This window comes from Microcoleus sp. AT8-A3, from assembly GCF_036705675.1.
Taxonomy (GTDB): Bacteria; Cyanobacteriota; Cyanobacteriia; order Cyanobacteriales; family Microcoleaceae; genus Microcoleus.
The window spans coordinates 1-57,671 of sequence record NZ_JAUBVD010000012.1 but is presented as its reverse complement, the minus strand read 5'-3'; the positions used below and the strand labels follow the sequence as shown (position 1 = coordinate 57,671).

The following is a 57,671-nucleotide window of genomic DNA, read 5'->3' as shown; positions in this document are numbered from 1 at the left end:
CCAATTTTTTTGTTTGAGAGTACAAAATAGCAATGAATAGATGTCCTGATATATTCCGACACGAAAAAAGGCAGGGCGTATCGTAATATTCATACACCTCGATCAATTCCAATTTCCCTAAATGAGTCGATTGTGGAAGAAGTCTCATAAATATGCCTCATTCAGTATTGGGGCAAGTGATAGTAACAATTTGAAACTCTTTCCAGGCTTCAGTATTCTCAGGGAACCACCAAGTATGGTGATTTTTGCCTGTTCCTTTTGCAGGGGTATTCTGTATTAGTCCTAAATCTAAATCGGGGCTTAGATGTCCCAAGGCAACTTTCTTCTCGCGAAGGAAAGGTTTTCTGCGAAGAGCAGTGCAGACACCTTCTTCTGTAGTAAACACAGAAAGACCACAAGTTTGACATTCCGTTAAACCTTTAGGGCAAGGCTCACTTGGGTTCATTTCGCGCCACGAAAGAAAATCCTCTAGCTGTGGGGGATCTTTATCAACAAAGCGATACACCGAACCTGCGACTGGGTGAGCATTTTCAGGTGGGCATCCATCAGGGAGGTTTTCAGACCAAGGCATCAAGTGCTAATTCTATTTTAATTATTTACGCCAACATTTAAAAGCAGAGTAATCATCTTACCGAATCCTTGGTATTTTTCAACAACATTAGGCACAATCTCCCGGTCGCCGGAGAACCATAAATGGGTTGGCAGCCTCCACCTCATAACCAGAATACTGCGTATGTGCGCTCGCCACCGCTGCAATCCACTCTGGATGGTCATCATTCCATAAAGGATGTCGAATCATTTTGATTGTCCGCCGTCGAGCATTCTGGTGAACGTAGCCAGTGAGAGTCCCAAACGGCACCGACGCACCATAACCCAAGCGTTGAAGTGTAGCAGGAATTGGGCCTTGGACTAGGTTAAGCCAAGGATTCTGGAAATGGTCCCAAGAAGAGTTGAGATCGATCGCCGACGCAGGATTAGACACCAATCGTGCCATATCTAAAGCCAGTCGCCAATCCAATAACCCGTGATAAGCAAGGTTTTGATAGTCCCGCAAACACAAATTGCATGAAGTATCACATTTACTTCCGTGTTCTTCGTGAGGATTCGTCCATTTCCAGGCAATGCTGTTTGAAATTGTTGGATCTGCCCGATCGATTAGTTGTTGAAACTCATCTGGTTGGGCTAGAAACCGACAATAACCCGCCCCATTCTCCAATTGATCGCAAAGAAAAGCTTGACCTATAATCGCTCCATTCTGCTCTAATGAACGAAAACCAGCCTGCAACTCAAGTGCATCCACATCAAGCAGAGAAGCAGCCGCTACCCGCAGCCAGAACGCAAAAGAATACCAAGCAGCACGACCTTCAACTGTAGTTGGAGTGGCAAATATGCCATTAGGCCATTGCACGAGATTAACTAGCAGAATGTCCGTTTTTCGACGAGACAATAACGCTACTCGGTAGGCAAGTCCAGACGTACCAACCAGGCTATTCGGGTTAGAAGACACAGTATAAGCTCCGGGTTTCTGCCGTCCAAAAACAGTTGCCTGCTGAAAGTCGAATCCCCCCTCGCCACCATTATCATTAGCCGAAATGATAGTGTCATTGAATGCAGATACAGAAGCATTAAGGACAAATGCAGGCGTGCCATTATTTGCACGCCTGCCATCATCATTCGGAGGGATACTCAAAGAAGGTCGTGTTGATCGCGGTTGCCACTCAAATTGCCCATCAAAGTCCTCTGGTTGCAAGTCTGTAAAAAATGCCTTGGGTTCCCTGGCATCAATGCAACGCATCGCATCATTTACACCGCAAACTGGACATTGAGTTGTTGGCGGTGTTTGACCGCCCGGTAGTGGTTGATTTAAGATTATGTGCGGGTACATTACCGCTTGACAGTTACTACAAAGTCCGAGAGATTGGTTGCCATTTGGTAGTGCAGGGGCAAACCCTGAATCTGAAGCAATTGTGTTGCCTTGAGGATATAATTCAACTACACCACAGGCAGTGTGAACCGCCTTATCTTTGACAGTCTCAGAGCCGGGTGCAAATTGGCTGATAGCCACATCAAGGTTGCGATCGACTATTCCCGTCTCTGGTGGCCATTGAGCGCCAGGTGACGGCCAGCGCGTGTAAAGTAAACGCACCCGCGTCGGGAAGCCAAACATCGGCAATAACCCCGCGTTTGCCAAACGTTCGCTCAGTGCATTCTGAGTGTATGTAGAGTCATTGACTTCAGTTTGAATGTCGGAGATCAGTTGATCGCGGAGATAATTCAACATTTGAGAATTACTAGCATTCGGTAATGTTGTTTGCACCCGCAAAATATCTAAAACTGACAAAATCTTCGGTTCATTGGCTGGATTGTTTAACCAACCTGCGATCGCTACTTCATAATTAGGCCAATTAGCAACATCACCAAACTCACCGTGTACGTTGTCAGTCCCACCTAAAGACGCAGTGATTCCCGTGTCTGTGAAAGCTTGCCTTAACACCTCTTTTCTGAGGACGCGCTGAAAAATTTCTTGACTCTTCATATCAACATAAGGCGGTGGGGGTGCGTCCCCTGTAATACTTTCAGGACGCTGAAAGTAAAAGTCATCGTGGCTTCTGCCTCGACAGAAGGTAACAGCTAATGAAACTCCCGCAGAACGTCTGCCAGCACGACCTACCCGCTGTTGATAATTAAATCGGCGTGGTGGCATATTTGCCATCATTACTGCTAGGAGTGCACCAATATCAACCCCTGCTTCCATTGTCGTTGTTACGCTCAGTAAATTGATTCCCTGAACCCGTCCGTTCTCGTCATTAATAAAAATGTCTTGAAACCAGCGCTGACGCTTAGTTCGCTCTTTCTTGTCAGTTTGACCCGTTAATTCCTCGGCATTCATGCGGAAAGGTTGACCTGATTGCTCTGAAAGATAGGTATAGTAATCAAAGTCGCTTGTTGTCTCTCCGGGTATCAGTTGAATGGTGGAAAAATTGGGATTGTTAGAACGGCGATCGCTGTTACATTCGGGGCAAACTCCAGCCGCAGGTTGAAGAAAGAAAGCATTGCATTGGGGACAACGGAATCCCGGACGCAAACCATCAGGATTGGCTGCTGGTGGTAGAACGAGATAGAGGCGATCGGGATCGAGTGCAAGTCCTCCACCGCTAGGTATGCCAACGTGTGACTGGATTAATTGTTGCTGGATATCGGCTGGTGCTAAACTCGTTTTTGTAATATAACGTTGAGCAAAATTTGATAAATTTGAGTCAGTCCCCAGGCGGAAATAAGGGAAATAGCGGTGCAATTTCCGAGTCCCTAATTGTCGAATAACTGCCTCAGTTGCTTGAATCAGATTAGGTGTTGGGTTCCCTTGAGGTTGATAGCTAACCCAACCCTGTCCGAGTCCTTCAATTGTCCGAGCTATGTGTGGGAAAATAGCGTACATCAACTCAGCGGTTAGCAAATCCTCTAACCGATTAATGTGATTGCTCTGTTGCGGTGTGGGAGAGACAATTGGTATGACTGAATTGCTTCCCCAGTGATAACAATCAAACCAAGGTTGCCAATTTTGACCGTTTCCTTGTCCAAGTGAATATTTTAAAGCCTTAAAATCCGTTCCCCCCGGACAAATCCCGTATTCTAGTAGCTTATCTCTAACTGTTCGTCGCAAATCTAAAAGAAGAATTCGCTGTGGGTAGCGCTGGAGTAAATCAAGCCATTGGTTGCGAGCTTGCGGGTTGAATGGGGGTGAATCCATCACCCAGGAAACAGCTTCATTTACCTGGGTAGAATAGGCATTACCAAATCGGTTGCGCCTTTCCATATCGTCTAGGCAACTGGATGATGTTACCGCAGCATGAAGATTGGGATTTAAAGCCTGTAATCTAGCCAGTGCTGCTTGGTTATTCGTACAAGTGATGCGGAGAAAGGCTACAAGATCATTCCAGTAATCTTGGAAAGACTGAATCAACAACATCCGCGCCATATCGCGATAATGATCTCGCTCCATTCCCGCTGCCAACTTCGCCGCATCCTGGCGGCTATCGGAGAAGATAACTAACTTGCGAGATGAAGATCCTGTAGGGCTTTGTTGTGATGGCATTTCTCTCAGGAGTCCACTAGCAAGTACCTGACAAGCTTTTTGAAATCCGGTGCGGTGGAAACGCAGGGGAGTAGGAAATTTGTCTCGTTTTCCATAGTCAGCATCACAGCGAGGACATTTACTTGGCAATGCTCGTTCTTCTGGATGATTGCCAACCACTTGATACAGCCACCCCGGTATTTCCTCTGCTTGTGGTTGAGCGTTATTCTGTGCGATCGCGCCTGTACTCCGGTTCAGCTTGGCGCGAACCCATTTTCGTTTTATCTTGTCAAGCGTCCATTCTGGGTCTTGTGGCTGCGTATCCCAAACAGGTGTCTCTCCAGGCAAAGGCCAAAAAACTCTATAATTTCCGTAGCGTTGATTAAGAGTAATACGGTCAGGGATTCCCTCTAAATCGGGTTGATCTGGTGTAAGAATTTCTATATTCGTGTTGCCTATCCGTCGAGTAGCTCTGTAACCGCCAACAAAAACTTCTCCACAAACTTCACAAATAATTAAATCCAAAACACGAGAACCACAGGAGCAGCTAAGGCAATGAGTGGCATGAATTGCACCAACAGTCGGAGGATTCGGATCGTTATTCCTGATAGTGCGATCGACTGCTGAATCGTCGGTACAGTCAGGGTTACAGCAAGCCCATAAGTTTTGCAGGTTGTGAAAGAATAGATGACCGCGTACAGGTTGGGGCGATCGCCCTGTACTTACTCGTTGAGACATTCCCAGTGCTAGAAGCAGTCCGCGCATCGCATCAGATACCAAACCATTAGTCGCCGCACCAGAGAAAATTTGACGGTCTAAATCTGTGGGATTATTTGAGTTATCTGGGTCTCTAACTTTCGCAGCTCGAACTGTAGGATTAGGATTATTTGGGTTAAGCAGACGATCGATTTCTCGGCAAGCATCCCTCAGTGCAGCGGCAGCACCTACAGTAGCCAGAGCTTCGCCAAGATGTTGTTCGGCACTTAGTCCTGAGGCCACTGGCTGTCCCAGTTGCACCGCCAAATTAGACATAGCATCCCGCACCTGATTTGATGCTGAATCGGGCGGTTGCATTTCCTGCAATGGATCAGCTTGTACTGACTGAGCAAACTGGGCAAAAGCACTTTGATACTGATACGAAGAAAGATTGAATCGCTCCCCAGAAGTAGGTGTTGTTTGTTGCCCCGTGATGAAGGCAAAATTATCGCGTCCAAAAAATTCGCGCAGGAAATCTTTGCCCTGTTGATTTTCTTCAAGGCTAGCTGTCGTCGTCAATATCCGCAGTTGCGGCGAGTCGGGTGTCAATCCCAAACGCGAATACAACAATCGCAGAATATAGGCAACCTCTGTTCCCGGCGTACCCCGATAAGCATGAAGTTCGTCAATAATTAGGAAAAATTGGTTATTTGGGTTGCTTGCCAACCAATTACAAGTTTCATCAAAAATATTGTTTTCGATACTCCGCATCATCATAATGTTGAGCATCGAATAATTAGTAATTAAAATATCCGGCGGACTATCTTGCATATCCCAGCGAGACCACATCTCGCCGCCATCAAGTCGCGGGAAGTAGTAAGGCAAATCGGGCATATCATGAAGTAGAGACGGATTGTTTTGGATAGCCGTTTCTATCTTTTGCCGCTCCTGTTCAATCTCCCTTAATTCGTTCCTCAGTCGTTTGATGCTCTCGTCTTTTTGTATCCCTGAAACTGGCGTTTGTCCCGTATAACGACCGAAAGTAATTCGGTTTCTGCCTCTATTTTGATCTAACCACTGATGTACTGAGGGTGCTTCCAGTGCTTTTCTCAGCCGGCGCAATTGGTCTTCAACTAAGGCATTGAGGGGATAAAGAATTAGGGCGCGGAGGGCTTTTGGTCGCTGGGTGTGCGCCAATTGAGATACTCGGTTTCCATTGCCATTCCACCAGCCATAATTATTTAGCGTTGGAGGATTAGCTGACCAAGTGCTCGATTCCCTCGCTAACTGTGCTAGTAGTGGTAACAGGAAACATTCGGTTTTACCGGAACCCGTACCAGTAGTCACAACTAAATCTTTTTGGTTGACTAGCACTTCCCGCAGGCTTTCCCATTGGTGTCGGTAAAGCTGGACTCCCGGATCGAAAATCATTTGCCCAAGTTCTGCCAAGTTGTGGTATTCGGAGGGCAGTTGATTGGCTGCGGCTGACAAATTCATCCCTGATGATGGATAAATAGGGACAGGCTCAACTAAAGGAGGCTGACTCAAGGTGCCTGGTTTCTGGAGGATGCGATCGCGTTCATCAGCCAAAGCGCGGTAACGCAGGGGAAAAGCACTTTTGATATATAGCTGATAGATGCGATCGAGTCTTTGATACGCCCCAACTAAGTCATGCACTGGCAGGTACCTCTGAGCACTTTACATTAAGTTTATCAGTTAGCAGAGAGATTACTTCCATCGGCACGTTCTCGTACAGGAGCCAGGAGTCTTGATAAGTCGGGAGTTGTCCAGATGCTAGCACTAGCGCACGTTCGTAAATTTCAGGCCAACGCTGGGAGACAGGTATTGCTAAACGCTCGCTAGCGCGATCGTAACGTGCAATACATTCAAAGCCACTGTGCTGCAACGCTAAAAATCGTAGACCATACCAGTCGCCCTGTCGCCAACTAGCGCTTTCTTGGTCATAAAAGAGTGTATAGCCTGGACGATCGCTCTCCTCTATCCTCCACATCTGGTACATACCTGTTTGATTGGGAGAGATACAGCTAACAAAATCATTACCATCAAAGCGCTTCCACTCGTATATGCTCGGCACAATTCCCTGCAAGCTTCTGAGATTCTGCTTCCAAATGTCAAGATTTGGTATAATTTCAGCAAGTCGGCTCGATACTTCCCCAGCGTAAAGGATAGAAAACTGGCTTGTAATTATATTAAAGTCACTCAAATTGAGACGAATGCAAGGCGGTGCGTCTCTTCTTGATTGATGACTGGAAATTATATCTGTATATTTTTCCAACTCCTTCAGCAACTTGATGCTGCGTTGACCGCAAAGAAGAAATTCTGGAGAGTGTGATTTAATCTTAACGAGGGCTGTAGGAGCCATAGACCATCGTGTACCGTCTGAAGAACACTCAATATGCCCAAGCAACCTAAGCCTCCGTAAAATGCGTTTTGGTTCCTCAAGTCTCAGAGCATCGCAGGCTTTTTTGAAGGATTCCCACGTTCCGCTACCAAGGGTAGATAGCCAGTAGAGAAGGTGTTCGTAACGCTGGGAAAGTGTCTCAATATCTGGTGACGATTGATTGATAGGCGATGAGGCGCTCCCCTCAAATGGGTTATCACAGGTAACTTTCTCTACAGGCTGATAAGGAATGGGGTTCGTGTAATCGTAAACTTCATGGGCTGCCCCAACCATAGATTTTATTTGTTCATAGGTGAAGCTCTTATTGCCGGGAACAGCAGAAAGTTTAAAACAGGGAAATTTGAGCAAATTTGAGTTGACAATTTCTTGAGGTATTTCTCCTAGTGTACTACTTTCAATTGCCAGAAAAAAATAAAAGCTTTTTCTAGAATTGGCTCCTTTTTCCAGTCGCAGAAGTGGCACATATTGACTGATATTTTGGTGTTGTATGTGTTTGGAAACTTCCTCGATAAGTTGTTTTGGGTTCCCTTTGTATGAAAATCCTCTGTACCAACGTTGAATTTTGGTCATTTTACTTCTGCATTTATTTAAGTTTATTGAGCCAATGACTGAAGGACGCTGCCACAAATATTATGACTTGAACCTATCGGCATCACTTCACAACTTGATGGTTCTTCTATTGACAGGCTACTCCAATCAACAATTCTGACAAAGCGCTCGCTAGATTCACCTCCACAAGTAGCTTTTACGAGATAGTCACCTACACTAGGAAAGTTAACTACAATGGGAATATTTGTACTTTGCTGTAACTTTTCCCAAATTTTGGAATCATCCGATAATCGAGTTACTTGTAACTCAACTGTGGGATGGAAACCAAAGATAGTTACTTGAGGGCTATGTCCCTGTAGCCATGCACCCAATTGGGGTACGCGCAAACCACCTGAAAAGCTAATAGATAAACGGACACTGGGTTGCAAAGCATCTTTAAGTTCTTGACTTTTGATAAAGACTGCATCCCAAGCTTGGGAAACAACCATACACGTGTGAATTTCAAACCAGGTAGAATTTTTAAATACTGGTTGTGCTCCACCCTGCCATTTCAATAACTGCTCATCTTGCAACCGTTGAATATCTGAGAGCAGTTCTTTTTTGTAGAGTAGGATAAATGGCGTACCGAGGGATGGCGTTCCCCAAGAAGCATAGGCTCCTGAATCTGGGTTATCGGGATCGGGAATTAATATCCAAAAGTTACGCTCGGGCAAAATTAGGGAATCCAGGTCTGTAGAACAACTAATTTGGTATCTTGCACCGCGATCCAATTCATTCATATTTATTGGATCTTTTAGAGGGAAATACCATCCAGCGCGTTCGCCCCGAAGCTGGTGAACGTTATCTCTGTACTGAACTTGTACCGATTCTACTGGTCGCCCTTTTAGCTGTTTCGGGTAGAGATAGTAATCAATCTGACCCAAGAAGGGATCTTCAGTGCGATATAAACCTGCAAAAAGGTAGCGGCTCCAGGTGCGTACTCCTTGTTTTAGTGTTACTGGTTTCCCCTCATTTTGCCATTGTTCGTAAACTTCGTGAATTGCTTCGGCAACGGCTTCATACCGCTGTCTGTTGCTCGTCAGTAACTCTTTTAAGTGTTGGCAAAGCCTTGATGTCTCGCGGCGGACATGAGTAAATAAAGTTTGGGCATCCCATTGGGCTGTCCATTGCTTTTCGTTAAATAGATCTAGAAGTCGGTTTTTATCAGCGTGGCGCAGAAGAGATTGCGAAATTGGATAATTTATATAGGTAGTTGGACCACCGCGACCTCGAACTGCTGAAGGTAAGAATCCCTGTTTCCTTAGCCAAAGATTCCATTCTTTCCATAGCGGTTCTTCAGCTCCGTAACCAAATTCCATGCCCGGTGGACGACAAGCGCCGGACAGACCTAAAATTTTCTGCAATCGCCGGAAGTAGTTTAGTTCTGATATTTTTTCTTCCTCAGCCATCTGATAGGCGGCTAGAACTGTGGCACTGAGAAAGGCAATACTTTTGGGTAAACCGTCAGAATCACACCCTCGCAAGTTGCTCAAATTAACTTGTTGGTCAATGACGACTTTTTTCCTTACGGCAATCAAAAAGTCATCGCGACCGTTGTTGACGCCCGTATCCTTTCCGAATTCTAGACCAATACGCTCGAGTACATCGTCGTCAACGCTTACGTAGAGTTTAGTACCGCGCGGTACGCCACTGGTAAAGTAAGACACTAATGCTTGGTTCCATTCTCTGTAGCTTGCCATTGCTGTTTTCGCTTCTTTGGCTTACCATCTAAGCCGTTTGTTTAAATTATCCCAGGTTTGTGTGACGATTGGTAGCTAATGAGATTCAGCTTGGCGTTGCTAAATACAGGTATGAATTCAAGATTTCGGAAGGGCTATAAGCCAAGTAGGGTGAGTTTTGTAACTTCAAGCCAAAAGTTGATTCATACCGTGAATCAGCAACGCCTCAAACGATCTTTTTCACGAGCTTTAAAACTTGAAGCATACCAAACTAGCAGTAAAATGGTAATTACAGGAAGAAATACTATACACGTCAGCAGCAAGATGAACGAAATAATCATCAGTAGAACTTGGAAAAGTTAGCTAACTTCTGGGTAAAGTCACACCAGTGTTCAATCCTTAAATTTACGATACTCTGGCGATTCTACCCAAATTGTACAGAATCCCGAAATAGCTGGCCTTCCCGCCACTTCCAAAGTCACCCCCAAACGCTTGACATCTTTTTTACATTCTAAATTAGTCAGACTATCCGAATTCCACTTCATCAAATTCCGAGCAAACTTCCCCTCACCGCTAGTCGCCCACCGCAAAGCCTCCGCCTGCTCCTGAGTTAAAGAAACTGCTTCCCCCGGTGCAAATCCCCTCTGCGACCAAAGTAAACCCATCCACCCTATCAAAGCACCGACACCCAACGCTACCAACAGGATACCCGCAGCCGGTATCAAAGCAAGAGCGGATGTCCTCCACCGAGTCAATTCCGTCTGACGCACCAGAGAATTGACTGCTTCAGCAATTTTCCCCTCTTGCTTCTCAACCGCCACCCGTTCGTAACTCGCCAAAGTCTTGTTAATCCGCCCCACCCACCGATCGAACGCTAACTCAAAATCCTCTGGTTTTGGACTCTCTTGAATCAGCACTTCCAATCGGCCAGCAGCCAACAAAATCAGAAAAATCGGGTCAGTTGGCTCAATTTTCCCCTTAAAAGCCAATTCCAAAACTTTGCGCCTGTACTCCTCAGATTGCCCCTCTAAAGCAATATCAAGCAAAGATTTAGTATCAACAGCACCATAACTCACGGCAACATCCCCGTAGTTTCAAACGCCTCATAAGCTGACAACATAAACGACTTAATGCGCTGCCGGCCCAACACACCGAGTTCCTGACTATTCCTTGCCAAATCAAAAGTTATCCCCCGAGCATCGATCGCATTCCTTTCCCGCGAATAAAACTTAGGAAAATCAATCACCTTGACCTCATACTTTTTTATCGCATTCTGCACCTCCTCCATCTCTTCCACAGAACTCCAATCATCCTCCAATCCTAAATTGCGGACGAGAACGTGAGCAATCTTATTGTCAAAATGCTTAACTGACTTCAAAAAAAGCTGCACGCTATCGTAGCCCCCCGTGCAAATAAACCACTTGCAAAAACTAATGCGAGACTGCTTCCCCAACTCAATTAAATTGTTTCTTCCCATCCACTTAGTTACCAAAGGATAAACCTGAGCCGGTAAATTGACAATTACGCTCTTTTCAAACGCCAATTCAAAAATCCGATCCGCTTCGTAAAACTTCTTCTCGTCCTCGCTAAACAGAGCTTCACGGCATACGCTCTCATAGATTCGAGATACATCAGGATTAGAGCGATCGGTATCTACGGCAAAAAATGGGAAATTATTGTCCAAGAAATACTGAATCAAAACCCTAGCAAATAAGCTCTTGCCAACCCCGCCTTTCTCTCCATCAATCAGATGAATTTTAGTAGCCGGTTTTTCAACCTTCTCTAACCCGCACTCTTTGAAACCATTCGAGTTTTCTATCGCTGTATCCATACCGGAATCTCCTCCTTCATCTACCTGTTTAACCACAGAATCGGTTAGTTGCACTTGATATTTCGAGTTTCTACTTCTACTTGCCATGTCGAACTGTCCTATTTCAGGTTGATTTCCTAACAAAAATACACTTATTTCTGCTTTGTATGGATAGCTAATAACTGCCCAACCAGCAAGAAAATGTGCCTAATCTTTAACTAAATTCGCAAATACAACACAATGACTATCATCCCTGTATTTGCAAAGGTAATTAGAGTCAAATTCCGCTCAATAATTGAAGCTCATTCATGCGAATCCTGAATCATCGAAATCCTCGCCACCCTCTAATTCAAAGAAGTCATCCGCCGTCAATCCGCTACGGGTGGAATGGTTAGGAGGCGTCAAGCTTTCCACACCGTAAAGCAGAGAACGGTCTGCCTCCTCAATGCCAGCAGGTACTTCTCGCGAAAATGGTATTTTGGAAATAGGCATTCCCCCTATATTAGTAGGAGGATATTCAATCCCGCCTCGCTCGCGCAAATAGAGAGCGTGCTTTTCCAGAGCATAGACGGCATTTCTAAATAACCGCCCTAAAATAACTGGATCGATATTCTCTTTTTCCAGATATGCTAGCGGCAGCCAGTAAGGTCGCAGAGATTGGAGAATCATTTCTCTCGAAGGCAGCAATAAATTGCCTTTAATATAGGACATCAAAACTCCATCATGAGTAGATTTTAAAGGCTGATAGCGCCACAAAAAATCAACCCTTTCTTTTTCCTTAGCCACGACCAACTATCTCCTGTAAAACGGAACCTTTTGACCCACAAACAGCGGATTCTGTGACCTGAGAATTGAACTGCTTTTTCAAATTTGCCTTGAAATACGAAAACATCCCATAGACATCATTGAGCCGATTTTCAAACCCTTTCTTTTCCAAAATAGGTGGCATAGCAATTTCGGCATTCCAAATAATCGGAAAGCGATCGTAATGTTCGTTTAACTCCTTACCGAGATAATCAGCCGTCCCACCGCAGAACACCAACTCATCACAATCCGGCGGCAAATTCTCATCCAACCAACTGGTGAGACTCCGCGCATATTCAGGCCGTGCCTCTTTGATTGCTGCTATCATCTGCTGCACTTCTTCAGCCCGCCCTTGCTTAGTCGTGCTGCGAGCCAACCGCATTAAAGGAGCTGCCTTGAACTCAGATCCCGCTGCTGCGATCGCCGGAGTCAATCGCTCCGCAGTCTGCCCTGAAGTCCTAGCTACCACCCTCTCCACCATGCGGATGAAGCCCAAATCGCTCGTTTTTCCCGGTCTAACATCCCCCCGTTGCACCACCAGGAGGCTAGCATTACGGTAGCCAATCATGGCGATCGCGCACACCCGCTCTTTCAAAACAGAGCCGACTTTCTTGTTGTGCATCAGGTAAATGCCACCCCCCTCTGGCTTGCAGTTAAACGCCAACAATTCCACGCTCATCTGACCTGTAGGAGTTTGGTAATCTGCTAAAGCTTCCCGCAGCACCCGCTCGAACCTCCCCCGGTCTTCATATTCCCCCGGTGGCAACAACACGGCGATCGCCGCCGTAAATTTCGCAGGCAAATTCAGCTTTTCCTTAATCGCCCACATCCCAGCCAGAGTTTTGTGCAGCGCCCTCTCGTACTTAAGCTCCGAAAGGCCAGCATTGGCGTGAAACCTCTCTTTCGCCAAATACCCTACTGCCCTGTAATCGTTCCTAAAGGCAACCCAAGCCGTATTCTCAGGCTCGGCTGACCCCAATTGGTCTGTGCCATAAGCCAAAATTGATTCGTGCGGTACAGATACAACCTCTGGTTCCATGCACAGCAGTCGAATTTGATTCTTTGGTCCTGCGTAAAGAATTTTGGTAGCTGACCCCCCGTAATCGCAGGCCGCGATCGCTTGAGGCCAGATGGTGTCGATAGTAGTTTCGCTCATATCGCAGGTCTTCCTAATTGAAGTTTCAAGAGTGGTAAACAAACAGCCCTGTACGGAAAGGACGTGCAGAAATAACCCTTACGCTAAGCCAAGCGTGCCACCTCAAAAGAAGGCTGTAAAACAACAGCTATTCAAGGATTAAAACGCACTTACTACTTATTAACCCCTCCTAAAACCTCCCCTCCCTCAGCCAGTTGTCTGAATCCCAGCATCTACAAAAATCGGACTCACGGCTTAGGCTGGGACAGAGCTTTTGGTAGCAAGCTGTGTCAGAGGTGCGTGCAAACTGCTTTCTCTAACGGGATAGCACCCCTATGAGGAGAGCGCTGCTGCCAGCCTGTCGCTGTTCAATGGAAAATTTTCCATTAGCTATTAGACGGGAAGCCCCGCGCTGTATTGCTTGCAATCAGCATCGGGTACTTCACACAGACATCTCGAAAAAAGATGTAGAGACAAGGGCGATCGCGTATGCAAGCAAAAGTGGAAGAGCACGCATCATTGATTTTCCCAGATGTCTATTGGAAATTCCCACGCCTGTTAAGTTCAGCCAAATCTGGCTCTGGGCCACAGTGACAATGGAAAATTTTCCATTGGAAATTCCCACGCCTGTTGAATTCAGCCAAACCTGAGTCTAAGCCCTAGTGGCAAGGGAAAATTTTCCATTGGAAAGACTGACATCGAGTTGCCATGCCTTAAAGCCCCTCCAGGCAACAAGCGAGTGGCAAGTGGCTGAGGCGCGATTGCCCTCCGCGCACGCTACCCGATCGCAGCCGAAGGATAAAGTTCGTTACCCAACACCAAATAGCGAGCAAACTAGCCATGTCGAGATCCAAACGAATCAAAAGAATAACCGTATACCTAACGCCAGAAGAACTTCAACTTGCTGAGACAATGGCTAAAAATCTCCAGGTGAGCATCAGCAGTCTGTTCCGATACCACACTTTTAAACAACAACATCAACCAGCTTTGTGCCAAAAATTAGCCGAACTTAACCTCCGCCTCAAACCGATTGCCCTTGCTACAGAACAAGCATTATGGATGGGGGAAAAAATTACACAGCCAGCCAACTTTGAGGATCTGATTGAGCAAACTTTGGCACTGCTCAAGCAAGTACAGCAACAGCAAATGAACGTACCACTTCTAATGAATTTAAGCGATATTGAGGAAAATTTAGAAGCTCCTAGCGAAAACTTTTAATAAAAACATCCACAAATCATCACTTTTTTACTACACAAGTTTTAAGTTTAGTAAATAATGATTGGCAAGCAGAAAATCGGTAAAACTTTTACCCCATTGCTCAATTACCTCTTCTCCAAAGAAGGAGCTTCACTGATTGGAGGAAATATGGTAGGAGAAAATGTCCAGGAATTAGCTGCTGAGTTTCTGTTCTCCAAACAACTCAACCCTAGAGTTGAAAAACCAGTTTACCATGCGACCTTAAGCGTGCCGGATGGCGAGTATATCCCTGATGCCAAATGGCGGGCGATCGCTCTTGATTATCTAGAAGGAATGGGACTGGATAAAAACCTATTTGCTATCATCCGCCATACCGACCGCGACCACGACCACATTCACATTGCAGCCAGCCGTATCAAATTGGATGAGCAAGGAACTTGCGTATCAGATAGCTGGAACTATCTACGCAGCGAAAAATTGATTCAAGAATTGGAAGAAAAGTATGACTTGACACCAGCTTCCCGCAGTTTTGATAAAGAACGCCGTTCTCCCACGACTGGCGAACACCGACGGTTAGCAAGAACGGGGGAAATCAGCACGCGGGAACAACTGCAAACAGCACTAGATAGAGCAACCACTGACAGTCCCGCGCTCGCTCTTTTGATTGACCGACTCGTTGAACAAGGCATTAGTGTAAAAATAGAACCTACCCCCGCAGGCGAATTAGGGATTAGCTACAAATTAGGCAATATTGCTTTTAGCGGCACTCATTTAGGCAAAGCTTACACCTTCAAGGGGCTGCAAAAATACAGAGGAGTCACTTACTCTGCTAATACTGACATAAATGTGGAAGCCATTCCCCCATTGCAAGAGCGAGAATTGAACGAAATTTTGGAAACAGAAAACTCTAAACCAAATAGCGACGCGAACAATGATAGTGATGCTGATGACTGCGGCGAAATGAGGAACAGCAGCATCGAGAGCAATTCTTCACCAATATACTGGCAGACCTACTCTAATATTGACAGACCAGAGCGAGAAGGAAGCAGCACAGGGACTTCCTCAGAAACCGACAAAGATTCTCTAATCTCTGAGTCAGAAGATGTAGGCAAACCCGACTCGCCCAACGAGCGCGAAACATCGGGGTTCGACTCACTTAACTGGGAGTCTGTACGAAGCAATTTAATAGAAAATGCTTGTCTGCCAGTCGAATTAATCGACCTCCTACACGACAGGGGATGGATAGACGCAGACAGCCTGAACCGCCCTGTATTCCAACTCCGCACTCTTGCAGGAGAGTACAGAGGAACCTGCACCTTAGACGCCAATGGAAAATTTTCCATTGACAGTCATGAGGAAGGCTCACATCAAGGAGGCGACAACAGTGAGAAGGGAGTTTTCTGGATAGCGGTTCAAAACAATATTGAAAGAGCCATTATTGCCAGCAACCCGGTAGAACTCCTGTCGGTAATTGCCTTAGATCCAGATTTCAATAAGAGGCCGACTTTATACTTAAGCATTGATGCGGTTTCTTCGCTGCCAACCGGCTTTCTTAAGGAAGTAGAAACTATAGTAGTCGGCTTCAAAGGAGATCGAGACGGCGATCGACTGTCAAAAGAAATTATTGAAACATTCCCTCAATCAAAGCGAATCAATCCAGGCTTTGCCGGCTGGAACGCAATCTTAGCATCTCAAGAGCAAGAAAACGAAAATGCTTTTAACGATCGTGATGAAGCAATCGATCGCAATTTTGGCATAATTTTGGATTAATCAAAGCTCACTATTAGTATTTTACGCAGCTTTCATGGGGCCAGGAAACGATGACTAAAGTTGGGCGATAAACAAATTGCTTATTTTTACGACGCCCTTTTCGACTTGTTTGAGCAGTAAAACCGTCGCTGCAACCCACCTAAAAACCAAACAATATGCTATTTGGAAAAGAGCTTTTTCCAAACCGGCTTGTCCAAGCCGTGACTCAGACTCTATTATCAGTAGTGTGAAAGAGTGGAAGCGCCACCTTAAAATTATGAATCTACGTCACTTACTTCTGTCGACTGCGCCCTAAATCTTCGTGCAACCAGCGAGAATGGAACTCTGCTTTGTTAGAAGTAATGGAAGGACTAAAAGCAGTGTATCTCCCAACTAAATTCAGCGATTTGCCATTGGTGAAGTGGCTGCTAGCGCAGCATTATGAATGGCTTGCTAACAAAAATTTGAATTTGAGAAATTCCCAACTATCATCATGAAACTGCATTCACCCATTTGCGATCTGCCAGGGTTAAGCCGAAGCAATTACAAAATGCTAGAAAGGCTGGGCCTTGCAACTGTACGAGACTTACTGCTCTACTTTCCCCGTGATTACATCAAGTATCGGCGAGTAAAAATTTATCAGTTGAAAGTAGGCGATTCAGTCACGGTTGTAGGTAAGATTGAACATCAGGAAGTAGTCAGTCCGCCTAAAAATTCTAGGCTAACAATTCAGACTATTATTGTCAAGGACAAAACCGGTAAAATAGCCTGCAAGCGTTTCTTCAACCACCCGTACTACCAATCAAAAAAGTGGAGGAACGAGCAAGCTGCCACCTATGTTGCTGGAGGCATTGTTGCTATATGTGGGATAGTCAAAGCCGATCGCTATTGCGGAATGACATTAACTTCCCCTGAAATCCGATTAATCGGTCTAGACGAAGCCAAGGATACGAAAAATTCAATTATCCCAATTTATCCTTTGACAAAGGGAGTTAGCAACGAAATTGTCCAAGATGCAGTAACCTCAGCTTTGGAATCTGCCAAGCTGCTAAATGACCCCCTGCCGCAGGAGTTCAGACGACAATATAGTTTGATGGAATTACAGAAGGCGATCGCAAACATCCACCAGCCCCCAGACGAAACAAAACTGGAAGCTGCCCGCCGTCGCCTGGTATTTGATGAGTTTTTCTATCTTCAGCTATCGTTTCTCGTGCGTCGCCACCGACTTTTGGCGCGATCGGCTCTTACAAAAATAACTCCTGCTGGTCCTCTAATCCAACAATTTTACTCTCAACTTCCCTTCTCGCTTACCTTCGCTCAACGTAGGGTCATTAACGACATTCTCAATGACATGACTTCCAAAACGCCCATGAACCGACTGGTACAGGGGGATGTCGGTTCTGGTAAAACAGTTGTTGCTGTCGTTGCTATCCTCGCTGCCATCCAGTCTGGCTACCAAGCGGCACTTATGGCACCTACAGAAGTGCTAGCCCAACAGCATCACAGGAAGATTGTGACGTGGTTTGAACGCCTTGGCGTTTCTGTTCAATTGCTGACGGGTTCTACCAAAACCGCCAAGCGCAGAGAAATCCACGCCCAATTAGAGACGGGTGAACTTTCACTATTGGTAGGAACTCACGCGCTTCTGCAAGAGAAGGTCAACTTCAACAAACTCGGTCTGGTAGTCATCGACGAACAGCACAGGTTCGGGGTGCAACAGCGGCAGGATTTACTGAACAAGGGAAATAGACCTCATGTACTGACGATGACCGCGACTCCTATTCCGCGTACTTTAGCACTGACCTTGCACGGGGATTTGGATGTCAGTCAGATTGACGAGTTACCGCCCGGTCGTCAGAAAATTCACACGAAAGTGCTTAATAAAAGCGCTTCAGCATACGATTTAATCCGCCTTGAGGTACTTCGAGGTCGTCAAGCGTACATCATCCTTCCCCTGATCGAAGAATCGGAAAAGCTAGATTTAAGAGCAGCGGTAGCAGAATACGATCGACTCTCAACAGAAATCTTCCCCGAATTTAGCGTAGGATTGCTGCACGGTCGGATGACATCAGCCGAGAAAGATGAAGCGCTCAAATCATTCCGCGACAACAAAACCCAGATACTCGTTTCCACCACTGTGGTTGAAGTGGGCGTGGATGTTCCAAATGCTACAGTTATTTTAATCGACCATGCCGATCGCTTTGGCTTGGCTCAACTGCACCAGTTAAGAGGTCGCGTCGGTCGGGGTTCCCACCGTTCCTATTGTCTTCTGTTAAATACCAGTAAAGCAACAGAAGCTAAGGCACGTCTTGAGGTATTGGAAAAATCTAGCAACGGGTTCTTTATTTCCGAAATGGATTTGCGACTGCGTGGGCCAGGTGTTGTGCTGGGCTATCGCCAGTCGGGAATTTCCGAATTTGCTCTGGCAAATATACTGGATGATGAGGGTTTGCTGAATTTAGCTCGTGAGATGGCAGTAGCGATCGTCAAAAGTAACCCGAATTTAGAGGGACATCCTTTGATGGTTGCAGAACTCAAAAGACGAGGGCTGACAAGTTGGGATTGCACTCTTAATTAATAGGTTTGCTTAGAGGATATTAAAAAATTATGGTGAACAGAGTGCCAGCCCGATCGAGTATGTCAATATATTGGCTCACATCGCAGGGTTTTGCTTCCCTCCTTTCATCAGCAGTTAAATATAGCTTTCTTTAGCTTTTGAAATATCCTCTTAGCTTTTTATGAGAATATTTTTTTACTTAACCTCAAACAATCTATTAACAGATTTTTTATTTCATAGGATATACTTTTAATTATATAATTGTATTTTATAATTACTATTGAGGTCGTATTTTGAACGGTTATCTTATCTACCATCCATCTCGTACTAAATCAGTATTCGATAGCATCGTAGTTTATCACGATTCTATTGTTGGCAATCAAGATCCATACATTTGGAATTGTAAATTCCTGCATTCCTATTGTCACATTACACAAATGTCTTCCATAGTAAATAATATCAATTTTTGGGTCAGTGGCGATACTTTTCCAAATTTTAATAACCTTTATTGTGATTTGGTATTTATTATAAAGGAAAAAACTTACTGGAAAAATGCTAATACTATAGATCGTACCGATGCTACTATTGATACTGATGAAGCATATCTGGATCACTATCGTTGGGCTTGGCAACATCCTTTTAAGCGTCGTCGCAGATTCACCCTTAAAGCTGATCCAGATAACAGCTTTCAGCCACAGAACGCTTTTCAAGAATTAATTGATATTCTTCCTTTTCTGCTCGAACAAGGACTGACCCTACCTGAAATTCGTCGAGGTATGAGAGCGGGCTTTAATTCTAAACCGTTTAGCCTTAATGCTTCTTTGGCAGCTAATCTTTACTCTTGGTTGGATCGAACCGCAGCTATTAAACTTGAGGGAGCTAAGTTACAAAAAATTCGTGAAAACAACCCGCATTTAGCAAGCCTATAAATTTATTGAAAATTTTAGTATAATTCCTTAATTAACAAAAATTATTTCTTATGTAAGAGTTACGAAATTTAGCCTTAGCCATATAAACAGCTTCCTTAACTTTCCATTGTTTTTGGGGCAGTAACTCTTTAACATTTTGTAACTGAACTAATCCTCTATAATCACCTGTAATTTGAGAAACAACTCTAGCGATCGCCTTACAACAACCATCAGGATATTTAACAACTTGCAACTCAGAAAACCGAATCACCACCCAATTTCTTTCTAAGAAAAACTGATTGCGCTGATTATCTTTATTCCTATCCACACAATGATGAGGCTTTCCCGTTCTCCCATCATAAGGTTCATCAATCTCGATATCTATAGCTAAACCAGTCGGTTTATGAACCAAAATAAAGTCAGCGGTGTAACGAAAAGATGTACCGGGTATAGGAAACTCACCACCCATACAGAAGTCATAAAAACCAGAGAAATAACGACATAAGTAAATAAAAAATTGCTTTTCACTTACCCCTTGCTGTACTCCTCCCTTACTCTGACTTGCTGGCTGCTGAATAATTTCTCTTAAAGAAATATTAAGCAGCTTAGATCGCTCCTGCAACAGAGAATTATATTGCTCAGTTTCCTTGCGATTTGGCTGCAAGCGACACAATTGATAACTTTCGTATTTGGATAATTGTTGTTGGTAGTCAGCCAGTCGTTGCTTGTAGCGATCGCGCACTTGAAAATCAACAAACCGCAGATAGGAAAAAGTCGCCACTACACTCACTGACGAACACGTCAGCGATGACCAGAAAGCCATAACACTCATGCCAAACAGCCAGTTAACCAACATTACTACCGCAACACTAGCTATCCAAAGTTGAATTACCAGAGAATAACGAGAATTATTGGAAACTGGCGGTCGCGGCGGAAAAGGCATTTTTTTTGTAGAAGAAGCACTTTCTTCCAAAATAGGTATCGGGTTATCCGCGCAGAACTGACGAATTGAATCAGGGATAAGAATAACTGGATAAAAGCCTCTTATTTGGCTCATAATTATGCTTTTTGTAGGCGATGTACAAGCTAAAATTATGTATATTTTCAGCCTTTAACTTACTAAATATGCGCGTCGTATCCCATCAGTCCAAGGAATTATACACACCTCTACCTAATTTCCGATGTCATCGACTTATAAATGGGCTAACGCCCACCTTTTTGGGTGAAAATAATAATTTGCTACGCCACTACTTATGCCTACAACTCAGCCCAATAATACACAAAAAATTGCCACAGACCGTCTCAAATCCACGCGGGAAAAACTGACTAGAAAAATCAAATTGGCATTGAAGACTGCAACACCAGAAGAAACTCTGGAAGTGTGGATGCTAATGAAACGGCAGGAACTCAAAAGAACGACTCCTGGGTTATCGGAACAGCAGATGGAAAGCGTCGTGCGATCGCTAATCTTAGAACTCGGCTATGACATCATCGCTACCTCAACTGCCTCACCTGCTGCTGCATGGCAAGAGCCAGAACTCCAGACAAACGAAAGCGAAGTGGACGACGCGGATGAAGATAACGATGCTGATTTCACTAACGACGATCTTGAAGGCGACGAAGATAACTTTTCAGAAGAATTATCAGATGTATCTGAAGAAAAACTTCCTTCTCGCAAGCAGCGGGTTCCTGCTTTGAAAAAAGTAGAAAGCTTAAGGGCTTCTACGCGAAATGGAAAGCACTATTAAGCATTGTTGAATTTGAAATCATAGACGAGGTTTTAGACAACCGTGTCCCTACAACAATGTGAAGATGACGACACAAGAAATACACTCATTTCCTACACTAATACTTCTTTGCTGGGAAGAGTGGATTTCAAATCCGACTCCCTAGAACTTATCCCAGAGACGGAAATTTTGGAAGTAGGCGATGAAAGCATTGACTCTCATAGTTTGGAAGACGAACTTACGCCAGGAACGCTAGACATACTCGCTCACATTGAAACTTTTGATGAGTATTTTCATTGTTGCGGAAGGTGGTAACTAATGTATTTAGCCAAAGATTTGTTAGCCAGATATTCGATACAAGCAGTCGAACTCTGGAATCAATTGGAAACTGCTGAAACTCCCGAAGAAGAGGAGGCTATTCTCAAAGAAATCTGGGAAAACCAGACAAACCAGGAAATTGCTGCTGACACGCAAGCCGAACTAGCAGATCAACTAGATGCTGAAATTTGTGCCGTCAAAGCACGCTTAAAACATTTAGTAGAACTGCATACTGAGGCAATTGAACGACTGGAACGTTGGCGCAGCAGTCTGGATAAAACCCTGCTACAATTTCATTCAATGGGAGTAATTCCCACAGAGATTGTGGGGATCTCGCGTCACATCCGACTCAAGGAAAATCCGCCAAGTTGCGAAGTATTAATCAATCCTTGTGAATTGCCAACAGAGTACCGCACGGAAAAGCTAGTTGTTACACCCAACAAACGCAAAATCGTAGCTGATTGGAAACAAGGCATTCCCGTTGATGGCACTCGAATTGAGCGTAAACTCAGAGTTGAATACGGAATAGTACCATCAAATCTGACCTCTGCAACTGAGGTAATTTCTAATCGTGCTGCTGCACCAAATACTCAGGAGAATCATTCAACTATAACACAAAATAGTAGGCGAAAAGAAAAGGCGATCGCTAAAAGCGTTGATGGTTCTAACAAGAAGATGAAAGCACGAGTCGGCTAGGGTAAATCTTCAGACAAGCGTGGGAGGTTTAACTAACAGCAGATAGTTGTTATATCGCTATCTGCTAAACCCTTTTTTTGAAGTAATTTAGGACAGCTTAATCCATGAATAAAAAAAACAACCATTCCTTTGACATTTCAACATTTGACACAATTACCTACCGGATTCATCGAGGGAAACTTGCCATCTTAATTGAGGATGGAGACAACCGCCTCGATATATCGTTTCCCATAAAAGATGGGCGATTATTCGTCCTCCTTGGTTCTATAAGAGCCGCTGTAGCTGAAGCAATGACCGATTACTTGGAAGTAGAAGCCTACGGAGATGAGCCGCTACTATTATTAAGTGGATCTTTGAATAAGTTTAATTAATACCAATAAGGGGGCTAACGCCCATAAGTAGTATGACAAGCTATTAAATAGCATAGCCAAAATGAAATGGTTGACACCAGAAGAGGCCGTCGCGGCTGCTAATTTATCGGTAACGAGCGAAGAGTTAATTGAGTATACAATTCAACCCGAAGATGAAGAAACAATAGAGGAAAGATTCCAAAAGATTGGACTGCTATTTGACCGCGACCGCTGGCAAGCCAAAAAACATTATCTAGGTCTACTCTCGCCAGCTAAAGTTAAAAAACCAGTCGCTACTGAATCATCAACCTCTGCAAGCGATTCAGAATCAATAGATGATGATAACTGGGCAGAGGAAGATGAAGAAAATGCTGTCTCTGAAACTGAAGAATCCCACAATTTACAATCAGAACATCAAGAAGAACCTTATATCTTAGAGAAATGTACTGTCGAAGTGCACCTGACATTTAAACCAGATGACGGCCATCCAGACGGACGAATTGTAATTATTTCCGCAAGTAGTCACAGAGACTTTCCAGTTAGCGAAAAGATAAGAGAGTCATCATTGGGAGAATTACCGCCACCTCTCAAAGAACTGCTGAAGGAACTTGTAGCAGATTTTCCTAATTGCCAAGTGCGGCGACAGATTGCTAATGCTCGCAACCAAAAGAAAAGAAGCGCTAACCAAAAGAAATCTGGAAGCGAAGCAAGTAGCACCACTACGTCTACAACTTCTACAGAGTCTAAAACTACGGGAACACAACTGACCTTATTTGGGATTTGAACAACATACCTACTTTTGGGATAAAAAAATGACTTCAAAAAAGAAAGTTCTAATTTCCTTCGAGGGACAACAGCATCCTGTTGATGAGGAAATAGCAAATGATGATAACGAACTCCGCAAATTGCTCACAACTTATTACCCAGATTGCGCTAACGCCGACATCATTAGAAAACCTGGAGAATTGATTACAGTAGCCAAACGCAACGGCTCTAAAGGAGTAAAATAACCATGAAAATGACTCCTTTAGAATTCCTCATCAATGCACCAGAAGAAGTCAATCCCGCACTATCTATGTGCCGGAAACTACAACGGTTAGAGCTTTCTGGCGAACTCGATAGCACGACTATGAAAGAAATGGTAAAAGCTATTGAGTTAGCTATTTCAAAAGGGACAGACGACGTGAGAGCAGTTGAGCAAACCAAGGAACGACTGTTAAATAGTCGCTCTGTAGCTGGTGCAGTTCCAATGGGGTTTTAATATGGCTGCAATTTGGAATGCTAAATCCGCTCTGCAAATATTACAGCAGTGCCAACCAATCATCAATTTTAAATCAGCAACCGATTATTTGTTAGATAAACTGAACACCTATCAGCTACTCAGTCTTTATCAACAATTGTTTCCTTTGGAATGGGAAAAAAGCCAAGCGGAACTCTATTCGGAAGATGAAAATCACAGTCCGAAGGAATTGGAGTTTATTTCGCTAGTTAACGAACATTTATTTCCGATTGACGACATAATTTTAGAGGGCGCTTATGAAGAGCGCCTCTATCAAATTCCTGTCTCACCCAAAGGAGTAGACTGGCAAGACCATGAAGAAGGAATTGACGCATTGCGAAGCGGATGGCAGATATTACTGCCGCTTTCGCAGTCAGGTCGGTGGTGGTTGGAATCCGTAGCAGGCGATGAAGGAAGATCGTGGTACGAATGTACGTTTGGATACAGCTTGAAAGACATTGCACATCCCGAAAAAACTAACTTCAAACTTCTCAAGAGATTAGCCCGTCGCGTTGCACCTCCTATCAGCGATTTGCCTACAGCCTTAGCACTCCTTGACTTAGAAACAGGAAATATTTGGCTAGACCAAAGTGTTTGCTGTGAAAGTTACTGGAATCATAATTTTGAATCAAGACCCTGGACAATTGAAGACATTAAATTCCTAGCAAGTGAATGGAAAAAAGCTAGTCAGCTACTAGATAAAGCCGGCGAATTGATTGACTGGATTGAATCTGAGCCTAACACCAATTTCTCACACCTCTTAGCATTATGGAATCTGACATTGCATCTGAAATAATTCGAGAGGTACTGGAGGTAGCCCCCCGAAAATTGTCCACTATTCAAGCCGAACTTCTCTTTATTGAGGGCGGTACTTACATTTTTCACTATCAATCGGGGGACAGTTCCAAGTACAAATGCCTGTCTCCAGCAACTCTGCGAGCAGCTTTTGCCAATACACCCATTGATTCGGGTTGGATAAACCCTGATTCGGGGATAGTACGTTGGGGAACTGGCAGCGCCGGGGAATGGACAATCAAATTCGTGCTACCTCAGAAACACGAAATAAATTTGTTGGAATCTAAGCACTTGGTTTGTTTACCAGCATTGGTGTTCTTGGGGTTGAAATCTGATTACTGGGTTTGGGCAATTAAAGGCTCTAAATTTGACCCGGAAGCAGATGCTTTTCACGTTCCGCTGCCCAACGTCTATTTGCATTCCTATCAACCCTGTGGACGCATCTGCTGGGGAGATAATAAACCGCCTGTAGCTTCGCCCAATACTATTAAAAAAGCTTGGGAATTGTTCATCTCTAGTCCCTTCAACGGACATTTGAGTGATGGCAAATCTAGGGCGCAACCCAGTGACGTGCGCTTGCAGCTCGAAAAAGCAGGTAAACGTTCATCTTACCCAGTTAAAGATTTAGTCAGCACGAACCAAACGATTGCCAAATTAGTTTCAGCAATAACTGATGATTGAACCACGTAAACAGAATCACTACAACTTAGAATTTGTCGATTATAAGATTGTCAAACTCGGAGACAATCTGCCGTTTCACTCTAGCAGTATGTTCGAGTATTTAATTGGCAGCAATGGCATCTTTGTTAGAGCGGTTAGACAGGGGTTAGAAGTGATAATTCCGGTGGAAATTTTTACCGCGTCAATCAGAGGATTAGAACCGATTGAGCCTTTAGTCCGATTAACTCCCGGACGAATCCCTCAGCAGATACTCATCCAAATGTGGAAAGAAAGTTGTATCGCCGCGCTTGCAGAACCACCGTTAGAAATCACTTTCCACATTCATCAGGAACAAGGACAATGGCGACTCGTAATTCCAGAGCAAACGCAAAGTTCTGCTAAATGTAGAGCAATTGAATACGGTTTAGATTCTTCGTACATTAACGCCACTGTAGAGGTACATTCGCACAATCGGATGGCAGCTTTCTTCTCAGGTGCAGATGATGCAGATGAAGGGGGTTTCCGCATTTTCGTAGTTTTAGGGAAAGTGACTGAATCGAGCGCTGAAATTATTTGCCGCGTGGGAGTTTATCGACAGTTCTGGCACGTTCCGGCTGACTGGATATTTGAATTACCGAGTTTCATTGTAGATGTCACAGTTGGTGGAAAAAAAGACGATTTGATTGAGAAATTCTACTCCTGTTCTGTTGCGCCATCTTTGTTAGATGACCCAATCGAATTGTAAACAAGATTTGGAGATTTACCCCATGTTTAATTATGATTATTTGGAAGCTTCGCCTCTGATTGTCAGACAAGCTGATTCGATAGATTTTTGGCTTATTGGGGCGGGAGGAACTGGTTCCTGGCTGTCGTATCACATTGCGCGACTGGCACGGAGTTTGGGTAAGTCGGGGAAAAAGGTGCAATTTGCGATCGCAGATCCCGATCGAGTTGAATTCGCCAACATCAGCAGGCAAGCTTTCTGCGATAAGGAAATCGGACTGCCCAAGGCGCAGGCTCTAGCGTTGAGATACTCTATCGCTTGGGGAGTTGACACGACGGCTTTCGTGCAGGAATTTGACCCCAAGCTAATCCGCTACGCCTACGACAAACTGACCATCCTGGTGGGGTGCGTGGATACAGCAGCCGGGAGAGCGGCAATTAATCAGGCTCTGGAGTTAAACCAATTTTACAGCCGTTCTGAAATTCCCCGCGTGTGGTATCTCGATTGCGGAAATCATGCAGCAGCGGGACAAATTTTGCTGGGCAGTTCTTTGGAAACTGACCCGGACTTCTATAATTTTGGGGTACTGGGATGTGCTAGGCTGCCATCTCCGGTGCTCCTGGCTCCTGACCTTTTGAAACCGAAACCTGAAGAGTTGACAAATAACCTATCTTGTGCTGAGATGGCAGTGCTGAATGTGCAGAGCGAGAGCGTGAATGTTCGAGTGGCGGCTGAGGCGGCGGATTATTTGTACCGGATGGCTGCGGGCAATCTCAAGCGGTTTGCGACCTATTTTGATTTGGAGAGTGGGACGGCGCGATCGCTTTACATTACCCAGCATTCGGTCTGTGTGGCACTAAAATCTAATGCTTGAGTTCAGCATCCGTCATCGACCTCACCCCAACCAATGATCCAATGGAAAATTTTCGATTAGGGGGTGCGACATCTTACCTCGTTTGAGGTTAGTAGGAACTTTTTAGCCAAATCCACGATTGGAACTACCCGAAATCCTAGAATTACCGCTTGCTGTGATCTTTACAATGTGTACCGCCTGCGCCATAACTCGACCCTCCTTCTTAATTTGACAGGTCATGCGGTGAGTACCTTTAAAGGCAGTGCTTGTCCAAATTGTGGTTCCGCTATCACTGCTTTCCCAGTAAAGCTGCTTCGCCTCACCTGCCTCGTCTCCTTCGTTATCAACAATCCATTGCACGCTGTAGAGGGGGAGGGGTGGGACATTTGTTGATATGACTGAAAATTTGAGTGCAACGCCTTTAGGTAAAACAGAGCTTCCACTCAAGTACTGTTCATAAATTGGGCCATTCTCACGCTTGGCAAGATCGCAGCGAACTGTAACACTGTATCCTGTTACAGCACTTAACTCAGCCTTGATTGTACCTTTAGTGCTTTCTTTTTTCGCCCAGAATTCATGATTAAAAATCCAGTCCCAAGCAAAACGCGCCTTCTCTCTCGTACACTTTGACTCGTCAAATAACACGCTAAGTTTACTGATTGCAGTATCGAGTCGATCCCGAAGTCGAGTGACTTGGTTTAATACTTCAGTTTTGCCTGTCAGTTCCTGTGAAGTATCGACTGGATTGTATACGTGGCAAGAGGCTTTTAGTCGATTACGTAATGCCACCATAGTGTTGTACAAGGCAAGGTCATCGCGCTCGCTGTTCGCTGTGTAAATACCAGACTCGGCTACTAGTGCTGACACGATCATGCCACCGGGTAGACTCCAAGAAGTTCGTGAGCGACAGAACCGTTTTAGAAATCGCACAATGCGGCGCATTTGCCCATCTTCAACTTTAGGATAGTAACCGAGAGTTTGACTGGCCTTCGGGCTTAGTGTCGCAACACATTTACTAAACCAGTCGTTAACCTCCATTGGATCTCGCCGTTTCCACTCGGTGCTGGCATGCTCAATACGCTTTATACCGAGGTTGTCTATATAGGTGCGGTAGATTGCAAAGTCGATATGGTAGCCTTCTGCATACCAAATCGTAACTGCATTAGTACGTGATTCTGGTTCCTTTGTGAAATTAGTGCAGCGTTTGCATAACGCATCACGTACACGCTGCCGTGCTTTAAGCGGGTCTTCAGGTATCTCATCTTTATGGAAAATTAGTGAAACGTCAATATCGTAGTCATTGTCACCCTTCGGATCTTGGTTGAGAGTATGCATTGCATACCCACCTTGGTTCTTCCAGTCATAAGGATGTGAGTGCGGACGACCAGTTTCTTTAGCAAGATCGTTTAAACCATTTTTTAGTCGGGTGATATTTAAGTCTCGATAAGTTGCAAGTTGCTGTCGTCGTATTGTTCCAAGACGAACATGGGTGTCATAAAAAATTTGTAAGTCGTCAGAGATGTCGTACATGAATATGTGAAATTACTCTTAGGTATCATGGATGAGCAACTTAGTCGAAATGACCCTAGATTCAGGTGAATCAGCACTATTAATCTTAACACCCCAGGCATACCGTGGACTTGTATGAGATGTGTAGTTGTAGACGATAACCTGGTGATGGATCGTTCGGCTGATTCGGCGTCCGAGACTGAAGCCAAGGCTAACTGGTCCAGAATAAAAGATATGCACAATAAGTGACTTGTCAACGCGGGTATGCAAATCATCAAGGACTTGCCGGAAAGCGTTACAGACTTCCTTTACCTGACTGTAATGGGTGATCGCGTCAATACGTCGCTTACCTATCTTAATCTGTATATCTTCATAGGGCTGAGGCACTACATCGTCCACATCATTTTTGGTAATGTCAAACGAAATGGCGATTCTAATGGCAACGGCAACAGCATTTGCTGGACGTGAGATATTGCTAACGCTTAGGTCAAGTTTTGGACTATCATCACCAGCCAACTCATACCAACAATTTACATCGCGATCCAATTCAAATAACGCAATCCTAGGCCAGGTTGAGACAGCATAACCAGCACAGAACTGAAGTGGAATGTGAACAATGCCATAGTAACCAATTACTGCTTCTGGATTGGCTTGAAATACCACTAAAAAATCGTTTATGAGATTGTTATTCTGTTGTACAGCACTAATGGGGTCGCAAACGCCGTTTGTGAAGAAAGATGATAGGTAAAACTCGATATGTTGAATTTTGTAATGCCGAAAATGAGCAGGTAAGGACTCCTCCGAAATACGAACTGTTAATAGTTCAAATGACTGATGACGGATTGCAAAGAAAGTTCCTACTGGATGCTGAACATCAGTCTTACCAGAGCCATATCCGGCAGGTACAACACGGGCTAAGCGTTCAATCCCTTCAATTGCTTTTGAATTAGTTGGTGAAACAGCTAGTACGCGAATCCATAGTTGTTTTGCAAGTTGGAAGTTTTGCTGAACTTCAGCCAGAAGAGCATCGTTTTCCAGTGTCACGATGTCAGTAAGATTAGCTTTGCGAGGCAACAAAATGAGGTGGTACTTAGTTGGTGGTTCGACTACACCATAAGGAGTTTGCTGAACCTTTCTGTATTGTTGGGTCAGGCTAGGAACCCTTTGCCTTAGACGTTGATAGAGCCGTTCAACGGTCGCACAGTTGCTTTCTCCTTCAATTTTTAGTCCCTCCAACAGGGCATAGGTGAATGATCCATGTTGTAGTTCATTAATCTCATAGGAAGATTCCCCTGGGCTACAGGAGAACAAGCTAATGACACCTTGCTGCTTTTCTTGCCCAAAGCCCACACCATCTCTTTGCCCGTTTCCGCTTCGACAAGCATCAATTAGCATAACAACGTTATCGGCACCACTGCGTCGCAGGCGTTCACTAACGTACTGCAATGAAATGCCACTACTCTCAACATCACCAGGATCAACATCTATCGGCATCAGATAGTCCCGATCTTTATGACGTTTTCCATGCCCTGCAAAGAAGAACCACAAGTTATCGCCTGACTTCAAAAATGACTCTTCAAACCGCACTCGAAAGAAACGATTTAAAGTTGTGTAAGTAGGATGAGAGTCCAGATCGGAACCGTAGTCTTGCTTTATAGGCAAGGAATCATCAGCAAAGTGATAAACAGTCTGGATATTGAGTTCTTGCCGGAAAAATACTTGCATTGCCTCGGCATCAAATTTGGCGTAGTTGAGTGATTGCAAGTTGCGATAACCATTGATACCGATCGTAATTGCCCAGTTTTGTCCCATTTCAACTGTTTGTAGTAGTTCGCTTGAACTTAAGCTTAATTGCCCCTTTGTTCCCCAATTTTCCGCTATTGCCTAGGATGCTTACCTGCCCTTCACCATTGATTTCAACGGATAGTTCGACTTCATCTAGTTGTAGTCCATTTTGTTGGTTAGCCTCAGTTGAAATATCACCTAAGACCTTCAGCAGTCCATTCATTTGAACTTTTAGAGCCGCTGCATCCAATGGAACTCGCTGCTGGACGGTCGTCTTTATTTGTTCTTTCACTCGCTGACCAAAACCACCCCCAGTATCATCGCTACTCCGCTGTCCTTGGAGAATTTCAACACTTTCAGTGGTCTCTACTTCAGTCACAATCCAAATTTGAGATGAATCGTCTGACATGCTTTTAATTCCAAAATTTTTCTTCTATTCTATCTTCGCTGAAATTAAGACACTGTACTTTAAACTAAGAAATAAAAGTAAGGCCTTATGTGATTGGCACTAATACACCAGTAGCAAACAATTGAGCAATTGAAGACAGATTGCTTAAATCAAACCCATAAATAAACCCTTTCTATGTAACTAGGGTCAGCCTGAATTCGCTCATCAAAGTTCATATTCTCCCATTCTACAATAACCTTCCCCGGCCTATCCATCAAATCTGGTGGATCGCTAGGAGGGTGCAAGGACGGGTAACAGTCGTCAACATTCCCACCCCAACCGCTCGCCCAATGGAAAATTTTCCATTGGGCATAGCCAAACCAAGAGGCCATATCAGGGCGGCTACCGCCGCCCCATCGGACCAAACACCCCATGCCTCTGCTATGTGTCCCCCTACGCCTAGACCCTATCGATATATGTAGGGTCAGCCTGAATTCGCTCGTCGAAGTCCATATTCTCCCATTCTTCAATAACCCTCCCCGGTCTGTCCATCAAATCCGCAGGAGCACTGCTGGGACGCACGAATGGGTATTTATCCTCATCTTCAGGAGCGATCGTCAATTCCACCAGCTCAGTATCTTCATCTTCAAACAGAGCCGGATTAACAATTGTATCAACCTTTAGTTCCATTTCAATCACCTCAAAAACACTTCCAACGGTCAACACTTGACCGAGTTTCAACCTGTTAAGGCTTAGATAGACTTTTCTTACCTGCCTTACCAACTGTTTCAACAATTCCTATTATAACACCTCGTTTCTAGGGAGAAATCAACTCATGGTCGCCACAGTTGTTACCGAACAAGGACTCAAGATTCCCGTTTTTGATGCCGCTTACACTGATGCCAAAGGTCGAAATGTAGGAAAATTTTTCAACAACCCAGAAATCCTGCGGCACTCGATTTTGCAAGCAATGTTTCAACCAGAGGAACTGAAGACATTAATGATTGTCAAACTTGACAAATCCAATCCAGATCCTAGCCAATTACGCGCCAGCATCCATGACCCAGAAGACGGCATCAAGCGACGCATGATATTTCAATCTGGAAACAGCTATTATTTTGGCGACGAAACCCTAGCCAAAAAGATAGGAGACTTATTCGTAACCGAAAAAGACACCGCCTGTCGCTACGGTTCCCTCCTAGTCAGCACTTGTATGTCCGGCGTATCAGAATGCGACAACCTGCGAGTAAAAATTGTTGATTTCACCGACCCCCAATATGCTAAATATCGAACCGGAGACTGTCACGGTGCAATCAGTTCCGAATTACTCAAAAGCATCGGCGGCGAGAAAAATCGAGCCAGCCAATTCCGTTTCGCTTGGCTACGCAGTTGGAATTCAGAAAATACAGAATCCTCACCCCAAGTCAGCTTTTTGGCTAAAGGAACCCTCCGTCCCGATGACAATTTACTCGGCTCAGTAGCCGACTCTGAAGGTAACAAACCTCAACTTATTTTAGACCGTTCCAGCATCAAAGGCATCAATAAAAAACAACTCAAAGAACTCATTCCTTGTGGCGATTACGAATTACCAAAAGCCATCCTTGGAAACCGCAAAAACAGTCAAATCGGCATCACCCAAACAAGCTGGCAGTCTACTGGAGTTTGGTTCGACGAAGAAGCCCAAAGGCAAGACTTAGTACCAACAACTAAAGCCGAAGCCCAAAGACTGGCAGCACTGCAACGCGACCCCATGAAATTGCGCCAAGCGATGATTGAAGATCATGACAAGCGCGAAGCATTTTTAGCGCGTTTGAATGAAAAAAAACTCAAAGAACAGCAGGAAAAACTATCAACTACAATTGACGACGAAATTAACGGTGACAGCGAGGAAAGTACCGAGGATAAAAAGCGGGAAAGACAGGACATCCAGATGCTCAAAGCCGATAAATTTGGACTGATGATAGGCAGTCCCGAATTCACCAATATGGCAGAAAGGTGGCTGGCATCCAAATGGCGAAATCTGGCAACCAGGGGAGCTTTATCAATGACTTCTGCAATGGCTCTACCCTGCGAAGATTTACCCAAAGGCACGGTTTGCGCTAACCATTTAGAAGAAGGAGAATGCGTTCAAGGTCGATTCCCAATTCTCAACAAAGATGGTCTGAGGATATATCAAAATGTACACGCAAAAAACCTGGAAAATATTCCAGAGGAAACCCGTGCTGTCATGTCGAAAATCAAAGGGGTAATTTGGTTCAATCCCAAAGACTTAGAAAAGTTCCATCAAGGAGACTTTGACGGTGACGAACCGTTTGGCATCGAATCTCGAAAAATCCCTCAAATTGCCCAACAAATCTTACCAGCACAAGACGGATTATTTGACTTCGGAGAAGTGGTACAAGCGGAGAAAGTTCCCTATACTAAAGCTCGGTATCGAGAAAACGACCCCGAAGTCAGAGAAGGTAAAGTTAAAGCAGGTCAGCGCAAATTTACTACCCTAGAACAAATTGGAGTTGCCAGCTCTCAAAATGAAGTCGGAATCGTCGCCTTAGCCATTGGCAAAGTAGCAGCAGCACTCCCCAACCCCGGCGAAGATGAAAAGCTATTTCTCAAGCAGCAAAAGCGATTTATCGCTGCTCTCAGCATCATGGAACAGTACGAAGTTGACTACCAAAAAAACTCGCTGCGGGGTAAAGATGCCAAAGAAGTGAAAGAGAAAACAAATCTAAATCCCGACACTTTACTAGAAAAAGTAGATGAATGGTGCGAGAAACACAAAAGCTGCACTTACTTTTTCCAGTACAAAGGAGACGATCGACTGTACAAACAATTTCCCATGCCCGCCGACTTTCCCAATGCTGTTTACGTCCTAGCCAAAGAAGCCGTTAACCCTTATTGGGAACAGACGCGGCTCATCCACCGCAACCGAGATGAATTTCAGCACATTCTTCCCCCAATTCCGGCTCATTTAATCGTGCCGAAAGACAATCGCCAGCAACTGGATGCAGCAGGCATTGAGTATGAAAAAGAAGGGAAGGAATTGCACGTTTCCTATGAGTACAAAAATGCCTTAGTAGAGAGAGGAATCCAGTACCGACACAGCAAAGAAAATGACCTGCATTGGGAAGAAAACGAATTACAATGGGCGAAAGACCTGGTGCAGCGCTTTCAAGAGGACAAAAGTATTATCTACGATCGCACTGGCAGCGATATCAAAGCTCGAAAAGAGGAAATGGGCAAACTTTATGACAGTTATCGAGCGGAGATTGACGAAATTTGGGATACTCCTGAAAGAAAAACCAGGGCTGCTCATGCCTTATTCCAAGCTACCCACACTTCCGATAACCTGAGCAAACACCGGACAATTTGCCAGAAGGTAGCAGAGGATTTGGAAATTACCTTTTCCCTACAAGAAGACTACGAATTGGTCCACGAAGCCTTACCGCGAGATGTCTACGTCCTGCAAGTTCCTTTCCAGAAAGTGAAAACTAAAGACGGCAGAACCATTGACCTTCCTAACCAATGGAAAGACGCACTCGATAGCAAAGGGATTGAATATGAAGCTACTGCTCATCCCGAATTGCCGTTAGTTGAATTCGCCTTCAAAAACTTACCCCAGAGCATGGTGGCGAAACTAGATGGCAAATATGGAGATAATTCCAACGACCATATCGACACCGACTCTTTGAAGGTAACAAACTACTCCGGTAATGAAACCAGACTCCTCATCGTCCCTCCCGTCGATTGTCGGTGGATTGAGTCTCAAGATAAAGCAGGTAGAGGCGCACTTGTCTACAAATTATTCATGGATGAAATCTCCGATGCTTTGTCAAATTATCGGGTAAATCAAATAGAAGTAGTCAATGTCAAACATCCCGATAACGATTACTCAGAGGAAGATTTCTCCAAGTCAAAATGGAAGGATCGGAAAGTAACTCTGCAAGTGGGAACGATAAACTTACCTCCCACTCACGAGAAATATTACCGATTTCAAGGCACTCCCATTATCCAGTTGGACGGGAAAAACTTGGGAACATTTTCCCCTGAAAGTCCTAAATTTCCCCCTGGAACCACTTTTGAGGCGACGCTTTCCCCCGACAAAGGCGGCAGGTCGGTTATGCTGAAAGTCGATCGCGAATCGATTCGGTTGCCTGAAACTCAATTGCCATCGATCGATTCACCTGAAGTATCTCAGACTTCTGATTTGGCGAAGCCTGCGGGAAACGCGATTCGCTCAGCGATCCGCCCAAACGGAATCGCTCAAAACAGTAGCACGTACCAACCGCCAAAATTCCAACAAGAACCTGCTTCAAAACCAGAAACGGCAGTTAATAACGGAAAGGGCGACACCACTAACGCTAAAGCTGAAAACTGGCGGCTTTCTCTGCAAGACACGCTCTTTAGCGTCGTGTCGGAAACATACAAGCAACGGCGATCGCACCTTCCTTCCGATAGTACCCAACACTTCAAGTTTGGCGACAACCAATGGACGGCTTACGTGCAGCCGAACGGGGATTGCTTTGTCAGAAATGAGTCCAAGCGCACCGTGTTTAAGGCTAACGTTCACACCGGGGACGTTCAAATTCCCCTGACAGAGCAAGCAGCGGCTCGTTTTCAAGAGATGATTGTAGAACGGGAAAAAGATTTGGCCCAGTCCCGAACTACTCTCATGCCTGCGACTGAATCGAAACCGAGGGAGTTGGAAATGGTTTAATCGAGTGGGGGTGGCTGGGTTTTATATCGTTTCCGGTTGGATGGGAATGATAAAGTCAAGGTCAATAATTCCACATTCCCCCACGAACCGCGGACCACGGACCATCATTCCGGTGTAACCGGAATTGATATTAGGGGGCGATCGCCTAGGAGTCAATGGAAAATTTTCCATTGACTTCTGTTGTACGCACAGCTAAAAGTATGTTATGGATTATACTTAAACCACTTTTTACCCTCGTCCTAGACGAACGCTTCGCTTCGCAAATCTCTGTAGTATACTTGTGCTATCCTAACAATTAGCTTGAAAACAAAGTTTCTTAATGTCAGCTAAAGATTTCTTTCACAATACAGTTAAAACATCTCTCGAAAAAGATGGGTGGACAATTACAGACGATCCTCTATTTATTCAAGCTGAGGATATTGATTTTTACATAGACTTAGCAGCAGAGAGAATCCTAGCTGCTGAAAAAACTGGTCAAAAGATAGCAGTAGAGGTAAAATCTTTTCTAGGAGCGTCAGACGTGACTGAGTTTCACATAGCACTTGGTCAATGCCTCAACTACCGTTCAGCCTTGAGATTGACAGAGCCAGAGAGAACTTTGTATTTAGCAATTACAGTTGATATTTACGATGAATTTTTTAGTCGTAAATTTATTCAAAGAGTAATTGCAGAACATCAACTCAAATTGCTTATTTTTAACCCCGAACGAGAGGATATTGTTCTATGGAAGGAATGAATTACCGTGAAGTAGTGCAAACAATTCTTAAAAGTCATGCCAAAAATCGGTCAAATAGCCAGACTGAAGTCCAACTGATATTTGATACGGAACGCGATCGCTATCAAGTTCTTAATATTGGTTGGCAAGATTTAACACGAGTATTTGGCTGTATCATCTACGTGGAAATTAAAGATGGCAAAATTTGGATCGAACGGGATGGTACAGAAATCGGAGTTGCTAACGAATTAGTAGAAGCTGGAGTTCCTAAGCTAGATATAGTTTTAGCGTTTAAAGCTCCCTATAAACGAAAATTTACTGAGTTTGCTGTCAGTTGAAAATGGGAGCGATCGCATTTAGTCATTTTGATAAATATCCCTCTTTACTCTCCTATTAAACATTTGCCACTGATTCGTCACAGTTTATGTTTGTTCGCTCAGCAATTTTTCTTTCAACTCCTGACATTCTTGGGCTAATGGGATGCCTAATTCTGTAGCAATGGATAAGGCATAATCGCAAGTCTCAATAGCTAGAGGGATGTAGCCTAAATCCGCTGACTCATTTTAGCGATCGCTTTCTTAATCCGCTCTGTTGCCTCGCTGGTCCAGGTACTAACCCCACTGATATTACGACAAAGGTCAGGTTCTTCTAAGAAATAGCACCTGCTAACAAAAAGCATGAGTTGCATCCTCCACACAGAGGGTGCAACTTTTTGTGAGAAAGAAAAGATCGCGATTGTTACTGAAAGCCACAAAAAGCTTTATATTTTAACCCTTCTGTTTCCTAATATTTCCTAATTTTTCCTAATTTCTCCTACTTGTCCCTAAAATTTCCTAAAATTTCCTCTAAATTTCATAAATCTTAATTAACTTAAATTAACTTTCGCTGCTTTTAAATAGATTTTTTGTACTCCGACACCTCTTGAATCCTCCGAATTAGTACGCTAGTCGCATAGCAAGCCATGTCAAATAGACGTTATAGGGGGGTAAAAATGAGTAAATCGCCCAAATCACCCAATTGTCAGAATTTGTGCAAAGGGCAACGACATATCTTCGCTTCAGCACAAGTGGCTGACGGATACCTCTTCTCTGGCTACCGCCAGTAAGCAGGGTGCTCACTTGCCCTTAAAATCGACCAAATGCCACAGAAACACTACACGCCCACTGAAATGGCGCATCCAACCAATGCTACCGCCCCTGAACCAAATGCGATCGCCCTGCCTGACCATTGGGCGCAACCGGATTTTAACTTTGGGGATGCAGTGACAGACAATGAAGAATCTTATATCGTCATAGGTTTGGCAATGGACACACACTTGGACATTTGGAAATACTTGTGTCGCACCCCGAACAATACAGAGCGATTCTTCTGGGAATATCAACTCAGACTTGCTTAAACTTCCAGCACGAAATATTAAGACTTTGTTGAGCGACGGCGATCGCAAACCAGAAACCGTCCTCAACAACAAAGTACGATTGGCTGCAAACCATACTCAACAATAATGCACTTTGCCAACTTTCAAACAACAACATAGTCAAAGGCTACAAGCAATCCAATCCGCAGTATTCACCCTCCCATCAGCCATGTGGATGATAGAAACTGCTCTGGTAACTTCTCACTAATGCGACTTGTGACCGAACAAAACATAAACCGAAAGAAACAGCCTCATCTCCAACAGAATTGCTGAAAATTGAATCAATAAAAGCAATGGATGAATTACGGCGCAAACCTTACCATCAAGGTTCAGGAAATTGTAGCCAGCATCGGTTGCTCAGGATTAAGTTAACTTGATGCCAACAACCGCTCTGACCTAATCCCTTGCTGTTTAACTTGGCCTTAATAAACCATTAGTTAGCCCTAGAAAATTGATGTGCTTACAACTGCAAGTTTCCCCAAAAACAAACTTTCCAAACCTAACGGAAAGACTGAAGTAGTCCGAGTGCGCCTAACCACCTTTGAAAAGGCAGATTTAGTGAAGCGTGCCGCAGAAGCAGGTGAAAAAAACCTGTCTGACTACTTGCGCAAACGCGCTTTTAGCCCTAACCGCACAGTCCCCGCTATCAATGAAGGAACTTGTGTCCAACTGCGAAAAATGAGCGCGCACATTTGCCAAATGACCAAAGGTGTAGAGACAGCAGTAAAAGCAGGGCAGTTACCCAAACAAAGTCTAGAAGTTCTGCAAAAATTCAGCAGAATGCTAGGCGAATATCACCAAGAACTAAGAGGGAAAGTCAGGAGAGAACTTTTGAGCGAAACCTGCGAACAAATACCCCCGCTTGTGGATTACCAATAAAGCGATCGCTCAACTAGCCAATAGTCCTGTTTGACAATCTCAAGCGCTGCTGAAAGTTCAAGCTCAAACCTAATGATAACCTCAATTTTCCTCGTAGGAGGTGAGAAAGTATGGCGGCAAAACTCTCAACTAAGCCCAACTCCAAAAGACAATTTTCTGCCCCAAAGCGTACTTGGTCTGTCCTAACAGCCACAGATCCCAAACACGTCAAAAAACTGGAACACATTCAGGAAACCCTCGATGCTGCAATAGAAACAATCCAAGAAGAAGGTGGCATTGAGGACTGGGAAGATTTCAAAAACTTCGTTGAATCCTTCAACAAACGACCCGACAGAATCAATGATTCTGGCAATCAGAAAGCTAGTGTCAGCATGGATTTAGTTACTGAAGGAAAAGGAGGCGAGGTATCTGGCTTTGTTTTCTATTTAACTAAAGACCCCAGCCAGAGAACCAGCGGTGTCTATTTAGTTAAAAATTTGAAACAGGCTGGCGTTGAAACGAAAGACAATAACAATTACTATACTCCATCCCAAATTATGGACTTAATCGGGCTGGATGCCAGTGATGAATTAGAGGAGGACGGCATTTCCGAAGAATTTGATGAAGAACTAGATGATGAATTGGAAGATGACTTAAGCGATTTAGAACTAGATGATGAATTGGAAGATGACTTAAGCGATTTAGAAGAAGATGCAGACTTTCCCAGCCACCATACGCAAACTCGCAAGTCATCGCAGTCCAAACGCCAGCTAGGAAAGTCAGTAGCTTCTCAAAAAAATGCCAACAAAACCCAAAAAAAGGAGGAAGAAGATAATATTGAAGAACTACTTTCTGATGATGAAGATACTTCTATCTCCAATGGTGTATTGGGCAATATAGCTAAAAATCGCCGCGTTCTCAATCAGAATGATAACGGACAATTCAAGCAAAAAGTTGCTGAACAGCCCGACGCAAAATATCCCTTCCTCGATACCCTTGAAACTGTTCTAAAAGAAACCGATCGTCAAGGTGCAAGTGTCGCTTCTATGGGAAGCGAAATTAACGGATTAACCGTAAGTGGCTTAACCGTCCAAACTGTCTCTTTAATGGGTCTACTTGGAGCCAAGAGTATTGGGGATCTAATTGATTACATTGAACGAGCGAGGGAAAAGGAACAGGCAGAAAAACTCGAAAAAATTCTCGAACAAATTGACTCATTAAACGATCGCGCCGACCGAGTTGCGACTCGTGCTAAACACGCTGATGTCATTTCCGGCATAGAGGCAATAGATACCCGCACTGAAAAACTTGCTGAACGGGCTAAGCAGGTATTAGAACCGCCTGCTGCAACTGAACCAGAGGAATTGGAAACGAGCCAGCCTCAGAGAAGCGATCGCGACATTGAAGCCAAGGTGACCAAGGGAATTAAAATCAGCAATCCCGAAACCAAGGCAGCTCAAATTGGCGAAAAGATTGGCGATCTAGAGAGCAAGCTCAACCCAAACTCCCAGAAATCTAGACCTCTACAGCTCGATAAAGATACCAGCATCAGCGAACAGTTAGACCAAATTCAAGACTATTTAGGCTACCTCTCAAAGAGGTTGGATCGCCTTGAAAGTATCGTTGACAAACTGGAACATAAAATGACCGTTCAGATGCCTGTTGAATCAGAATTTAATCCTAATTCACAAGGGCCAGAAACTCGTCAAAAAGTTCAGCCCACAGTTACTGCACCTAACAGTATCGACAAGGAGGAAAGCGAACCAGAGGATCTTCTTAGCAAAATGGTAGCTCAAACAAAAGTACAGCAGCAGCGAGAAACTGTAGCAGATTGCTTGGTCAATTATGCTTTCGCTACGGGGCAGTCTCCCCAATCGGGTATTGCTTTTGATGGTGGCGGCAGCTTGAATGTAACTGCTGAAAACAACGAAGTTAAAGTTGTCGTAAAAGGCAGCGATAATACCGAAATTTTTTCGGGAACCAAGAATGGCGATCGCTGGAAATTTGAGCCGGATCGAGACAAACTAACTCCCGAAGAAAGAGAAGCCATTTTCAAATTGCCTCAGTCGGAAGAAGAATACAACAAGCTAGCAACTGCCCAGGCTTTAGTTGAAAAGTTTCAGGACACCTTCCCCAAACGCTTTAGCGGGGAAAAAGATCCAGTGTTTCCTTGGAAAGAATCGCGTCGTGAAGACGGCACGACCGGGGCAGTCAAATACGAATTTGAAATCCTGGATCTGCCGGACGGGTCAAAACAACTGATAGGAACTGACCCCCGCCAAGGTGACGCACAAGTGTTCGATGCCGTTCTGGTCAAAGGAAAGCCACCAGAGGTTCGGCAGTGCCACATTGCTGTTGAAGAAATGGAAGCTGTAGTCGGCTCCCCAGAGCCACAAAAAACTCAATTTAGAGATTCTCAAGCATCTAAAGACTACAACTATACCTCGCCAGGACGCAAAGAACAGTCGCGAGAAGACCGGAACGAATTGCAAGCTTAAACCACTTTGAGGAAAAATTCAATGCAAAACGATTACTTGAACAACAACTACCGCTCTCATGACGATCGCGCAAGGGTTACTAACCTAGGCATTACCCACAAGCGCCGCAGCCCTTTTAGCACATTCATGCGTAAATTCAAGCTCAATAACGCCGATTTAGCCTTCATTGCAATTTGCCTAATTGCAGCCATTTATCTAACTCTTGTCCAGCCCTTATTTGTCAGCGTATTTAGCTGTGCATCTCTGGTGTTCTTCGGACTATGGCAAATTACCCGCAGCGTTCCCATCCTCGAAAAACTGCTGGGCAGCAAAATTCGCTTCTGGCATTTAGCTGTCGCTGTCATAACAGTAACAATGTTCCTGAATAACTTTCAGACCCCAGCACAAGCCATTTTTCTAAGCGGTCTCCAAGCGTTTATGACCAATCTAGCAAGCGAAGCTGGAGCAGCAGGAGGAGGAACAGCCATTGACGAATCAACGATCGTTTTAATTTTCAATGCCATTCGAGGCGTATTTCTCTTGCTAGTAGCCGCCGCAGCTTTATTCGCTTACAACCAAGCGCAACAAGGCAATGATTGGCGTCCAATTGTCACCCAAATTGCCCTCGCCTTCGGCATTGTGATTGCCATAGACGTAATAACGTTCTTGTTCGTCGGCGACGGCAGCGGTACTACAGCCGGCTTGGTTCCCAACCTTCCTCCGCTGGGAGTGATTACAAGTTTGACCTTTTGGAACTAAGAAAAAGGAGTCACCAATGGCTTTGCGAGATCCCGAAAAAGACTTTATCAGAGTCAATAAAATCCTGGGCAAACAAGCAAGTATCGGGTTTATTCCAGCCAATCAAATTCTACCTTGGTGCTTCTTGACCGCCATTGCATACATCTTAACGATGGGTCTATTTAGCCTGGGACTGGGTTGGTTCTTCACTGTCTCGCTTTGGCTGATTGTAAGCTGGTGGCTCCTAACAGGAAATCAACCCCACCTTTTTACTGACAAGTTCCGCAAGCCCCCCGGAGATGAGTGGTGCAACGGCGACAGCTTCTATATTTCTCTCATCTCTTCCCTGCGCCCTCCTAGCATCCAAGGCAAGCCTTACGATTCGCAAATGCGAGTCAAATTGAAGCCCAAAATTGTACCCAATCAATATGGTGGAAGGAGCAAATTTATGCCTTTCCAAAATGAAATTAACCTCTGCTGTTTGGTGGAAATTGAAAAAGATGGCAGGCAAGTGTCTGGGATGCTCCTCAATAACGGGACTAACTACCAACTGGTATTTGGATTCCGCCTCCGAGGGCTTCACAACCTACTGTTTAGGAACGAAGTGTCGGCATTTGCAGCTTCTCTTGAAGAAGGAATGAAAGACATCCCACCCAGTGAAAAAATTACTTTCTGCGCCGGCTGTTACAGCAGTGATGCTGCGAGGCAAAAAGAGTTAGAGCAATTGGCTGACACCGCTGAACTCCAACCCGTATCTGTACTGCTCCGAAATGAACAGTACCGCCTCCGCCAACAAACTCATCAAGGTACCAGGCAGGTATGGGAGCAAATTGCTTTCTGTACTTGGACGGCCGATAACGAAGGCGAAACCATCTCCAGGGATTTCATTGGCCAAGCCATTGATGGGGTCAAAAAATTGTGCGATTCGATTGTGGAAACCATTGCGGGTAACACGCGAATTTACAGAGAGCAATTTTACACGAAACTGCTACTCAACTCTTTTGAACAAGGATTCCTCCGCTGGGAAATTCTCCTGAATACCAAAATGGGACTCGAAATTAGTCCCATGAATTCATCTGAACTTTGGGAGTGGCTGTGGCAGCGATTTAACAGCAGTAAACCACCGCAAATCCCTCAAGTTGTTAAACTTGAAGAAACGCCTTCTGGCTATCAGCTCAGTGAAATTAAGACGACTGAAAAACACATTTCTACAGTTTTGATTGAAGGAACGAATGGCGTATCCTCCTGCCCCGAACACCGCAAGAGCCACAACCGCGTCTATCTGACGGGAAAGGGGAAAGAATGCGCTGTTCTGACAATGTATGACGCGCCCGCAGGCTGGATTAATACCCGCCAGCAATTGAAATGGATTTGGGAGGTGATGTCCTCAAGCTACGTCCGCGATACAGAAGCTATTGTAGAAATTAGCGCCGGAAATTCCCTTGTAATTAATGATAACTTGGCCCGACAAGCGAAAGGAGCAAAAGCCGCTAGCAGCAGAGCTATAACTAAAGGGCAAGGGCGCGATATTGGCGCTGAAATTAAACAGGAGGAATCTTTCGACGCCCAGCGCCGGCTTTACCAAGGAGCCGTACCCCTCAATGCAGCCGTTGCCTTTTTAGTGTACAGAAACACTGCGGAAGAATTAAGCCAAGCCTGTAACGTACTCTCTAATAGTTTTGGAACTGCGAAAGTCATCCGCGAGCGGAACGTTGCCTGGGATATTTGGCTGCAATGCCTGCCCATTACTTGGAAATGGTTGCTGCATAGCGGTTCATTTTTGAGCGAACGCCGCCTCACCCTCGACACTGAAACTGCTGCTGGAATTCTGCCACTAACAGTTCCCCGCGATTTAGATAAAAAAGGAGTTGAATTTATTACCCATCGAGGCGGAAAGCCAATTTTTATTGACTTGTTCTACAGCCAAATTAGCCGCGCTTTAATTACTGGCGAATCTGGTTCAGGCAAGAGCGTTTTGGGGTGGCGTTTTACCGTTGAAGCTCTGGCGAATAATATCCCTGTTGTCGGGATGGACATCAGCAGCGGGGGTAACAGTACCTTCAAAACCGCGATCAAACTTTTGGGCGACCAAGGCGCATATTACGACATCAGTCAAGGATCTAGCAATTTAGTAGAACCGCCAGACCTCCGCAAGTTCGACAAAGCTGAAAGAGAGCGGCGGATGGAATCTTGGAAAGAATTTATCCGCAAAGCTCTGGTGGCGATCGCAATGGGCAAAATTCACCATCCCCACTTAGCCCAGCGGGTAGATTCAATTATCCTGCGAATGCTCGATATGTACCTTAGAGATCCAGAAATCATCGCTCGCTACAACAAGGCATTTGAAAGAGGGTGGCAATCTCCCGAATGGCAGCAAATGCCAACTCTCCAAGATTTGCTGAGGTTTTGCAGCAAAGAAAGGCTCAACCTCAAATCGTTTGAAGAACTGGATAGGCTAGCCATCAATCAAATCCTCAGCCAAGGAAATGCTTTGCTAACATCCCGCTTGGGAAAAGCGATCGGTCAGCCCAGCACGTTTTCGCCGGAACCTGCTGTTAAGTTCTTTGCCCTATCGGGACTGTCTAACGAACAAGATGCCTATTTAATGGCAATTAACGCCCATGCTGCTTGCATCCGCAACGCTCTTTCTCACCCAAAAAGCTTATTTATTGGAGATGAATTGAGCGTCCTACTCAAAAAAGATGGTTTTGCATCAGTTGTCGGCGAACTCTGCGCCACTGGCAGAAAAGATGGCATAGCTGTCTTGCTATTGAGCCAAGATTTTGATGCTATCTGCGAATGTTCCGCAGGAGCACAAATTCTGCAAAATATGGTCTACCGAATTACCGGAAGAATAACCAATTCTGGGGTGGCAGCCGCTCACAAATATTTGGGGTACGATCCGCAAATTATCAGTTCAAATGCAACGGAATCTTTTCTGCCAAGAGCTGCTGACCTCTACTCGTGCTGGCTGATTGAGAAAGGAGGAAGATTTTGGCGATCGCGATTCTACCCCGGAGAGATGATGTTGGCATCAGTTGCTAACAATCAAAATGAAAAAGAAGCCCGAGATCGCATCATGGCTCAATATCCTCCTACCCTCAAAGGGCAGCTTCAAGGGCTAAAGCATTTCACCCAAGAATACATTGCAGCAGTGAAAGAAGGAAAAGGCTTCGATCACATTGGTCAAAATTTAGAAATTACTACCATAGCTGCCAATGCTCAGCAAAAAATGGCATCCGACTTTCACAGCAACAATTCTCAATTTTTTGCAAAAATACCAAAATAACTCCCATGAAATACCGACTTCAATTGATGCAGCAACCTGCTACAAAACTCGCAGCAGTTTCCCTGTTAGCCAGCTTGGAATTAATCGTTCAAGTCAGGCCAAGTTTAGCTCAAGCAACTCCTCCTTTCGTACCCGGTACACAAGGAGTCGCGGTGAAATCTCCAACCCCAAGCGTTTTCGTGCCCGGTACACAAGAAACGGCTGTGAAAGCTCCAGCCCCAAACGCTTTCATCCCAAGTACACAAGAATCGGCTGTGAGATATCCAGCCCCAACTGCGGGAAGTTTCTTAGCTCCCATTGAAGATGTTTTCAAACAAGTTAACGATTTTATCGGCGACATCCAAGGTTTCGTGCAAAACGAGCTATTTGGCTCTTTAAACGAACTCCTTTCCTCTTCTCTCGGAGCTATCCAAATTCCTGATTTGAGCCAAGTCAGCAGCCAAATTATTAAAGCTCCAACATCCCAGACAGAAGGAACGAAACTGTCTGATTTACTCGAAACTAAGTCGAGCAAATTAGACGGCAAAGGTTCATATACCATCATGTCTGACTTAGACGCTCAAGCTCAGCGCAGCGCCGCTATCGGCATAGCTGACGGAGCAACCCTCAGCAAAGAAGCTCAAAACAACAGCTTCCAAGTGTTAGAAGCAACTCGACAAGATACCGAACAAAACGTCCAATTGGGCGAAGAATCGCAGAGCCTCGACGTTACTCAACAAATTCTCCAAAACCTCTCGCAGCAGACCGCATTGGGCGCACAAGTCCAGATGCGAAATTTACAGGAAGCTCAGCAAGCTCGCACAGATCGGGCCATTAATAACGTGCTGCTGTCGCAAGCTGCTAAGGAAATATCCGCGATCAACACGGGCGAGCGCCGAGGCAGCACTGCGTCTGGAAACCAAGCCAGCTACCAGGCGGGAATGCTGATGCTCCCCGGCGGCGGCTACTTGGGAAAACCGAGTGGCAGCAACACAACCCCGATTTCAACTAACAGGTTCGCCGCTCCCGATTAATGCTCCGAGCAGTTAAATTGAATCGGCAATCGTCTCTTGGCTTAGCAAAGATTTTGACAACACAAATTGAGCGTAGCTATTGACTGTATCGCTCTAAAAAAAATTGTCAAGCATCGCTCTTAAAAAGTTTGTCAAGCGCTTCTAACACGGCTGGCTTGAATGCAAAGTTGGGGAGCAAGCAGACATCACCGATGACTATTGCCTAGTTTGCGTGCAGACTGACCGTGTTGTTGAATACAAAGTTGAAGTTTTTCCCATAAACAAATGAGAGAATTTCTAGCACAAATTACATCACCGACAAGTGGTGCAGAAGGGTCATCTTTGGACATTGTGAGCGAGTCAATTAACCTGGCTAAGACTACCTCAGAATCTTGGGACAAAGTTTGGATTAGCACGATTGACCCGATCGCTTCTGGGCTGTGGGTCGGTCTAGTATCGCTCGGCATCACCCTAGCAGCCGTCAGCATCCTCTTCTTAACTCTAAGCAGCGGGAAAGACATTATCGAAAAGCAGTCATGGTCAGAACTGGCAGCACTGTTCGTCTGGCCGCTCGTCATCATGCTGTTCCTCGGCGCTAACGGCAAATTGCTAGCAAATACCGTCATTTTTACCAGGAGCTTTGCTTACAGGCAAGTCCAAGGTGTCCTCGAAGCGCAACTAGGAGAAATGACATTTAGGGACGCGATCGCCAACGTCACTATCAGCAACATCGGCCGGCAACAACTAGAAAATCTCTACGGCGAATGCCGAAATAAAGTAGGAGAAGAACTGGTTACTTGCTGGAATTCCAAGCAAGAAGCTGCTCAGAAAATTGTTAGCGAAGCTGAAAGGCAAGCCGCCGGCTCAGCCCCTCTGCAAGCGCTGCGGGCTTTTGCTGAAATCCTCTGGAATAATAGCTTACCCGGCGCTGCTCAAGATGCCGCGACTTTTATAACTGACCCCGGTTCAGTGTTTAGAGAAAAAGCAGTGCCAATCATCCGATTTATTCTATATAGCATCCAGTGGGCGTTTGTCAACATCCTTGAAGCAGCGCTCTTGCTAACAGCACTCTTTTCGCCGATCGCGATGGGGCTGTCGCTGCTTCCCTTGCAGGGCCGACCGATTTGGGCTTGGGCAACTGGATTTCTGAGTTTATTTGGCGTCCAACTTGGATACAACATCGTCGTCGGATTGGCAGCCACCGTGCTAGTCAATTCTGGAGCCGAATTAGCTAGCGATGTTGCCTTTCTCTTTTTAATCAGCATTTTTGCACCCGGATTAGCTCTATTAATCGCCGGCGGAGGAGGAATTGCCCTGTACAGCGGCATCGCTAGCAATGCCAAACAACTCATCGATGTTTTGAGCAGCGCTATAGGAGCAGCCGCTAATTTAGCAATGAACAAAGGATTTAAGTGATGTCAATGTAACTCGGAATTGAGAATTCGTAATTACCCACGCATAAATGCGGGGTAGTGAAAGTAATTCGTTTTTTGATAATTAGTATTTCGGAATTAGCGCTCGGGTTCTTTAATCCTGAATTATAAATTACTAATGATAAATCCCGAAATACTAATTATTTGAGCGCTCGGTTTCTTTAATTGGAAATTGCGAATTACTAATTGCGAATTACTAATTATTCGGTCACTAACCTCAGGTGCTTTTAGCGCCAGGACTAGAAAGTAGCTAAAGCTACTCGTGCCGTGTTTTCTCCCTAACTTACAACTACGGCTTTTTCACACTTAGCGAAAGGTTTTATGAAGGTACAAAGATTTTCACAAACTGCATTGTTGCCAGAAGCTAAAAATCTACTGGCATTGTGCTTCCTCATCTTAACTGGAGTGAATATCCTCTCCCTAATTCTGCACCTGTTCGTCGCGTACCGAATCAACTCGGTAGCTGCTATGAAGACAACGCAAGTCCAGCTAATCAACGGTCAAACTTACTATGTAGCGGAACGAGATCGGTTTTTTCGGTATCCCTCAGTTATCCAAAATTTTGTCAAAACTTGGGCCGAGTTAACCTTCAACTGGGACAATAAAATACCAGGAACTAACGATACAGATTCAGGAATTAAAGTCAATTCCAAACGAGTTCCTACCAGCACTTATTTTGCTTCGTTACTCCTAGAACCCAATTTTGGCAAAGCTTCTCTCCCTGACATAGCTGAACTCGTCCCCAATAAAGTTTTTACGGGTCAATTGCGAGCAACTGTCATCATTTCTTTTTTATCCGAACCCAGAGAAGTCCGTCCGGGCGAATGGGAAATTGACATGATTGCTACCCGGTTGCTCGTCGATCGCACGTCAGGAATCGATGAAAGAATTCCTTTCAATCGCACTTTCCGAATCAAAGCTGTAGAAATCCAAACCCCGCCGCTAGGTAGCCAAGCCTCAGCTTTTGAACAAAAAGTTTATGAGCTTCGCTCGGCGGGCTTAGAAATCAACAAAATTACCGAATTTAAACCCAATTAATAGCAGGTAAAAACATGAACGAAAAAGAACTTCAAAATTGGCGCGAATTTGATGGCGAACCCGATGAAATTGAAGAAACTTCCTACAGTACGCCGCCTAGCAGCACAACTAGCCACCCTTTTAATGGCAACAACTCCTCTAATGGAGCCAATAACTTTTCCAACAGTTTTAATGGCAACAACTCCTCTAATGGAGCCAATAACTTTTCCAACAGTTCTAACGGTTTTCAGGCAGCTAACGCTCCTAATGGCGCTATCCGCAATGGCAAAAAGTTGAGCCGTGAGGAGGAAAGAGAATTGGCAGGGCATGACGGAGACGCCGATGAATTATTGGCCTCCGAGCACAGAATTAAACAGGACAGCGAAGGAGCAGAAACCCGCTCTGTTTCTGAGAAGCCCGAAGTTCGGACGTTTTCAGTATTAATGGGTACTGGCGCAGTTCTCGGCATCTTGGGATTCTTTTGGTTTGTGTTCTTTGCTCCTAAACCTGTCCGCCAACAGGCAAAGACGCCGAACCCTAAACCGACTCAAGTTTCTAAAGACGAGTCAGGAGAACTAAAAAGCCGGCTGGCATTTCAAGATCAGCAGCGGGCGCTAGAAGTTCAGCCGCCTGAACCTAAAAATCGATCGACCCCTGCTTCCAAACCGACGCCTGCACCAAAACCTGCACCAGCCGCTAGAAGGTCTCAAACCCCAAGGCCGGTTCAAAACTTTAATCCGCCGCCGCCAAGGACGGTACAGACCATTCCTCCTCCACCGCCGCCATTACCGCGCCCTGCACAGCCGCCTGCACCGCCCCCGCCTCGCCCTCGTCCGACGCCATTACCGCGCCCTGTGTCGCCACCCGCACTGCTGGCACTTCGACCTGCGCCACCACCCCGGTCGCCTTCACCAGAAAAAGTAGACCCTTACGAGCGCTGGGCGCAATTAGCTTCTCTGGGGCAAAGCAGAGGTCAAGCAGTTAAAGAGCTAAATGCTGAAGGTATTTCTGCCAGTTCCGCAACTTTTCCTAGCGCAATCGCGCCGGGGATGACAGCGGCAAACTACCCTGCCGTGCCGCCCGCAATGCCAGTACCGGCACCACCGCCCAGTGCAGTAGCAATTGCGCCAGTAGCAGCACCGGTACCATTGTCCCAACAGCAGCCTGTGCCGCCGATTTCTCAAAACCCGCAGCCAGTGCTAGTCAGTTCGCCAAAAAGCCCACAATCGACTGCACCAATGCAAGAGATACCCGCGATCGCAATTGGAGCTCCTGGCTCGGCTGTAAACGCCAAGGTCATGAGCCCTGGAGAAGCTGGAATCCTCAACCGCACGACCGCCGACGAAAACAGTGAAGGCAGCACAGCAATGAGAGAGATAGCCATCGGGTCATCTGCTCTTGCCAAGGTAATCGTGCCGATGATTTGGGACGAAGCAGGTCAAAGCCCAACAGCCGGAAGGTTTGCCGTCCAATTGACCGAGGACATAATGGCAACTGATGGGGCGATCGCCTTGCCGTCCGGCACCGTCTTAATTACTCAAGTAGAAAATGTCACGCGCGGAAATCGACTGGTTTCTCAAAGCGTGGTGGCGCTTGTTTACCCCGATTCTGCTGGCCGCATCCAACAAGTACCCATTCCTCCCGGATACTTAATCGTTCGCGGAATCGATAACCAACCTCTCATTGCCGACAGTTTATTTGACAGAGGTTCTGAAATAGCCAAGGCTGATATTTTAGTAGGAATTCTCGGTAGCTTGGGGCGGGTAGGAGAAATAATTAATCGACCAGCCCAAGAAACTTTCAGCCAGCAGAGCGGCTTTTTTGGAAGTACGGCTGTTAAAACAACAACCTCGCGTGAACCCAACATCCTAGCAGCCGCTTTAGAGGGATTCTTTACACCTACTGCCCAACGGTTGCGAGAAAGATCGGATCGCAACGCGCAAGAACTTTTGAAGCGAGGCAACGTGGCGATCGTACCAGAAGGAACTCAAGTTTCAGTATTTGTCAATGCCTTTGTCACAGTGCAGAGATAACGGAGTTGACATCTTCCCCGCCCTAAAGGAACGGAGATTCCAAGAATCACTTCTTGGACTCCCTCTTTCCATGACTCGGCTTACTCAGACCGGGCTTTATACAAAAATCTTGGAGGTAATATAACCGTGAAAAAACTCACTCGAAAAATTCGTCTGGCTTTACTTTCTCCTGCCTTACTAATTGCCACTGCATTCAGCAATGTCAATATTGGGCAAGCTCAAGCATCGGCGCTAAAAATTGTAGGAAGAGATGCAGCAACAAATGCAACTACCAACCTTCAAGTATGGTCTGGCCGTTCCAGCGTTATTGACTTTAGCCAGACTGGTGAAGTCATTACGTACATCCGGTTGGCAGATCCGTCCAGGGCTGTCTTTAACACTGATGCTGAATTAAAAACTAACCAAGCTAGAACCATATTTGTCCAACCGATTCAACCCTTACAATTTCCGGGCGCTACAACAGCAAACATTACTAACCTGTTCATTAAAACTCGCTCTCCTGAAGGAATTGAACGCCTTTATACTTTCAATGTCGTTCACCGGGACGGGCAACCTACTAATAATGGCATTGCCATCTCTACGGTAGTGCCCGGGCAGGAGCCAAGCGTAACTTTAGCAGACAATCGAACGGCGGCGCTCAGGGACATCGAAGGGGGATTAGACATTGCCATCCGAAGAGGTTACACGCCTCCCAATGATCCCGTTGTTTTCAAAGTTCGAGAGTTCATCGCTCTAGCTCGAAATGGCACAGCTATTGCTAAAGCTGCTGAGAAAACTAATCTATCAATGTCTGTTGTTATTTCACTAGGGCAGTTAGGGTTGAGCCGCGAACTTTTGTATGAAATTCCAAAAACGCCATCTCAAAAGCTCTCCTTTTAACTCGAACTCTAGGAAATTAAATCCGTTTGCTCAACCAAAAATTTCAACTTCGTATCAAGCAATAGTCCGGACAGTTTTTAGCTCAAAGCCTGAAATCCTTGATTTTTTGTTGGTAGTTTTGCTTTGAGCTCGGGCTAAAACCCGCATTCTATGGTTGACACTCTAAAACTGTCCGAAGTGTCGATCGAGAACGTTAGCTGTCATCGGTAACGTCTTCATGTGTAGAAACTGGTAATGGCAGCCCTACAGACAACAAAGTGCTTTACGGTAACTTATTTTCTATCTGCCTTAACATTGCCTCAAGCTCTACTCTTGGACTGGTTTGTAGACCGAGACACTGTACAATTCTATTGGCATCCGTACTCGAACGCTTATTAAGTTGGATGCCATAGCTCCCTGTTTCTGCTAACAGTTCGTAAGAGTGAAACTGCATGGGTTCTCCAAGACGTGCCTCTTGAATATGTTGAAAATAAAATTCACGTTGCATATAATCAATCAGGCAATCTTGAACTACAAGGACAAGATGCTTGCTGAGATGCTCAAATGTATGAATTTTGGGCCTGGCTGAAATGATGTTCCCGTTCCATATTCAATTAATTATTCCTATCGAGCATTACTCACCGCACGCGATTGCTAAACCCTACCTCAATTCAGCAACACAAAACTTGGTTATTTTACTCTAAGTTTGACCTCAGTTCCTACTTTACCATCTCAAATTTATCGGTCATTTTTTAGGAACTACCTCATTGAAGCTATAGCTATAGATAGGGGTTCAGCCACTTGTAAGTCTTCAATCAGATTATCAACCCACCCCTGATAAGAGATGTATGACACCTTAAAAACAGGTCTTAACTCTTCCCAATCCTTTACTTGAAAAAGATAGGGCGCTAACTGTTCTAAGTAGGAACGACCGAACTGAAATTCCATGTCGAGATTCCGAATCTTCGACAGTAATTTTTCTGTAATAGACGTTTTTTCAAAGATATCTAATTCGGAAATACCCTTAACTGCCATGCTGTCTATTAACAAGACATAAAGCCTTTTGCGGGATGTTATATCCGGTAATAAATCAGCTTTAATACGTTGTAAAAATAAGTCGCGCTTCTGAATTTGTTCGGCAGTTACCGTGGCATTGAAATATTGAATAAATGGATCTTTTTCTCTTGTTAAGACGCTTTCCGATACTTCTGCTGTCGTGCTTTTTTTTTACGAGTGATCGCCTCATAGGGATCTTCATCCCCTTCCGCATATTGCATCAACTCTGTCATAGACCAACCGATCGCATAGGCAAACTGCATTAACTTTTGCAGCCTTGGATCGGCTTTTCCCTCGCACCAGTTAGCCAGCGTGTTGAATGCAATTCCAGTTAGTCTCCCTAACTCCCTAGAGCTACCAACGCGCTCATCTTCCACCAACGCCGTTATTAACAGACCAAGACGTTTGTGGATTCGATTATCTGCTACTACATTTTCTTCTACTTCTGCTGACATTCCAGTTTCCAACTAGCCTTCGTAGTAATGGCAGGGGTGGTTAGACGACCTACATTATACCAGCATAACTTATTTAACTGCCGTCGCAAATCCCTGGTTTGAGGTAAGTACACATTTAAGGTATTTCGTCAAGCTCTAATTAGATGCGATTGCCCTGGGTGTAGAAGTAACTGAGGGGGATGCCGCAACCTGACTTTAACAAATCTTTACTTGATCAAATTTCTGGTCGGCTGTAGGATAGTTTATGGTCAACCTTGTGACCATCACTCCAATACAAGCCAATAATTGGCTTTTCTGAGAGTATACCCTTTATGAGAAAAATATTGCCTCACTCTAAACTCTAGCCGAGTCGCAAGTGAGGCTGTTGGATAACTCAAAGCGAACAGTTAGTCAGAAAAACAACCTTAGAATCCCCATTCTGAAAGTTTTTCTTTAACCTGAGCGCTTCTTACAAATCAAATAACCAGGGTCTTTTGACAGTTATGACCACCGATCCTAATCACAGTCATAGCCGGAGTTCTTAACCCTTCTCAGAGCCGGAGCTTTCAGCCCTTTTGGGAGCCGGAGCTTTTAACCCTTCTCAGAGCCGGAGCTTTTAACCCTTTTGGGAGTTGAAGCTTTTAACCCTTTTGGGAGCCGGAATATTTAGCCCTTTTGGGAGCCAAAAATTTTAGTGTTAGTCCCTGCCGAAATTTTTAGCCCCTTTGGGAACCAAAAATTTTAGTGTTAGTTCTCCAATAATACCAAATCAGAAGCTCTGAATCAACAGATATGTTCTGGTAACTCTAACATCTAAGACCTTTTTGTTTGAAACTCCGGCTCCTACAAACCCTTTAGTGTAGGAGCTTTCCATGTCTAACAACTCATCCTCTAGCGACCTAAATATTCGTCTTTTTCAAGGCTTATCTCGGATTCCTTCTGACTGGCAGCTCTGCCTGCTAGACGGCAAAAAAGTCCCACAGGGCATAGGCTGGCAGCAAAAACCGCTCAGTCCCGCCCAAATGAAAGAAGCCACAACCAACGGCTGGACGGTAGACAAAGCAGATCGCACTCAATACCGCTGCTACCCCAAAGGCTACGGACTGATAACGGGTACGCCAGTTACCATAGATGGCGATACCTATTACTTAATGGCGCTAGACCAGGATGGAGCTTCTGCCAGAGAAAAAATTCTCGAACTCTCAGGTCCAGAAGAATTACCCAAAACGGTCGCCTTTACCTCCGGTCGTCCTGGGCGCTGCCAATACCTATTCCTAGTCCCAGAACAATACGCCGGAGCTATCCGCACCAAAAAATTCCCCACAGACGCTATCGGAGACGACGGCAAAGGCGAACAGCTCGAACTCCGCTGGGCGGGGTTGCAATCTTGCCTGCCTCCCAGCGTCCACCCGACTACTGGCGAGTACATCTGGCTCAAAGGTTGCGCTCCCGATGAAACAAGCGTAGCATTAGCCCCGCAGTGGATCGTTGAACAAATGCTGGCCGAACCGCTGGGAGAATCAGAAAATTCTGAACTTCTCCCTCTAGAAAAAGCTCTAGAAGAAGCTGAAGCCAATTCTACCGCTCCCGCCCCCCGCCGGCGACACCTACACCGAACTCACCGCCCAGAACAGGAGTGGACTGATATCGATTGGGCGCTATCCTACCTAGCTGCCCTGTCTCCCGGCCGCGCCGATAACTACGACGAATGGTGCGGCGTGGGAATGGTTCTCAACTCCATCGATGATTCTCTCCTCTATGAATGGGACAAGTGGAGCCGCCAATCCCCCAAATACAAGCCGGGAGAATGCGACAAAAAATGGAGGAGTTTCAAAAGCAGTGGGGTGGGCATCGGCACGCTAGCTTACTGGGCAAAACAGGATGGGTGGACTTCACCATTTAAGGAGCACTGTGCAGCCGACAGTCAAAAAAATGGACAGCAGAAAGCAACTCAAAATTCCCAAGACATTAGCAATACGAGCGAACTAAATTCTACTAACCAAAACTCTGAAAAGAGCGATCTCACGGGCGGCAGCGAACCTAATCCTGGTTCCTCTTCTAACGGCTCCGGTGTCAACAGATCCAACAGCGATCACTACTTGTACAATCGCGTCACTGCCATTATTAACAGTGAAATCAACCCGCCCCAACAGACAGCGGCTTTAATTGAACTATCCGCCCGTGAAAGGTTTCCTTTGAAAGGAGTAAAAGATTTAGCCACCGAAGTAGAAACTCATATTAGCTACGGAGAAACTCATGCACAAGAAGTTCAAAAACTCAAAAAAATCCTCAATTACCGCCAACAGCAACTAGACATCGCTCAAATTCTGCCCGCTCCTCTAGCCGCTTCAATTTTGACTAAAGCCGCTTCTGACCGCATCGACCCCATTTACATTTACCAGTACCTCCTCTCCGCTTGCGGTAGCCAAATGGGGGGGCATATTGGAATGATTGGCAAAGAAGGTGCAACAATAGCCGACAGTTGGGTAGAGTATCCTATCTTCTGGACAATGGTAGTTGCTTTAGCTTCGGCTGGCAAAAGCCAGACAATGCGCTCAGTTTTTGGCAGTGTCAAACAGCGTTACAAGCAAGCCAAATCCGCATACGATCGGCTCAAAGAAAACTTAAAAAAGCTAGAAGAAGCGTGGCCACAAAAATCTACTCAAGAGAAAGAAAAACTCAAAAATAGCCCTTCAAATCCCACAGTTTTTAAAGCTTCAATGCCTCCCCCCGTGCCCAAGCAACTTATTGAAGCAGGAAGCCCCGAAGGTGTTCTGCGGCGGATGAGCGAACTCCCGGTCAGGAGTGGTAGCGCTTGGGTTTTCGACGAATTGGTGCGGTTGTTGAAGCTGGATCAGTATAAAGACAAGGGGGGAGATACTCGGCAAATCCTGCTACAAATGTGGAACTCGCCCGCAGATATTGAATTTGAACGGGCTGACGATAAAGATGCCTTTGAACTTAAAGATTTGTGCTTGAATTTGACAGGGGCTACTCAATTATCCAAAGTCCAACAATTGTTTAGCGACCCCGACGACGGCGACGGGCTAATCAGCCGCTTTTTAATAGCGGTACCGTCAACTCCTGATAACTTTGCAGTTTGGTCAGACTCGCAAGTTGCGATCTCCGGGGAATTGCAAGAATTGTACGACCACCTGCGATCGCTCCACGGCGATCTCCGAGAGCTAGCGGGGTTGTCTGCCACGAGTGAAGGTGGAGAATTGCCCCCCGTTCTGCTGTCGTTTACGACCGAGGCTCATCTGCGGTGGAAGCGGTGGTGGGAAGAAGTCAGGCGCAACCAACAAGCAGTGGAATTTGAAGACCCAGCATTTTATGCCTATTTGGGCAAAATGCTGTCTCAAACCTTGAGGTTAGCCCTCCTGCTGCACTGCATCGAATTGAAATACGAAAAAAAGCCAGATTCCCTGCGCGTCGGCCTCGATACCTTAGAGCGGGCGATCGCGGCGGCTAAGTTCAGCATCGGGCAATTCCGCATCTTGCAAACGAATAACCACGCCTCCGATTCGGCCGGAGCCCATCTCTCCTTAATTTACACCTATGCCCTGCGGAAGGGGGAGGAGGTTTCAGCCGCTCAAATCCAGAACAGCGTCTTCAAACGGTGCAAGCGCAAACCCACATTAGCTGAAATTCGCTCCAACTTCGCCGTTCTCACAGAAAACGGGTATGCACTTCTCTCTGGCAAGGGAAAAGACCTCCGCATTCGAGCGCTTCCATTATCTAAAACCCGCGTCGGAATTCCGACAGATTCCGGCAAAAGTTCCGGCATTCCAGAAATGGCCCAAGCGCTTGCCAGGGTTAACGTTGAACCCCATTTAACGCGCTATTCCGGCAATTCCGACACTCCAGCGCGGCGCTCCGGCAATTTACAAGATGAATGGGTGAGTCCGGCATCATCCATGTGCACCTCGGTATCGGAAGCTGCTACTGCAATGCCGACAGCGAGCGAATTGGAAATAGAAGAAGAGTGGCCACCTGCTACCGCAGCGCCGACGGTGAGCGAATCAGAAATAGAAGAGGATTCGCCACCTGCTACTGCAATGCCGACGGTGAGCGAATCAGAAATAGAAGAGGATTCGCCGCCTGCTCAAATGTGTCGGAATTGTCGGAATTCTGACATTGATGAGGTTTCAGAGGTTGAGCCAAAGCCAATTGTAGGCGATGAAAATCTGTCGGAAAATGGTCGGAACGAAGTCGGAATTTCCGACGAGTTAGGCGGTGAAGGAGACGATGCCAATAGTGAATGGAAGGGTGAGTTAGATCCAAGTGACGATACCAACAGCGAATGGAAGGGTGAGTTAGATCCAGGTGACGATTCAGACTTGGATAGCGACCCGCTATACGGCGATCGCGTGCCAAAACCGACTGCACCGCCCGACCGCATTGGCACTACGGAACTAGCACCTCCAGGCGCGTCTAGCGTCCGAGGCAATAGTGACAAGGAGGCTACCACAGTGAGCGATAGCCCCGATCTTCTGCCCAATCCCGCTATTCTACCCACCGAGCCGCAGACTTCCACAACACCTGCTGACCAACCTTGCCCCACTGTTGAACTGACCGAACGCCCAACCCTGGGCGAAAGTGAGGCGAGTTCCCCGTAACGACTTGCGTAGCCGAAAAACGGAATAATGACGCCTACAGGCAATTTGCGGATCGTGTTAGACAACGTGACTGTCCAAGTTGAACTCCATTTCTGTGGGATGGAAGGTCGCGCGATCGCGCGCCTCCTGTCAGCTTGTCGATGATGGAAAATTTTCCATTGCCTTTCTCACGGACGCACCACTCCGTAAAATCGGTAATGTCCGATTAATTTTTGATTAACCTCCGCGCCTACCGCCCTTTGAGCAGCTAAAAAAGTCAGCTACTGAAACCACTCTCCGCAGAGAGTGCTAATTGTGACGACTGAATGCTCATCCGCCAATGT

Annotated in this window: 45 protein-coding genes (1 of these 45 running past the window's edge); 30 read left to right on the top strand and 15 right to left on the bottom strand. The window is 45.4% G+C overall.

Annotation, left to right across the window (positions count from 1 at the left end; genetic code table 11):
* The 9 genes from QUB51_RS09685 to QUB51_RS09645 form a co-directional block, all read right to left on the bottom strand.
* Positions 1 to 148: the start of a DUF6575 domain-containing protein gene (locus QUB51_RS09685; protein ID WP_015211775.1), read on the bottom strand. It extends 1,067 nt beyond the left edge of the window; only the first 148 of its 1,215 coding nucleotides appear in the window; the start codon lies at positions 146 to 148; the stop codon falls past the left edge of the window.
* Positions 149 to 157: 9 nt separating this feature from the next.
* Positions 158 to 571: a hypothetical protein gene (locus tag QUB51_RS09680; RefSeq protein WP_333260934.1), complete on the bottom strand. Its 414-nt coding sequence runs from the start codon at positions 569 to 571 to the stop codon at positions 158 to 160.
* Between the two features lie 87 nt (positions 572 to 658).
* Positions 659 to 6,445, bottom strand: coding sequence for a DEAD/DEAH box helicase (locus QUB51_RS09675; protein WP_333260930.1), 5,787 nt, complete (start codon positions 6,443 to 6,445; stop codon positions 659 to 661).
* Positions 6,438 to 7,760, bottom strand: coding sequence for a hypothetical protein (locus QUB51_RS09670; protein WP_333260926.1), 1,323 nt, complete (start codon positions 7,758 to 7,760; stop codon positions 6,438 to 6,440). Before QUB51_RS09670 ends, QUB51_RS09675 begins: the two co-directional genes overlap by 8 nt.
* A gap of 23 nt (positions 7,761 to 7,783) precedes the next feature.
* On the bottom strand, positions 7,784 to 9,478 hold the full coding sequence (locus QUB51_RS09665; protein ID WP_333260924.1) for a hypothetical protein: 1,695 nt from the start codon (positions 9,476 to 9,478) through the stop codon (positions 7,784 to 7,786).
* Positions 9,479 to 9,849: 371 nt separating this feature from the next.
* Positions 9,850 to 10,533 carry a DUF6753 family protein gene (locus tag QUB51_RS09660; RefSeq protein WP_333260919.1) on the bottom strand — a complete coding sequence of 228 codons (684 nt, stop codon included), beginning with the start codon at positions 10,531 to 10,533 and terminating at the stop codon, positions 9,850 to 9,852.
* A complete protein-coding gene (locus QUB51_RS09655; RefSeq protein ID WP_333260916.1) occupies positions 10,530 to 11,342 on the bottom strand; it encodes a mobilization protein in 813 nt (270 codons plus the stop codon). The genes QUB51_RS09660 and QUB51_RS09655 overlap by 4 nt, the downstream gene beginning before the upstream one ends.
* Positions 11,343 to 11,573: 231 nt before the next feature.
* On the bottom strand, positions 11,574 to 12,053 hold the full coding sequence (locus QUB51_RS09650; RefSeq protein WP_015211768.1) for a hypothetical protein: 480 nt from the start codon (positions 12,051 to 12,053) through the stop codon (positions 11,574 to 11,576).
* Entirely contained in the window at positions 12,046 to 13,227 is a 1,182-nt protein-coding gene (locus QUB51_RS09645; protein ID WP_333260913.1) for a ParM/StbA family protein, read from the bottom strand. Before QUB51_RS09645 ends, QUB51_RS09650 begins: the two co-directional genes overlap by 8 nt.
* A gap of 350 nt (positions 13,228 to 13,577) precedes the next feature.
* On the opposite strand from QUB51_RS09645, the gene QUB51_RS09640 reads away from it, so the two are divergent.
* From QUB51_RS09640 to QUB51_RS09620, 5 genes are all read left to right on the top strand, one after another.
* A complete protein-coding gene (locus QUB51_RS09640; RefSeq protein WP_150111731.1) occupies positions 13,578 to 13,856 on the top strand; it encodes a hypothetical protein in 279 nt (92 codons plus the stop codon).
* Between the two features lie 190 nt (positions 13,857 to 14,046).
* Positions 14,047 to 14,424 (top strand): hypothetical protein, encoded by a 378-nt coding sequence (locus QUB51_RS09635; RefSeq protein WP_333176512.1) that lies wholly within the window; start codon positions 14,047 to 14,049, stop codon positions 14,422 to 14,424.
* A gap of 57 nt (positions 14,425 to 14,481) precedes the next feature.
* Positions 14,482 to 16,173, top strand: coding sequence for a relaxase/mobilization nuclease domain-containing protein (locus QUB51_RS09630; protein WP_015211764.1), 1,692 nt, complete (start codon positions 14,482 to 14,484; stop codon positions 16,171 to 16,173).
* 472 nt (positions 16,174 to 16,645) lie between these two features.
* Positions 16,646 to 18,730, top strand: coding sequence for an ATP-dependent DNA helicase RecG (recG, locus tag QUB51_RS09625; protein ID WP_333260908.1), 2,085 nt, complete (start codon positions 16,646 to 16,648; stop codon positions 18,728 to 18,730).
* A 416-nt stretch (positions 18,731 to 19,146) separates the two neighbouring features.
* Entirely contained in the window at positions 19,147 to 19,638 is a 492-nt protein-coding gene (locus tag QUB51_RS09620; protein ID WP_223300929.1) for a hypothetical protein, read from the top strand.
* A 31-nt stretch (positions 19,639 to 19,669) separates the two neighbouring features.
* Here QUB51_RS09620 and QUB51_RS09615 read toward each other — a convergent pair whose 3' ends face one another.
* On the bottom strand, positions 19,670 to 20,674 hold the full coding sequence (locus tag QUB51_RS09615) for a hypothetical protein (RefSeq protein ID WP_333260904.1): 1,005 nt from the start codon (positions 20,672 to 20,674) through the stop codon (positions 19,670 to 19,672).
* Positions 20,675 to 20,870: 196 nt separating this feature from the next.
* Here QUB51_RS09615 and QUB51_RS09610 point away from each other — a divergent pair, with 196 nt between their 5' ends.
* The 11 genes from QUB51_RS09610 (at position 20,871) to QUB51_RS09560 (ending at position 27,040) form a co-directional block, all read left to right on the top strand.
* The gene (locus QUB51_RS09610) at positions 20,871 to 21,365 is read left to right on the top strand and encodes a hypothetical protein (protein WP_333260901.1); all 495 of its coding nucleotides are present in this window, start codon (positions 20,871 to 20,873) and stop codon (positions 21,363 to 21,365) included.
* Between the two features lie 42 nt (positions 21,366 to 21,407).
* A complete protein-coding gene (locus QUB51_RS09605) occupies positions 21,408 to 21,659 on the top strand; it encodes a hypothetical protein (protein ID WP_333260898.1) in 252 nt (83 codons plus the stop codon).
* 3 nt (positions 21,660 to 21,662) lie between these two features.
* Complete coding sequence (locus QUB51_RS09600; RefSeq protein WP_333260895.1) at positions 21,663 to 22,358, top strand: siphovirus Gp157 family protein; 696 nt, start codon at positions 21,663 to 21,665, stop codon at positions 22,356 to 22,358.
* Between the two features lie 104 nt (positions 22,359 to 22,462).
* A complete protein-coding gene (locus tag QUB51_RS09595; RefSeq protein ID WP_333260893.1) occupies positions 22,463 to 22,729 on the top strand; it encodes a hypothetical protein in 267 nt (88 codons plus the stop codon).
* A 61-nt stretch (positions 22,730 to 22,790) separates the two neighbouring features.
* Entirely contained in the window at positions 22,791 to 23,492 is a 702-nt protein-coding gene (locus QUB51_RS09590) for a hypothetical protein (RefSeq protein ID WP_333260890.1), read from the top strand.
* Positions 23,493 to 23,520: 28 nt separating this feature from the next.
* Positions 23,521 to 23,718, top strand: coding sequence for a hypothetical protein (locus tag QUB51_RS09585; protein WP_015211755.1), 198 nt, complete (start codon positions 23,521 to 23,523; stop codon positions 23,716 to 23,718).
* A 2-nt stretch (positions 23,719 to 23,720) separates the two neighbouring features.
* Positions 23,721 to 23,969 carry a hypothetical protein gene (locus QUB51_RS09580; RefSeq protein ID WP_333260887.1) on the top strand — a complete coding sequence of 83 codons (249 nt, stop codon included), beginning with the start codon at positions 23,721 to 23,723 and terminating at the stop codon, positions 23,967 to 23,969.
* Position 23,970: 1 nt separating this feature from the next.
* Positions 23,971 to 24,783, top strand: a complete 813-nt coding sequence (locus QUB51_RS09575) for a hypothetical protein (protein ID WP_333260884.1) — start codon at positions 23,971 to 23,973, stop codon at positions 24,781 to 24,783.
* Positions 24,756 to 25,463, top strand: coding sequence for a hypothetical protein (locus QUB51_RS09570; RefSeq protein ID WP_333260881.1), 708 nt, complete (start codon positions 24,756 to 24,758; stop codon positions 25,461 to 25,463). Before QUB51_RS09575 ends, QUB51_RS09570 begins: the two co-directional genes overlap by 28 nt.
* Positions 25,456 to 26,187 carry a hypothetical protein gene (locus QUB51_RS09565; protein WP_333224248.1) on the top strand — a complete coding sequence of 244 codons (732 nt, stop codon included), beginning with the start codon at positions 25,456 to 25,458 and terminating at the stop codon, positions 26,185 to 26,187. Before QUB51_RS09570 ends, QUB51_RS09565 begins: the two co-directional genes overlap by 8 nt.
* A gap of 22 nt (positions 26,188 to 26,209) precedes the next feature.
* The gene (locus tag QUB51_RS09560; protein WP_333224247.1) at positions 26,210 to 27,040 is read left to right on the top strand and encodes a ThiF family adenylyltransferase; all 831 of its coding nucleotides are present in this window, start codon (positions 26,210 to 26,212) and stop codon (positions 27,038 to 27,040) included.
* Positions 27,041 to 27,142: 102 nt separating this feature from the next.
* Here QUB51_RS09560 and QUB51_RS09555 read toward each other — a convergent pair whose 3' ends face one another.
* The 4 genes from QUB51_RS09555 to QUB51_RS09540 form a co-directional block, all read right to left on the bottom strand.
* Entirely contained in the window at positions 27,143 to 28,549 is a 1,407-nt protein-coding gene (locus QUB51_RS09555) for a nucleotide-binding domain-containing protein (protein ID WP_015211749.1), read from the bottom strand.
* Positions 28,550 to 28,567: 18 nt separating this feature from the next.
* A complete protein-coding gene (locus QUB51_RS09550; RefSeq protein WP_333260878.1) occupies positions 28,568 to 30,340 on the bottom strand; it encodes an SAVED domain-containing protein in 1,773 nt (590 codons plus the stop codon).
* 1 nt (position 30,341) lies between these two features.
* Complete coding sequence (locus tag QUB51_RS09545; protein ID WP_015211747.1) at positions 30,342 to 30,722, bottom strand: Pepco domain-containing protein; 381 nt, start codon at positions 30,720 to 30,722, stop codon at positions 30,342 to 30,344.
* 438 nt (positions 30,723 to 31,160) lie between these two features.
* Positions 31,161 to 31,391, bottom strand: coding sequence for a hypothetical protein (locus QUB51_RS09540; RefSeq protein ID WP_015211745.1), 231 nt, complete (start codon positions 31,389 to 31,391; stop codon positions 31,161 to 31,163).
* 145 nt (positions 31,392 to 31,536) lie between these two features.
* Between QUB51_RS09540 and QUB51_RS09535 the strand changes: the two genes are divergently transcribed.
* From QUB51_RS09535 to QUB51_RS09475, 13 genes are all read left to right on the top strand, one after another.
* Entirely contained in the window at positions 31,537 to 35,415 is a 3,879-nt protein-coding gene (locus QUB51_RS09535; protein WP_333260875.1) for a hypothetical protein, read from the top strand.
* A 319-nt stretch (positions 35,416 to 35,734) separates the two neighbouring features.
* Positions 35,735 to 36,151, top strand: coding sequence for a XisH family protein (locus QUB51_RS09530; protein ID WP_015211743.1), 417 nt, complete (start codon positions 35,735 to 35,737; stop codon positions 36,149 to 36,151).
* On the top strand, positions 36,139 to 36,468 hold the full coding sequence (locus QUB51_RS09525; RefSeq protein WP_015211742.1) for a XisI protein: 330 nt from the start codon (positions 36,139 to 36,141) through the stop codon (positions 36,466 to 36,468). Before QUB51_RS09530 ends, QUB51_RS09525 begins: the two co-directional genes overlap by 13 nt.
* An 800-nt stretch (positions 36,469 to 37,268) precedes the next feature.
* On the top strand, positions 37,269 to 37,526 hold the full coding sequence (locus tag QUB51_RS09520) for a hypothetical protein (protein WP_333260872.1): 258 nt from the start codon (positions 37,269 to 37,271) through the stop codon (positions 37,524 to 37,526).
* A gap of 474 nt (positions 37,527 to 38,000) precedes the next feature.
* Positions 38,001 to 38,423 carry a plasmid mobilization protein gene (locus QUB51_RS09515; RefSeq protein ID WP_333260868.1) on the top strand — a complete coding sequence of 141 codons (423 nt, stop codon included), beginning with the start codon at positions 38,001 to 38,003 and terminating at the stop codon, positions 38,421 to 38,423.
* A 110-nt stretch (positions 38,424 to 38,533) separates the two neighbouring features.
* Complete coding sequence (locus tag QUB51_RS09510) at positions 38,534 to 40,900, top strand: hypothetical protein (RefSeq protein WP_333260865.1); 2,367 nt, start codon at positions 38,534 to 38,536, stop codon at positions 40,898 to 40,900.
* Positions 40,901 to 40,921: 21 nt separating this feature from the next.
* Complete coding sequence (locus QUB51_RS09505; protein WP_333260862.1) at positions 40,922 to 41,638, top strand: hypothetical protein; 717 nt, start codon at positions 40,922 to 40,924, stop codon at positions 41,636 to 41,638.
* A gap of 16 nt (positions 41,639 to 41,654) precedes the next feature.
* On the top strand, positions 41,655 to 44,906 hold the full coding sequence (locus QUB51_RS09500; protein WP_333260859.1) for a hypothetical protein: 3,252 nt from the start codon (positions 41,655 to 41,657) through the stop codon (positions 44,904 to 44,906).
* Positions 44,907 to 44,911: 5 nt separating this feature from the next.
* A complete protein-coding gene (locus QUB51_RS09495; RefSeq protein WP_333260856.1) occupies positions 44,912 to 45,919 on the top strand; it encodes a hypothetical protein in 1,008 nt (335 codons plus the stop codon).
* Positions 45,920 to 46,183: 264 nt separating this feature from the next.
* Positions 46,184 to 47,314, top strand: coding sequence for a hypothetical protein (locus QUB51_RS09490; protein WP_333260853.1), 1,131 nt, complete (start codon positions 46,184 to 46,186; stop codon positions 47,312 to 47,314).
* Positions 47,315 to 47,652: 338 nt separating this feature from the next.
* Entirely contained in the window at positions 47,653 to 48,369 is a 717-nt protein-coding gene (locus tag QUB51_RS09485; protein ID WP_333260850.1) for a hypothetical protein, read from the top strand.
* A gap of 14 nt (positions 48,370 to 48,383) precedes the next feature.
* Complete coding sequence (locus QUB51_RS09480; protein WP_333260847.1) at positions 48,384 to 50,381, top strand: hypothetical protein; 1,998 nt, start codon at positions 48,384 to 48,386, stop codon at positions 50,379 to 50,381.
* 126 nt (positions 50,382 to 50,507) lie between these two features.
* Complete coding sequence (locus tag QUB51_RS09475) at positions 50,508 to 51,260, top strand: hypothetical protein (RefSeq protein WP_333260844.1); 753 nt, start codon at positions 50,508 to 50,510, stop codon at positions 51,258 to 51,260.
* Between the two features lie 1,166 nt (positions 51,261 to 52,426).
* On the opposite strand, the gene QUB51_RS09470 is transcribed toward QUB51_RS09475, so the two are convergent.
* Positions 52,427 to 52,750, bottom strand: a complete 324-nt coding sequence (locus tag QUB51_RS09470; RefSeq protein WP_333260837.1) for a helix-turn-helix transcriptional regulator — start codon at positions 52,748 to 52,750, stop codon at positions 52,427 to 52,429.
* A gap of 851 nt (positions 52,751 to 53,601) precedes the next feature.
* Here QUB51_RS09470 and QUB51_RS09465 point away from each other — a divergent pair.
* Positions 53,602 to 57,348, top strand: a complete 3,747-nt coding sequence (locus tag QUB51_RS09465) for a DUF3987 domain-containing protein (protein ID WP_333260834.1) — start codon at positions 53,602 to 53,604, stop codon at positions 57,346 to 57,348.
* Positions 57,349 to 57,671: the final 323 nt, after the last annotated feature.

What these genes read in the sequence shown, in the direction of transcription:
- QUB51_RS09680 (WP_333260934.1), bottom strand. Translation starts at nt 571, where the DNA reads ATGCCTTGGTCTGAAAACCTCCCTGATGGATGCCCACCTGAAAATGCT.
- QUB51_RS09670 (WP_333260926.1), bottom strand. Translation starts at nt 7,760, where the DNA reads ATGACCAAAATTCAACGTTGGTACAGAGGATTTTCATACAAAGGGAAC.
- QUB51_RS09665 (WP_333260924.1), bottom strand. Translation starts at nt 9,478, where the DNA reads ATGGCAAGCTACAGAGAATGGAACCAAGCATTAGTGTCTTACTTTACC.
- QUB51_RS09645 (WP_333260913.1), bottom strand. Translation starts at nt 13,227, where the DNA reads ATGAGCGAAACTACTATCGACACCATCTGGCCTCAAGCGATCGCGGCC.
- QUB51_RS09640 (WP_150111731.1), top strand. Translation starts at nt 13,578, where the DNA reads ATGGAAAATTTTCCATTAGCTATTAGACGGGAAGCCCCGCGCTGTATT.
- QUB51_RS09635 (WP_333176512.1), top strand. Translation starts at nt 14,047, where the DNA reads ATGTCGAGATCCAAACGAATCAAAAGAATAACCGTATACCTAACGCCA.
- QUB51_RS09630 (WP_015211764.1), top strand. Translation starts at nt 14,482, where the DNA reads ATGATTGGCAAGCAGAAAATCGGTAAAACTTTTACCCCATTGCTCAAT.
- recG (WP_333260908.1), top strand. Translation starts at nt 16,646, where the DNA reads ATGAAACTGCATTCACCCATTTGCGATCTGCCAGGGTTAAGCCGAAGC.
- QUB51_RS09620 (WP_223300929.1), top strand. Translation starts at nt 19,147, where the DNA reads ATGTCTTCCATAGTAAATAATATCAATTTTTGGGTCAGTGGCGATACT.
- QUB51_RS09615 (WP_333260904.1), bottom strand. Translation starts at nt 20,674, where the DNA reads ATGAGCCAAATAAGAGGCTTTTATCCAGTTATTCTTATCCCTGATTCA.
- QUB51_RS09610 (WP_333260901.1), top strand. Translation starts at nt 20,871, where the DNA reads ATGCCTACAACTCAGCCCAATAATACACAAAAAATTGCCACAGACCGT.
- QUB51_RS09600 (WP_333260895.1), top strand. Translation starts at nt 21,663, where the DNA reads ATGTATTTAGCCAAAGATTTGTTAGCCAGATATTCGATACAAGCAGTC.
- QUB51_RS09595 (WP_333260893.1), top strand. Translation starts at nt 22,463, where the DNA reads ATGAATAAAAAAAACAACCATTCCTTTGACATTTCAACATTTGACACA.
- QUB51_RS09590 (WP_333260890.1), top strand. Translation starts at nt 22,791, where the DNA reads ATGAAATGGTTGACACCAGAAGAGGCCGTCGCGGCTGCTAATTTATCG.
- QUB51_RS09585 (WP_015211755.1), top strand. Translation starts at nt 23,521, where the DNA reads ATGACTTCAAAAAAGAAAGTTCTAATTTCCTTCGAGGGACAACAGCAT.
- QUB51_RS09580 (WP_333260887.1), top strand. Translation starts at nt 23,721, where the DNA reads ATGAAAATGACTCCTTTAGAATTCCTCATCAATGCACCAGAAGAAGTC.
- QUB51_RS09575 (WP_333260884.1), top strand. Translation starts at nt 23,971, where the DNA reads ATGGCTGCAATTTGGAATGCTAAATCCGCTCTGCAAATATTACAGCAG.
- QUB51_RS09570 (WP_333260881.1), top strand. Translation starts at nt 24,756, where the DNA reads ATGGAATCTGACATTGCATCTGAAATAATTCGAGAGGTACTGGAGGTA.
- QUB51_RS09565 (WP_333224248.1), top strand. Translation starts at nt 25,456, where the DNA reads ATGATTGAACCACGTAAACAGAATCACTACAACTTAGAATTTGTCGAT.
- QUB51_RS09560 (WP_333224247.1), top strand. Translation starts at nt 26,210, where the DNA reads ATGTTTAATTATGATTATTTGGAAGCTTCGCCTCTGATTGTCAGACAA.
- QUB51_RS09555 (WP_015211749.1), bottom strand. Translation starts at nt 28,549, where the DNA reads ATGTACGACATCTCTGACGACTTACAAATTTTTTATGACACCCATGTT.
- QUB51_RS09550 (WP_333260878.1), bottom strand. Translation starts at nt 30,340, where the DNA reads ATGGGACAAAACTGGGCAATTACGATCGGTATCAATGGTTATCGCAAC.
- QUB51_RS09545 (WP_015211747.1), bottom strand. Translation starts at nt 30,722, where the DNA reads ATGTCAGACGATTCATCTCAAATTTGGATTGTGACTGAAGTAGAGACC.
- QUB51_RS09540 (WP_015211745.1), bottom strand. Translation starts at nt 31,391, where the DNA reads ATGGAACTAAAGGTTGATACAATTGTTAATCCGGCTCTGTTTGAAGAT.
- QUB51_RS09535 (WP_333260875.1), top strand. Translation starts at nt 31,537, where the DNA reads ATGGTCGCCACAGTTGTTACCGAACAAGGACTCAAGATTCCCGTTTTT.
- QUB51_RS09530 (WP_015211743.1), top strand. Translation starts at nt 35,735, where the DNA reads ATGTCAGCTAAAGATTTCTTTCACAATACAGTTAAAACATCTCTCGAA.
- QUB51_RS09525 (WP_015211742.1), top strand. Translation starts at nt 36,139, where the DNA reads ATGGAAGGAATGAATTACCGTGAAGTAGTGCAAACAATTCTTAAAAGT.
- QUB51_RS09520 (WP_333260872.1), top strand. Translation starts at nt 37,269, where the DNA reads ATGCCACAGAAACACTACACGCCCACTGAAATGGCGCATCCAACCAAT.
- QUB51_RS09510 (WP_333260865.1), top strand. Translation starts at nt 38,534, where the DNA reads ATGGCGGCAAAACTCTCAACTAAGCCCAACTCCAAAAGACAATTTTCT.
- QUB51_RS09505 (WP_333260862.1), top strand. Translation starts at nt 40,922, where the DNA reads ATGCAAAACGATTACTTGAACAACAACTACCGCTCTCATGACGATCGC.
- QUB51_RS09500 (WP_333260859.1), top strand. Translation starts at nt 41,655, where the DNA reads ATGGCTTTGCGAGATCCCGAAAAAGACTTTATCAGAGTCAATAAAATC.
- QUB51_RS09495 (WP_333260856.1), top strand. Translation starts at nt 44,912, where the DNA reads ATGAAATACCGACTTCAATTGATGCAGCAACCTGCTACAAAACTCGCA.
- QUB51_RS09490 (WP_333260853.1), top strand. Translation starts at nt 46,184, where the DNA reads ATGAGAGAATTTCTAGCACAAATTACATCACCGACAAGTGGTGCAGAA.
- QUB51_RS09485 (WP_333260850.1), top strand. Translation starts at nt 47,653, where the DNA reads ATGAAGGTACAAAGATTTTCACAAACTGCATTGTTGCCAGAAGCTAAA.
- QUB51_RS09480 (WP_333260847.1), top strand. Translation starts at nt 48,384, where the DNA reads ATGAACGAAAAAGAACTTCAAAATTGGCGCGAATTTGATGGCGAACCC.
- QUB51_RS09470 (WP_333260837.1), bottom strand. Translation starts at nt 52,750, where the DNA reads ATGTCAGCAGAAGTAGAAGAAAATGTAGTAGCAGATAATCGAATCCAC.
- QUB51_RS09465 (WP_333260834.1), top strand. Translation starts at nt 53,602, where the DNA reads ATGTCTAACAACTCATCCTCTAGCGACCTAAATATTCGTCTTTTTCAA.